Annotated in this window: 51 protein-coding genes and 1 pseudogene (1 of these 52 running past the window's edge); 46 read left to right on the top strand and 6 right to left on the bottom strand. The window is 66.2% G+C overall.

Translation table 11 applies throughout. The annotated features are described in order from the left end of the window. The 4 genes in view from QN358_RS08740 to QN358_RS08725 are tightly spaced (each overlapping or abutting the next) and all read left to right on the top strand, a layout consistent with a single transcriptional unit that may run on beyond the window. Positions 1-899: the 3' portion of a cytochrome ubiquinol oxidase subunit I gene (locus QN358_RS08740; RefSeq protein ID WP_323512123.1), read on the top strand. It extends 514 nt beyond the left edge of the window; the window shows 899 of its 1,413 coding nt (coding positions 515-1,413); its start codon lies off the left edge, out of view; the stop codon is at positions 897-899. Beyond that, entirely contained in the window at positions 899-2,017 is a 1,119-nt protein-coding gene (gene cydB, locus QN358_RS08735; RefSeq protein WP_323512122.1) for a cytochrome d ubiquinol oxidase subunit II, read from the top strand. Before QN358_RS08740 ends, cydB begins: the two co-directional genes overlap by 1 nt. After that, on the top strand, positions 2,014-3,777 hold the full coding sequence (gene cydD, locus QN358_RS08730) for a thiol reductant ABC exporter subunit CydD (protein WP_323512121.1): 1,764 nt from the start codon (positions 2,014-2,016) through the stop codon (positions 3,775-3,777). The genes cydB and cydD overlap by 4 nt, the downstream gene beginning before the upstream one ends. Continuing rightward, positions 3,777-5,819, top strand: coding sequence for an amino acid ABC transporter ATP-binding/permease protein (locus QN358_RS08725; RefSeq protein ID WP_323512120.1), 2,043 nt, complete (start codon positions 3,777-3,779; stop codon positions 5,817-5,819). The genes cydD and QN358_RS08725 overlap by 1 nt, the downstream gene beginning before the upstream one ends. 18 nt (positions 5,820-5,837) lie before the next feature. On the opposite strand, the gene QN358_RS08720 is transcribed toward QN358_RS08725, so the two are convergent. Continuing rightward, the gene (locus QN358_RS08720) at positions 5,838-7,052 is read right to left on the bottom strand and encodes an aminotransferase class IV (RefSeq protein WP_323512119.1); all 1,215 of its coding nucleotides are present in this window, start codon (positions 7,050-7,052) and stop codon (positions 5,838-5,840) included. 18 nt (positions 7,053-7,070) lie between these two features. Between QN358_RS08720 and QN358_RS08715 the strand changes: the two genes are divergently transcribed. From QN358_RS08715 to holA, 6 genes are all read left to right on the top strand, one after another. Continuing rightward, positions 7,071-8,552: an anthranilate synthase component I family protein gene (locus QN358_RS08715; RefSeq protein WP_323512118.1), complete on the top strand. Its 1,482-nt coding sequence runs from the start codon at positions 7,071-7,073 to the stop codon at positions 8,550-8,552. A 152-nt stretch (positions 8,553-8,704) separates the two neighbouring features. Further along, positions 8,705-11,284, top strand: coding sequence for a leucine--tRNA ligase (gene leuS / locus QN358_RS08710; protein WP_416351976.1), 2,580 nt, complete (start codon positions 8,705-8,707; stop codon positions 11,282-11,284). A gap of 219 nt (positions 11,285-11,503) precedes the next feature. Next, the gene (locus QN358_RS08705) at positions 11,504-12,457 is read left to right on the top strand and encodes a helix-hairpin-helix domain-containing protein (RefSeq protein ID WP_323512117.1); all 954 of its coding nucleotides are present in this window, start codon (positions 11,504-11,506) and stop codon (positions 12,455-12,457) included. Beyond that, positions 12,454-13,920, top strand: coding sequence for a ComEC/Rec2 family competence protein (locus QN358_RS08700; protein WP_323512116.1), 1,467 nt, complete (start codon positions 12,454-12,456; stop codon positions 13,918-13,920). Before QN358_RS08705 ends, QN358_RS08700 begins: the two co-directional genes overlap by 4 nt. A gap of 108 nt (positions 13,921-14,028) precedes the next feature. After that, a complete protein-coding gene (locus tag QN358_RS08695; protein WP_323512115.1) occupies positions 14,029-15,120 on the top strand; it encodes a ComEC/Rec2 family competence protein in 1,092 nt (363 codons plus the stop codon). 16 nt (positions 15,121-15,136) lie between these two features. Beyond that, positions 15,137-16,189: a DNA polymerase III subunit delta gene (gene holA, locus QN358_RS08690; RefSeq protein ID WP_416351975.1), complete on the top strand. Its 1,053-nt coding sequence runs from the start codon at positions 15,137-15,139 to the stop codon at positions 16,187-16,189. Between the two features lie 206 nt (positions 16,190-16,395). On the opposite strand, the gene rpsT is transcribed toward holA, so the two are convergent. Then, on the bottom strand, positions 16,396-16,662 hold the full coding sequence (gene rpsT, locus QN358_RS08685; protein ID WP_136643510.1) for a 30S ribosomal protein S20: 267 nt from the start codon (positions 16,660-16,662) through the stop codon (positions 16,396-16,398). Positions 16,663-16,879: 217 nt separating this feature from the next. On the opposite strand from rpsT, the gene QN358_RS08680 reads away from it, so the two are divergent. Genes QN358_RS08680 through hemW form a run of 4 tightly spaced genes read left to right on the top strand, consistent with a single transcriptional unit; the run spans position 16,880 to position 21,823 of the window. Further along, complete coding sequence (locus tag QN358_RS08680; protein ID WP_323512114.1) at positions 16,880-18,049, top strand: pyridoxal phosphate-dependent aminotransferase; 1,170 nt, start codon at positions 16,880-16,882, stop codon at positions 18,047-18,049. A gap of 38 nt (positions 18,050-18,087) precedes the next feature. After that, positions 18,088-19,938, top strand: coding sequence for a translation elongation factor 4 (gene lepA / locus QN358_RS08675; protein ID WP_136643508.1), 1,851 nt, complete (start codon positions 18,088-18,090; stop codon positions 19,936-19,938). A 3-nt stretch (positions 19,939-19,941) separates the two neighbouring features. After that, complete coding sequence (locus QN358_RS08670; RefSeq protein WP_136643507.1) at positions 19,942-20,604, top strand: DUF1990 family protein; 663 nt, start codon at positions 19,942-19,944, stop codon at positions 20,602-20,604. A 1-nt stretch (position 20,605) separates the two neighbouring features. Continuing rightward, positions 20,606-21,823 carry a radical SAM family heme chaperone HemW gene (gene hemW, locus QN358_RS08665; protein ID WP_136643506.1) on the top strand — a complete coding sequence of 406 codons (1,218 nt, stop codon included), beginning with the start codon at positions 20,606-20,608 and terminating at the stop codon, positions 21,821-21,823. 30 nt (positions 21,824-21,853) lie between these two features. Here hemW and QN358_RS08660 read toward each other — a convergent pair whose 3' ends face one another. Both QN358_RS08660 and QN358_RS08655 read right to left on the bottom strand, forming a co-directional pair. After that, a complete protein-coding gene (locus QN358_RS08660) occupies positions 21,854-22,267 on the bottom strand; it encodes a DUF4870 domain-containing protein (protein WP_323512113.1) in 414 nt (137 codons plus the stop codon). Positions 22,268-22,315: 48 nt separating this feature from the next. Continuing rightward, a complete protein-coding gene (locus QN358_RS08655) occupies positions 22,316-22,726 on the bottom strand; it encodes a DUF4870 domain-containing protein (RefSeq protein WP_136642590.1) in 411 nt (136 codons plus the stop codon). A gap of 112 nt (positions 22,727-22,838) precedes the next feature. Between QN358_RS08655 and hrcA the strand changes: the two genes are divergently transcribed. The 23 genes and pseudogenes from hrcA (at position 22,839) to dapF (ending at position 46,693) form a co-directional block, all read left to right on the top strand. Next, a complete protein-coding gene (hrcA, locus tag QN358_RS08650; RefSeq protein WP_136642591.1) occupies positions 22,839-23,861 on the top strand; it encodes a heat-inducible transcriptional repressor HrcA in 1,023 nt (340 codons plus the stop codon). 54 nt (positions 23,862-23,915) lie between these two features. Continuing rightward, positions 23,916-25,034 carry a molecular chaperone DnaJ gene (gene dnaJ, locus QN358_RS08645; protein WP_136642592.1) on the top strand — a complete coding sequence of 373 codons (1,119 nt, stop codon included), beginning with the start codon at positions 23,916-23,918 and terminating at the stop codon, positions 25,032-25,034. A gap of 11 nt (positions 25,035-25,045) precedes the next feature. Then, positions 25,046-25,837 carry a 16S rRNA (uracil(1498)-N(3))-methyltransferase gene (locus tag QN358_RS08640; protein ID WP_136642593.1) on the top strand — a complete coding sequence of 264 codons (792 nt, stop codon included), beginning with the start codon at positions 25,046-25,048 and terminating at the stop codon, positions 25,835-25,837. A gap of 50 nt (positions 25,838-25,887) precedes the next feature. Further along, entirely contained in the window at positions 25,888-26,247 is a 360-nt protein-coding gene (locus tag QN358_RS08635) for an HIT domain-containing protein (protein WP_136642594.1), read from the top strand. 52 nt (positions 26,248-26,299) lie between these two features. Then, positions 26,300-27,310, top strand: a complete 1,011-nt coding sequence (locus QN358_RS08630; protein WP_416351974.1) for a PhoH family protein — start codon at positions 26,300-26,302, stop codon at positions 27,308-27,310. Next, a complete protein-coding gene (gene ybeY / locus QN358_RS08625) occupies positions 27,307-27,774 on the top strand; it encodes an rRNA maturation RNase YbeY (RefSeq protein WP_136642595.1) in 468 nt (155 codons plus the stop codon). Before QN358_RS08630 ends, ybeY begins: the two co-directional genes overlap by 4 nt. Beyond that, positions 27,771-29,111 carry a hemolysin family protein gene (locus QN358_RS08620; RefSeq protein WP_323512112.1) on the top strand — a complete coding sequence of 447 codons (1,341 nt, stop codon included), beginning with the start codon at positions 27,771-27,773 and terminating at the stop codon, positions 29,109-29,111. Before ybeY ends, QN358_RS08620 begins: the two co-directional genes overlap by 4 nt. Positions 29,112-29,113: 2 nt before the next feature. Further along, positions 29,114-30,028, top strand: a complete 915-nt coding sequence (era, locus tag QN358_RS08615; RefSeq protein ID WP_136642597.1) for a GTPase Era — start codon at positions 29,114-29,116, stop codon at positions 30,026-30,028. 56 nt (positions 30,029-30,084) lie between these two features. After that, entirely contained in the window at positions 30,085-31,059 is a 975-nt protein-coding gene (gene dapA, locus QN358_RS08610) for a 4-hydroxy-tetrahydrodipicolinate synthase (RefSeq protein WP_136642640.1), read from the top strand. Between the two features lie 43 nt (positions 31,060-31,102). Beyond that, entirely contained in the window at positions 31,103-32,779 is a 1,677-nt protein-coding gene (locus QN358_RS08605) for a ribonuclease J (protein WP_323512111.1), read from the top strand. A 1,093-nt stretch (positions 32,780-33,872) separates the two neighbouring features. Then, a pseudogene (locus QN358_RS08600) lies at positions 33,873-34,421 on the top strand (MBL fold metallo-hydrolase RNA specificity domain-containing protein); the annotation flags it as partial. A gap of 467 nt (positions 34,422-34,888) precedes the next feature. Further along, positions 34,889-35,500, top strand: a complete 612-nt coding sequence (locus QN358_RS08595; protein ID WP_323512110.1) for a hypothetical protein — start codon at positions 34,889-34,891, stop codon at positions 35,498-35,500. 73 nt (positions 35,501-35,573) lie between these two features. Beyond that, positions 35,574-36,137 (top strand): hypothetical protein, encoded by a 564-nt coding sequence (locus QN358_RS08590; protein ID WP_323512109.1) that lies wholly within the window; start codon positions 35,574-35,576, stop codon positions 36,135-36,137. A gap of 80 nt (positions 36,138-36,217) precedes the next feature. Beyond that, the gene (locus QN358_RS08585) at positions 36,218-39,238 is read left to right on the top strand and encodes a DNA translocase FtsK (protein WP_323512108.1); all 3,021 of its coding nucleotides are present in this window, start codon (positions 36,218-36,220) and stop codon (positions 39,236-39,238) included. A gap of 4 nt (positions 39,239-39,242) precedes the next feature. Further along, positions 39,243-39,845, top strand: coding sequence for a CDP-diacylglycerol--glycerol-3-phosphate 3-phosphatidyltransferase (pgsA, locus tag QN358_RS08580; protein WP_136642602.1), 603 nt, complete (start codon positions 39,243-39,245; stop codon positions 39,843-39,845). After that, positions 39,842-40,345, top strand: a complete 504-nt coding sequence (locus QN358_RS08575) for a nicotinamide-nucleotide amidohydrolase family protein (protein ID WP_323512107.1) — start codon at positions 39,842-39,844, stop codon at positions 40,343-40,345. The genes pgsA and QN358_RS08575 overlap by 4 nt, the downstream gene beginning before the upstream one ends. A 141-nt stretch (positions 40,346-40,486) precedes the next feature. Next, positions 40,487-40,795 carry a helix-turn-helix domain-containing protein gene (locus QN358_RS08570; protein WP_136642604.1) on the top strand — a complete coding sequence of 103 codons (309 nt, stop codon included), beginning with the start codon at positions 40,487-40,489 and terminating at the stop codon, positions 40,793-40,795. A 3-nt stretch (positions 40,796-40,798) separates the two neighbouring features. Then, positions 40,799-41,023, top strand: a complete 225-nt coding sequence (locus QN358_RS08565; protein ID WP_323512106.1) for a DUF3046 domain-containing protein — start codon at positions 40,799-40,801, stop codon at positions 41,021-41,023. A 318-nt stretch (positions 41,024-41,341) separates the two neighbouring features. Then, entirely contained in the window at positions 41,342-42,436 is a 1,095-nt protein-coding gene (gene recA, locus QN358_RS08560) for a recombinase RecA (RefSeq protein WP_323512105.1), read from the top strand. Positions 42,437-42,438: 2 nt separating this feature from the next. Next, positions 42,439-43,041 carry a regulatory protein RecX gene (locus QN358_RS08555; RefSeq protein WP_323512104.1) on the top strand — a complete coding sequence of 201 codons (603 nt, stop codon included), beginning with the start codon at positions 42,439-42,441 and terminating at the stop codon, positions 43,039-43,041. 171 nt (positions 43,042-43,212) lie between these two features. Then, positions 43,213-44,811 carry a tRNA (N6-isopentenyl adenosine(37)-C2)-methylthiotransferase MiaB gene (gene miaB / locus QN358_RS08550; RefSeq protein WP_323512103.1) on the top strand — a complete coding sequence of 533 codons (1,599 nt, stop codon included), beginning with the start codon at positions 43,213-43,215 and terminating at the stop codon, positions 44,809-44,811. A 76-nt stretch (positions 44,812-44,887) separates the two neighbouring features. Next, a complete protein-coding gene (miaA, locus tag QN358_RS08545) occupies positions 44,888-45,802 on the top strand; it encodes a tRNA (adenosine(37)-N6)-dimethylallyltransferase MiaA (protein WP_323512102.1) in 915 nt (304 codons plus the stop codon). A gap of 9 nt (positions 45,803-45,811) precedes the next feature. Further along, positions 45,812-46,693, top strand: a complete 882-nt coding sequence (gene dapF, locus QN358_RS08540; protein WP_136642610.1) for a diaminopimelate epimerase — start codon at positions 45,812-45,814, stop codon at positions 46,691-46,693. A gap of 9 nt (positions 46,694-46,702) precedes the next feature. On the opposite strand, the gene QN358_RS08535 is transcribed toward dapF, so the two are convergent. Next, positions 46,703-47,320, bottom strand: a complete 618-nt coding sequence (locus QN358_RS08535; RefSeq protein ID WP_323512101.1) for a class I SAM-dependent methyltransferase — start codon at positions 47,318-47,320, stop codon at positions 46,703-46,705. 40 nt (positions 47,321-47,360) lie between these two features. Between QN358_RS08535 and hflX the strand changes: the two genes are divergently transcribed. From hflX to metE, 3 genes are all read left to right on the top strand, one after another. Then, positions 47,361-48,905: a GTPase HflX gene (gene hflX / locus QN358_RS08530; RefSeq protein WP_136642612.1), complete on the top strand. Its 1,545-nt coding sequence runs from the start codon at positions 47,361-47,363 to the stop codon at positions 48,903-48,905. Positions 48,906-49,098: 193 nt separating this feature from the next. Continuing rightward, positions 49,099-50,052, top strand: coding sequence for a methylenetetrahydrofolate reductase (locus tag QN358_RS08525; protein ID WP_323512100.1), 954 nt, complete (start codon positions 49,099-49,101; stop codon positions 50,050-50,052). Next, positions 50,049-52,394: a 5-methyltetrahydropteroyltriglutamate--homocysteine S-methyltransferase gene (gene metE / locus QN358_RS08520; RefSeq protein ID WP_323512099.1), complete on the top strand. Its 2,346-nt coding sequence runs from the start codon at positions 50,049-50,051 to the stop codon at positions 52,392-52,394. The genes QN358_RS08525 and metE overlap by 4 nt, the downstream gene beginning before the upstream one ends. A gap of 78 nt (positions 52,395-52,472) precedes the next feature. Here metE and lexA read toward each other — a convergent pair whose 3' ends face one another. Continuing rightward, positions 52,473-53,138, bottom strand: coding sequence for a transcriptional repressor LexA (lexA, locus tag QN358_RS08515; RefSeq protein WP_136642615.1), 666 nt, complete (start codon positions 53,136-53,138; stop codon positions 52,473-52,475). Between the two features lie 259 nt (positions 53,139-53,397). Between lexA and QN358_RS08510 the strand changes: the two genes are divergently transcribed. The 6 genes from QN358_RS08510 to QN358_RS08485 all read left to right on the top strand — a co-directional run. Beyond that, positions 53,398-53,754: a LysM peptidoglycan-binding domain-containing protein gene (locus QN358_RS08510; RefSeq protein ID WP_136642616.1), complete on the top strand. Its 357-nt coding sequence runs from the start codon at positions 53,398-53,400 to the stop codon at positions 53,752-53,754. Positions 53,755-53,815: 61 nt separating this feature from the next. Then, a complete protein-coding gene (locus QN358_RS08505; protein WP_136642641.1) occupies positions 53,816-54,904 on the top strand; it encodes a histidinol-phosphate transaminase in 1,089 nt (362 codons plus the stop codon). A 10-nt stretch (positions 54,905-54,914) separates the two neighbouring features. After that, the gene (hisB, locus tag QN358_RS08500; RefSeq protein ID WP_323512098.1) at positions 54,915-55,523 is read left to right on the top strand and encodes an imidazoleglycerol-phosphate dehydratase HisB; all 609 of its coding nucleotides are present in this window, start codon (positions 54,915-54,917) and stop codon (positions 55,521-55,523) included. Continuing rightward, positions 55,520-56,152 carry an imidazole glycerol phosphate synthase subunit HisH gene (hisH, locus tag QN358_RS08495; RefSeq protein ID WP_323512097.1) on the top strand — a complete coding sequence of 211 codons (633 nt, stop codon included), beginning with the start codon at positions 55,520-55,522 and terminating at the stop codon, positions 56,150-56,152. Before hisB ends, hisH begins: the two co-directional genes overlap by 4 nt. Positions 56,153-56,228: 76 nt before the next feature. Continuing rightward, the gene (gene priA / locus QN358_RS08490) at positions 56,229-56,966 is read left to right on the top strand and encodes a bifunctional 1-(5-phosphoribosyl)-5-((5-phosphoribosylamino)methylideneamino)imidazole-4-carboxamide isomerase/phosphoribosylanthranilate isomerase PriA (RefSeq protein ID WP_136642619.1); all 738 of its coding nucleotides are present in this window, start codon (positions 56,229-56,231) and stop codon (positions 56,964-56,966) included. Between the two features lie 14 nt (positions 56,967-56,980). After that, positions 56,981-57,671, top strand: a 691-nt coding sequence (locus QN358_RS08485; RefSeq protein WP_323512096.1) for an SseB family protein, incomplete at its 3' end; no start/stop codon positions are given.

The raw sequence follows: 57,671 nt of genomic DNA, 5'->3' as shown, positions 1-57,671 counted from the left end.
CCGACATTTGGGCCCTGCTGACCAACAAGGTCGCTCTGGCGGCGTTTCCGCACACCATCTTCGCTTGCCTCATGGTGACGGCGGCCGTGATCATCTGCGCGGCCGCCTGGCACCTCTCCAGGGGAAAGCATCTCGACTCGATGCGCCCCGCACTGAAATTCGGGTTGTGGATGATGGTCATCGGCGGCGGCCTCACCTTTCTCTCCGGCGACCAGCTGGGGCTCGCCATGGTGTCGACCCAGCCCATGAAGATGGCGGCCGCCGAGGCGCTCTACAACACCTCCACGGGCGCGAACGCGTCGTTCTCGCTGTTCACACTGGGAACGCCCGACGGGGTCAGCGAACTGTTCTCCATTCGCATCCCGTACCTGCTGTCGTTCCTGTCGACGCACACATTCGACGGCACGGTCGAAGGCATCAACGACCTTCAGGCGCAGTACACACAGCTGTACGGTCCCGGTGACTACACACCGACCATCTGGGTCACGTACTGGGCGTTTCGCTACATGATTCTCTTCGGTGTGCTGTCGACCATGATCGCGGTCGGCGGCCTCTGGGCTACCCGCAAGGGGCGCATGCCCACGAAGCGCTGGGTGTGGAAGGTGGCCATCTGGTCGGTGCCATTGCCGCTGATCGCCATGATCGTGGGCTGGGTTTTCACCGAGATGGGGCGCCAGCCGTGGATCGTGTTCAGCCTGCTGAAGACGAGCGACGCGGTCTCGCCGAACACCACCGGGCTCGACGTACTCATCTCGCTGATCGCGTTCACGCTCATCTACGGCACCCTCGCGGTGGTCGAATTCAGACTCATCAAGAAGGCCGTGCAGGCGGGGCCGGAAGAACTTTCTGCGCCCGATGAGGCGACGGGCGAAATACGACACGAAGCGACGGTGTACTGATGGATCTCCCCAGCATCTGGTTCGGCGTTCTCGCCTTCTTCTTCATCGGCTATTTCGTGCTCGACGGGTTCGACTTCGGCGTGGGAATGGCGCTGCCGTTCCTCGGCCGCGACGACGTCGACCGCCGCGTCATGATCAACACGATCGGGCCCGTCTGGGATCTGAACGAGACCTGGGTCATCGTGGCCGGCGCCGCCATGTTCGCCGCATTTCCCGAGTGGTACGCCACGCTCTTCAGCGGCTTCTACCTCATCTTTCTCGCCATTCTGCTGGCGCTGATCGTGCGAGGGGTGTCGTTCGAGTACCGTCACCAGCGGGCCGAGCTGGTCTGGAAGCGACGCTTCGACCGGATGATCGTGATCGGCTCAGCCGTTCCCGCCTTCTTGTGGGGGCTGGTGTTCGCCAATGTCGTGCGGGGTGTTCCGCTCGACGCTGGGTTCAACTTCACCGGGTCGCTGCTCGACCTGTTCAACCCGTACGCGATGCTCGGCGGAGTCACCACGCTGCTGCTGTTCTTCACGCACGGAGTGGTATTCGTGGCACTGAAGACCGACGGGCCCATTCGCCAGCGCGCCCGTCGGCTCGCCTCTCGTGCCGGGCTGCTGACCATCGTGGTGGCCGCGGTGTTCTTGGTGCTCACGACGGTGTTGTTCGGAACCGTGATGTCGGGCATCCTGTCGGCCGTCGCAGCGGTGGCGCTCATCGGGTCTTATCTCGCGAACCACCGGGGGGCCGAGCGCTGGGCGTTCGCCCTGATGGCTGCGACTATTGCCTTCGCCGTGCTCAGCTTGTTCGTGTCGTTGCTGCCCGACGTGATGCCGGCCAGCAACAACCCGGCGCACTCGCTGACCGTCGAGAACGCGTCGTCGTCGACCTACACGCTCACCATCATGAGCTGGGTCGCGCTGGTGTTCGTGCCGTTGATTCTGCTGTACCAGGGGTTCACCTACTGGGTGTTCCGCAAGCGGCTCAGCCGGGCGACGATCACCGGCGTGCCAGGGGGCAGGACCGGGGGTGGGCCAGGGGGCGGGCACGGGCCTCTGCCCGAAGGTGGGCACGGGGCCGTGGCTGGGGCGGCGGGCGACGCGGCGGGTGCTGATGCGGGTGCTGACCGATGAAACCCGTCGATCCGCGGCTGCTGCGCTACGCCGGTGCCGCCCGGGCGTTCTTCGGGTTCGGCGCCGTGCTCGGGCTGGCGCAGACGGCGTGCATCGTCGCGTTCGCGTGGCTCGTGAGTTCGAGCGTCGTCGACGCGCTGCACGGAGCGACGCCGTTCGGCTGGCGGCTCGTCGCGCTCGTTGCCGTGGTGCTGCTGCGCTCGGTGCTCGTGTGGATGATGGAGTGGAACTCCGCCCGCGGCGCCACCATCGCGAAGAGCCAGCTGCGCCAGCAGGTGCTGCGGGCGTTGCCGCGGCTCGGCCCGTCGTGGCTGTCGACGCGCAGCAGTGCCGCCGTGACCACCACCCTGACGACGGGTCTGGATGCCCTGGATGTGTACTTCGCGAAATACCTTCCCCAGCTCATCCTGACCGCTCTCGCCACCCCGATTCTCGTCGCCGTGCTGTTTCTGTTCGACTTCGCCAGCGGAATCACGGTTCTGCTCACGCTGCCCCTGATTCCGGTGTTCATGATTCTCATCGGCTGGGCGACGCAGACCGCGCAGAAGGAGCAATGGCTGAAGCTCGGCCGCCTGTCGAGCGGGTTTCTCGACGTGGTCGAGGGGCTGTCGACGCTGAAGGTGTTCGGGCGGGCCGACCGGCAGGTCACGCGCATCCGCTCGGTGACCGAGGAGTACCGTGCCAGCACCATGAAGGTGCTGCGCTTGTCGTTTCTGAGCGGATTCGCGCTCGAACTGGCAGCGAGCCTGTCGGTCGCCCTCGTCGCGGTGTCGGTCGGGTTACGACTGGTGAGCGGTGACCTCGGGCTCGGCGTGGGGCTGTTCGTGCTGCTGCTCGCGCCCGAGGCGTTCCTGCCATTGCGGCAGGTCGGGGCTCAGTTCCACGCGGCCGCCGACGGGGTCGAGGCGACCGAGGAGGTGTTCGCGATGCTGGCGGGTGCGGGTGCTGGTGTCGCTGTTGCTGAAGGTGCTCGCGATGCTGATGGCACGGCAGGTTCGCCGACCGGCAGCCGTGCCGACGGTCGGCTGGTGGTCAACGACCTCACCGTGATGTACGCCGACACAGCCGCCGTACGCCGGTTCTCCGCCGAGTTCGCCGCAGGGCAGCTCAGCGTGATCGTCGGGCCGAGCGGGGCCGGGAAGTCGTCGATCGTGGCAGCGATGCTCGGGTTCGTGCCCTTCGGCGGGTCGATCGAACTAGTAGGTAGCGGTGATCCATCCGAACGCAAGGCATCCATGGGCCTCACCGCACGACCACTCGGCCGAGCCGACGTGGCATGGGCCGGGCAAGTGCCAGGGCTCATGGCCGCGACCGTCGGGGAGAACGTGACGCTCGGCAGCGAGCATCCGTCGCCCGCCCTCGTCACCCGCGCACTGGCGCTCGCGGCAGCCGACGCCCCCGACCCCGCTCTCGCCCCTTCGAACCGGCTCGGAGTCAACGGCGCCGGCCTGTCGGGCGGCCAGGCCCAGCGCGTTGCCGTGGCGCGCGCCATCTACCGCGCCCTCGAACGTGGCTGCCGCGTACTCGTGCTCGACGAGCCCAGCTCGGCGCTCGACCGCGAAACCGAGGCGCGGCTCATCGCCGGGCTCGGGCAGCTGGCGGCCGACGGGATGGTCGTGGTCGTGGTGTCGCACCGGGAGGCTTTTCGGGCGGCGGCTGCTCACGTCGTGCGCGTTGGGGCGCCAATCGCCGCCCGCACTGTCACTCCCGCAGCGGCTCCCGGCACCCCCACCGGCGCCCGCAGAATCGCGGTGCGCTGATGCGAACCGCTGACGTGCTGCGCCTGGCCCAACCGCGCTGGCGGCTGTTCGCTCCCGGCCTCATCGTCGGTGTGCTGAGCGCGGTCTCGGCCGTGGCGCTCCTCGCCACCTCGGCCTACCTCATCACCCGTGCCGCAGACCAGCCGCCCATCCTGTACCTCTCGATCGCCATCGTGGGGGTGCGGGCATTCGCGCTCGGGCGCGCCACGTTCCGCTACCTCGACCGGCTGCTGAGCCACAGCGCGGCGTTCCGCGGGCTGGCCGAACTGCGGGTCGGAATCTTCCGCCGCCTCATCCCGCTCGCCCCTGACGGCCTCGCTCAGACCCGGCGCGGCGACCTGCTCTCCCGGCTCGTGGGCGACGTCGACGAGCTGCAGAACCTGCCGCTGCGCGTAGTTCAGCCGCTCGTGAGCGCGGTCGTCGTGGCGGTGGCATCCGTCATCGTCGTGTGGATCATCCTGCCGTCCGCCGGCATCGCCCTCGCCGTGGCGCTGGCCCTCGCCCTGCTGCTCGGAACCCTCGTCAACCTCCGCCTCTCGGCCCGCGCCGACCGCGACCTGGCCCCCCAGCGCGCGGACTTCGCCGATCAGACCCTCGATTTCGTGGTCGGGCTCGACGTACTGACCGCTTTCGAGGCGCTGGATGCCCGGCTCGCCGACCTCGCCCGCACCGAGTCGCGCCTCACCCGTTCGACCCTTGCTCGCGCCGCCGGCGCCGGGGCGACCGCTGCCGCCGTGTCGTTGCTGTCGGGGCTCGCGACCGCCGCCGCGCTGTGGTTCGGCATCCCCGCCTTCGCAGCGGGGGTGGCTGCTGCGTCTGCTGCCGGTACCGGGGCGACCGCTGGCACCGGGTTGCTTTCGATAGGCATCTCCGGCCCCGCGCTCGCGGTCATCGTGCTCGTGCCCATGGCCGTCTTCGAGATCTTCGGTGCCGTGCCCCTCGCGGCCGGTGCCTGGCGTCAGGTTCGCGCGAGCGCCACCCGTGTCGCTTCCGCTGTTCCCGACACCCTCCCGCCCGAGATCCCCGCCGAGCCCCGCGTCGACACGCTCATCGCTTCCGTCCCCGCTTCCATCCACGTGCCCGTCCCGATCCCCGCTTCCATCCACGTGCCCGTCCCGATCCCCGCTCCCGTCCCCGCTTCCGCCGCAGCTCCCACCTCCGCCGCGCGCCACCACGAAATCGGGTCGGCGAAGTTTGTGGGTACGGCCGGTCCACACCCGCAAACTTCGCCGAGTGGAATTGACGTGGGCTTGGGTGGTGTGGGCGTGGGTGTGGGCAGAGGGGGTGCGGCGGAGTTTGCGGAGGCAGAGGCGCGGACGGGGGCGCGGGCGCGGGACGAACCGTTACTGCAGAGGGTGGAGGCGCGGCGGGCACCGGCCATCGAGCTGCGGGGGCTCGGCGCGAGCTGGCCCGCACGAGCGACCGGGCAACTCCAGCCCGGGCTGACGGCATTGCGCGGGCTCGAGCTGAGCATCCCGAGCGGAGCACGACTGCTGGTCGAGGGGCCCAGCGGTTCGGGCAAGACCACACTCGCCCACGTGCTTGTGCGGTTTCTCGAGTACAGCGGCAGTTTCACGATCGGCGGCGTCGAAGCTCGCACGCTGGCGCCCGCGCAGGTGCGCTCGATGATCGGATTGTGCGAACAGAACCCTTATATCTTCGACGCGAACCTGCGGCAGAACCTTCTGTTCGCGCGCGAGACGGCGTCTGACGACGATCTGCTCGCGGTGCTCGACCGCGTGGCCCTGCTCGACTGGGCGCTCGAGCGGGGCGGGCTGGATGCTCGGCTGGGCGAACGCGGATCGCTGGTGTCGGGCGGCCAGGCCCAGCGCATCGCTCTCGCGCGAATGCTGCTCGCCGACTTCCCCGTCGTCATCTTCGACGAGCCGACCGCGAACGTCGACCCCGATCGCGTCGAGCGGCTGCTCGTCGACCTGCTCGAGGCGGCGGGGCCGGAACGCACCGTGATCCTCATCTCCCACACTGACGTGCCGGCCGCCCTCGTCACGCAGCGCCTGCGGCTCGGCACCGTCGGCTGGTAGACCGCGGGCGGAGACGGTTCAGGGGGCGGGGACAGAGAGCGGGCGCGCCAAGGATGTGAGGCGCCGGTGCCAGAGGGCAGCGCGGGCGCGGGCCGCGGGGGAGGCGTCGAGGGTGGGCCCGCCCCGCCATTCGGTGACGAGGCGGATGCCGTAGAGCGCGTTCACGGCCCAGAGCTCTGCGCCGGCAAGATCGGCCGGGGTGGCGTGTTCTTCGACGACCTGCACGCCGAGCGCCCGCGCCAGCACCGCGAGCGACCGTGCGGTCACGCTGTCGACCCGCACGAGCTCAGGCGCGGGCGCGTGCAGCGTCTCGCCCCGCCACCACAGCAGCGCCGTCGTGGTGCCCTCGACGATCGCGCCATCGCCCAGCTCACCACCCGCATTGCCCAGCTCGTCACCCTCATCGCCCTCGCCGTCTTCCGGCGCGCCGCGGCAGGTCATCGTGGAGTCGAAAGGCGCCCTTGCCGCCGGGTTTTGGGGCGGATTTTGACTCCACGATGCCAATCCGGCGGGTGCGGGTGCGGGTGCGGGTACGGGTACGGCTGCTGATGCGGCTGCGGGGAGGCCGCGGGCGGCGAGCGGCTCGGGGGCGGGCAGAGACGAGCCGGGCTTCCGGCGTGGCGACAGGATGACGAGATCGTCGGTGCCGTCGGCGCGGGCGGCTGCACGCAGGGCGGTGAGGGTGTCGAGGTCGGGGCCTTTACGGTTCGGGATGCTCCGCGGGTCGGCGCCGCCGTGAGTGGCCAGCACTGCTGTCGCCCGGGGTTCCGGCGCGATCCGCATCAGCAGCGAGAGCTCGAAGCGCTCGCCGGGCCGGAGGCGTGCGTCGAGGGGAACGTCGATCACAACGTCGAGGGGAACGTCGATCCCAACGTCGATGGCACCGGCACCGGCCCCTGCACCGGCACCGGCGAGCGGTGTCTCTGACGAGACCGAGGAAGCAACGGCGTACAGCTCGACGCGTGGAAACCAACGGTGGATGGGCGGGATTGCCTCCAGCGCGGTCTGCCAGAACGCAGCGAGCAGGGGCTCGTTGCTGAATCCGCTGTCGAGCGCGGCGGCGATGAAGCGGGTTCGGTGAAGGTCGATCGCGCGCACGCGGCCGTCGTCGACGAGCCACGAATCGGCGGCGAGCAAGCGCGGGCGGCGCGCATCCGGAGCCTCGGCCGCGACGAACGCGCCGCCCCGGTACACGAAGCGGCGCTGGGGGTCGGGCTCAACCGGAAGGGGCATGCGCTCTACGCTATTACAGTGCTCCGCCGAATCGTCTGCCGTACGCTCGAGCGCTGGGTCGACCCGCAAACTGTCTTCGCCGCGCTGTACGCGAGCGAGCCGGTGGCGTTCTGGCTCGACAGCAGCAGCAGCAGCAACAGCAGTAGTGACAGCAGCAGTGCCGCAGATGGGCCTCGTCCAGACGTTGGCCCGGCGGGAACAATGAGCTACATGGGCGCCCCGGCGACGGCTGAGGCCGTACGTGACATACCGGCAGCGAGCGTCTTCGAGTTTCTCCGCGACGAGGTCGGCGCCCCGACGCTCGAGGGCGGCGAGGCCGCGCCGGGCGCGTTCCGGCTGGGCTGGGTGGGCTGGCTCGGCTACGAAGTCGGAGCGGTGGCGCTCGGCACGAAGCGCAGCATGTCGCGGTTTCCGGATGCCCGTTTCATGCGCATCGACCGCGCGATCGCCTTCGACCATGAGTTGCACACCGTGACGCTGATGTTCGTCGCGGGGGGTGGCGACGGTGTGAAGGCAGGCGATACCGAGGAGTGGGCCGACGTTACGGCGCAGCGGGTGGCGGCGCTCGCCGAGGGTGGGGCGGCGGGGGAGCCCGCTGTGGCTGCTGTGCCCGCCAGCGCCCCCGCGCCAGATGCCGTGGCCGCGTCAACCGTGCTCTGGCGGCACCAGCGTGCCGAGTACATCGAGCTCGTGAGGAGCTGCCAGGCGTTGATCTCCGCCGGGTCGGCCTACCAGCTGTGCCTGACGAACGAAATCACGGTAGCCGTGCATCCGGAGCCGTTTGCAACGTATAGGGCGCTGAGGGCTGTCAATGCGACCCATCACGGCGGTTTTCTGCGTTTCGACGACGTGTCGCTGCTGAGCTCGTCGCCCGAACAGTTTCTGCGCATCACGCCTGCCGGCGCGATCACGACGAAACCGATCAAAGGCACCCGCCCGCGCGGCGTCGATGCGAACGGAGCCGGGCTGCCCGCCCCCGACGACGACGCCCTGCGCGACGAGCTGCTGGCCAGTGTGAAGGAGCGCGCAGAGAACGTGATGATCGTCGACCTCATGCGCAACGACCTCGGCCGCGTCGCTGTGACGGGCAGCGTCAGCGTGCCGCGGCTGTTCGACGTCGAGAGCTACCGCAGCGTGCACCAGCTCGTCAGTACGGTCGAAGCGCAGCTGGCGCCCGGGCTGAGTGCGGTCGATGCCGTCGAGGCCGCGTTTCCGGCCGGATCGATGACGGGCGCCCCGAAGATCAGCGCGATGAACCTGCTCGCGGGGCTCGAAGCGGGCCCGCGTGGCATCTACGCCGGGGCGTTCGGCTCCTTCGGGTTCGACGGCGCGGTCGACCTGGCGATGAGCATCCGGAGCATCGTGCTCTCGCCGGAGGGCGCCAGCATCGGAACCGGGGGCGGTATCACGGCGCTGTCGGTACCCGAGGAGGAGTTCGACGAGATCGAGGTGAAAGCTGCACCCTTGCTGCGTGCGCTGGGTGTGGCGGGCATCGTTTAGTACTCTTGGGTGTTGGAGTTCATGGCACTGCCCCTGGGGTGTGTCGCCGTGGGCATCCGAGCGGCCGGGCGAGACCTGAGTGGGTCTGACGAGGGCACATTCCGGCGAAGACGGCCCGGCACACATTCCTACGAATTGAGATCTACGTGACAATCGAACGCGAGCCCGACGTGCGCGGCGCCGAAGACGACGCCAGCCGGTACAACTTCGAGGCGATTCAGAACAAGTGGCTGCCCGTGTGGGATGAGATGCAGCCCTTCCGCACCGACATCGAGGGCGACAAACGCCCGCGCAAATACGTTCTCGACATGTTCCCGTACCCCTCGGGCGACCTGCACATGGGCCACGCCGAGGCGTACGCGCTCGGCGACGTCATCTCGCGTTACTGGCGCCACCAGGGCTTCAACGTTCTGCACCCCATCGGCTGGGACTCGTTCGGCCTGCCCGCCGAGAACGCCGCCATCAAGCGCCAGATCGACCCGCGCGAGTGGACGTATGCGAACATCGACCAGCAGAAGGCGAGTTTTCGCCGCTACGCCGGCTCGTTCGACTGGAGCCGAGAGCTGCACACCAGCGACCCCGAGTACTACAAGTGGAACCAGTGGTTGTTCCTGAAGCTCTACGAGAAGGGCCTGGCCTACCGCAAGTCGAGCTGGGTCAACTGGGATCCGGTAGACCAGACCGTGCTCGCCAACGAGCAGGTTCTACCCGACGGCACATCTGAGCGCAGCGGCGCCATCGTGGTGAAGAAGAAGCTCACGCAGTGGTACTTCAAGATCACCGACTACGCCGACCGCCTGCTCGACGACCTCAAGCAGCTCGAAGGCTCGTGGCCCGCGAAGGTCATCAGCATGCAGCGCAACTGGATCGGCCGCTCCATCGGCGCCGACGTCGACTTCGTCATCGAGGGCCGCGACAAGCCCGTCACGGTCTTCACCACCCGCCCCGACACGCTCTACGGCGCCACGTTCATGGTCATCGCGCCCGAATCCGAGCTGGCCGCAGAGCTCGTCGCCGACCCGTCGGTGTCAGACGAGGCCCGCGCCGCCTTCACCGAATACCTTACCGAGGTGCAGAAGAGCACCGAGCTCGAGCGCCAGGCCACCGACCGCCCGAAGACCGGTGTCTTTCTCGAGCGCTACGCCGTCAACCCGGTCAGCGGCGAACGCCTGCCCGTCTGGGCGGCCGACTACGTGCTCGCCGACTACGGCACCGGCGCGGTCATGGCCGTGCCCGCGCACGACCAGCGCGACCTCGACTTCGCCCGCGCGTTCGGCCTGCCCGTGCGCGTGGTGCTCGACACGAACCAGCCGGTCACGGGCGCCATTCCGGTGTTCGTCGACGGTGAGATTCCGGATGACCTGCCTCCGCTTGACCCGGCATCCACCGGTAAGGCGCTCACCGGCGATGGTCGGCTCATCAACTCGGGCCCGCTCGACGGGTTGAGCAAGGGCAAGGCCATCACGCGCGTCATCGAGCAGCTCGAGGCCGCTGGAACGGGCCGTGCTGCCAAGAACTACCGCCTGAGAGACTGGCTGATCTCACGCCAGCGGTACTGGGGAACACCGATCCCGATCATCCACGGCGCCGACGGCGTCGAGATCCCGGTTCCTGAAGACCAGCTGCCCGTGCTGCTGCCGCCCACCGAAGGGTTGAACCTGCAGCCGAAGGGCACCTCGCCCCTCGGTGCGGCCGAAGACTGGGTGAACGTGCCCGACCCGCGCGACGGCTCGCCCGCCCTCCGTGACGCTGACACGATGGACACCTTCGTCGACAGCTCGTGGTACTTCCTGCGCTTCCTCGCCCCCAACGACGACACGCAGGCGTTCGACCCGCGCGACGTCGACAAGTGGGCTCCCGTCGACCAGTACGTGGGCGGTGTCACTCACGCGATCCTGCACCTGCTGTACGCCCGGTTCATCACGAAGGTGCTGTTCGACCTCGGCTACGTGTCGTTCACCGAGCCCTTCAGCGCTCTGCTGAACCAGGGCATGGTGCTGATGGATGGCTCGGCCATGTCGAAATCGAAGGGCAACCTCGTTCGCCTCTCCGACCAGCTCGACGAGCACGGCGTCGACGCCATTCGCCTCACCATGGCGTTCGCCGGGCCGCCCGAAGACGACATCGACTGGGCCGACGTGTCACCGGCCGCCTCGGCGAAGTTCCTGGCGCGGGCCTGGCGCCTCTCCGGCGACGTCACCAGCGCGCCCGAGGTCAACTGGCGGGAGGGCGACGTGTCGCTGCGCCGCGTGACGCACCGGTTCCTCGCCGAGGCCCCGGGGCTCGTCGAGGCGTTCAAGTTCAACGTGGTCGTGGCTCGCATCATGGAGCTCGTCAACGCCGCCCGCAAAGCCATCGACAGCGGCCCCGGCGGTGGCGACCCCGCCGTTCGCGAGGCCGTCGAGACCATCGCGCTCGGCCTCTCGCTCTTCGCGCCCTATACAGCAGAAGACATGTGGCAGCGCCTCGGTTACCCGGCGACGATCTCGGCCTACAACTGGCGCGGTGCCGACCCCGCGCTCCTCACCGAGGAGTCGGTCACAGCCGTCGTGCAGGTCGATGGCAAGGTTCGCGCGCGGCTCGAGGTGTCGCCCAAGATCTCGTCGGGCGACCTCGAAGCACTCGCTCGGGCCTCCGAGGCCGTCGTGCGGTTCCTCGGCGACCGCGAAGTCGTGAACGTCATCGTGCGTGCTCCGAAGATCGTGAACATCGCCACGAAGGCGCGCGACTAGTGATTCGGCTGGGCGGGTCGCTTCTGAGCTGAGCTCTGCGCGATCGCGGCAGGTCCGCGCGTAGCTGGCAGGGAGAGTGGATGCTCGTCCCTGCCAGCTCGGAGTGCCGTCCTTGCCCGCCGGCGGTTCCACTCCTGCACACCACGCTGTTCGTGCGTGTTCTCCACCGTCTGCTCGCTGCGTCTCGGGCCCGGTGCACGCCGAACGTAGCGTCGAAACGTGCCCCACACCCCACTCGACCACCCAGCTCAGCCCTCGGCCGCGCTTTCCCCGCCGTCGACGACAGCGACCGTTCACGCGGGGCCGCCTGCGCATGGCGATCCGCCGCCGCAGCCTCGTACGCGGGTGCGGGTGGGCATCGCCGCGGCTGTCGTCCTGGTGCTGCTGGCACTCGTGTGTTCGGTGCTCTTCTCGATCTTCGCGCCCCACGGCCGAACCGAGACGGTGGCGTTGCCGACCGCGGGTGGCGGGGTATCCAATTCCGCGCGTGCCGCCGGTAGTTCCTCGGCCGCGAGCACCAGCCCTTCGCCGACTCCGTTGGTGATTCCGGGCACTGGGGGCACTCCGGGTACCTCGACTACTGCGGGTGCTTCGAGTGCTTCGAGTACTGCGGGCGCTCCGAGCACTGCGGGCGCTCCGAACACTCCGGGGGGCGCGATCATCCTCGTGCACGTGGTCGGCGCGGTGGCCCATGCGGGGCTGTACGAGCTCCATCGGGGTGACCGTCTGATCGACGCCGTCGCGGCGGCCGGCGGGTTCAGCAGTGCGGCGAACCAGACGACCCTGAACCTCGCGCGCGTGATCAACGATGGCGAGCAGATCGTGGTGCCGGAGCAGGGCGCCCCCGCGGGTGGCGGTGGCGCGGGCGTGGCGGGTTCCGGAGGTGGCGCATCCTCGTCCGGCAGCGGCAGCGGCAGCGGCAGCGGCAGCGGCAGCGGCGGGAGTGGTGGTGCTTCAGGCGGGGGTGTCGCGGTGCCGAGCGCTCCCGTCAACCTCAACACGGCTGACGAAGTCGCCCTTGAGACGCTGCCGCATGTCGGGCCGGCGCTCGCCGAGCGCATCCTCGCCTGGCGAACCGCCAACGGCCAGTTCACCCAGATCGAAGACCTCAAGAACGTCTCTGGAATCGGCGACAAGACGTTCGACACACTGAAACCGTTGGTGACGGTATGACCGCGAGAGTGCTTCCCGGCGTGGCGGTCGGTGAAGCACATGCCCCGCCGCCCCGTTCGCCGATCGACCTTCGGCTGATCCTGCCCGCGGCGAGTTGCTGGCTCACGGCCGGTGTGCTGGTGGGGTTGTCACCGCACTGGCTCGGTGCGTGGGCGCCGCTGATCGCGGTCACGCTGTTCGGGTTCGCGCTCACCCTGCTGGCGTTCGTCGTGTTCGGCGGATTCGGCATGCACTCCCGGTTTCGCGCGCGACGAAGACTGTTGCGGGCGGCCGGAATGGGCGCCGCCGTGTGCGCGGCAGCCGCGCTGGCGTGCGCTTGTGTAGGAGCCCAGGTCTCAGCGCGCAGCCCCGACGATGTCGCCTCACTCGCCGGCCACACGGTGACCGTCACCCTCACCGTCGGCACCGCGGCGGTCGAGTCAGAGGCGCAGGGCTTCGCCGGCCCGCAGTCCTCCAAACGCTTCACGGCAACGGTCGACGAGGTCAGCGCCGGCCCTTCCCACCCCACCCTCTCAGGCCTGCGCATGCCGGTGCTCGTCTTCCTCAGCGCCCCGGCAGTCGGCGGCTCAGCACCCGGCAGCGCAGCCGATTCGCTGCTCGACATCGGCACGCGGTTGCGCATCACAGGAACCCTGCATCCCACCGATCCCAGCGAGAGCGTGGTCGACTTGTTCTTCGCCGACGGCACTCCGACGCTGGTGTCGTCGGCCCCGTGGATGCTCGACTGGGCCAATCACCTGCGAGCGACGTTTCGCGACAGCGCCCGCGCACTGCCCGGCGACGGGGCTCAACTCGTACCGGGCCTCGCCATCGGAGACGTCACCCTGGTCAGCGACGAGCTGAACTCCGCCATGATCAGCAGTGGCCTGAGCCACCTCACCGCCGTCTCGGGTGCCAACTGCGCCATCGTGGTCGAGGCCATCATGCTTCTCGGCGGAGCCGTCGGCCTGTCACGCCGATGGCGCACTGGCCTCTCGCTCGCCGTGATGGGCGCCTTCGTGGTACTCGTCACCCCATCGTCGAGCGTGCTGCGTGCAGCAGTGATGGCGCTCATCGTGCTCATCACACTGGCCTCCGGGCGCCAGCCGAAGGGCCTGCCCGCACTCGGGCTCGCCACCATCGTTCTGCTGTCGGTAGACCCATGGTTCTCCCGCAACTACGGTCTCGCCCTGTCGGTTCTCGCCACGGGCGGACTGCTGGTGCTCACCCGCCCCCTGCAGGCACTGCTCGCGTGCTGGCTGCCGAGCACACTCGCCCTCGTCATCGCGGTGCCCACAGCCGCGCAGATCGCCTGCCAGCCCGTGCTGGTGCTGCTCTCACCGACGATCTCCACGTACAGCGTCGTAGCCAACCTTCTTGCTGAGCCCGCAGCCCCCGTGGCAACCGTCGTCGGGCTCGTGTCGTGTGTCTTCGGTGCCGCGCTCTCCGGCCTCGTGCCGGCAGTCGGTGTCGCCGGTGCATGACTCACCTGGGTACCCGCCTCGTGGATCGCTGGTGTCGCCACCTTCTTCGCGAACCTCCCGGGCGCGAGCATCCCGTGGCTGGGCGGCTGGCAGGGCGCCGCACTCGTCGTGCTCGTCACCGCCGCTGCCCTCGTGGCGCTGTTCCTCGGGCCACCACTGTCGGGCATTCGCCTCGGGGCGAGCGCGTCTACACCGACGGCCGCGAACCTTCGCGCGGCGCCGAACCCTCGCGCGACCGCGACATTCTTGCCGGCGAACGCGGGAGCGATGCGAAACGGCTCCCCGTTTCGACGACCACGACCACTACCGCGACCGCCGCGACGGCGGGTGCCCATCACGCGCCGTGGTGTTCGGCTGGCAGCCGCTGCCCTGCTGGCCACTGCGGTCGCACTGTACGTTGGCACCGCTGTCGGCACCACCGTCACCGGCGGCGCGGCCTGGCCGGCGAACTGGCAGATCGCCGCCTGCGACATCGGCCAGGGTGATGCCGTCGTCGTACACGACCAAGACACGCACGCGCTGATCGACGTGGGCCCCGACCCGGCGCTGCTCACCGTGTGCCTGCATCGGCTGGGCATCCAGTCGATCGATCTGCTCGTGCTCACGCATTACGACCTCGACCATGTGGGCGGCCTCGATGCTGTGCTCGGGCACGTGGGAATCGTGCTCATGGGCCCACCCGAAGACAGCCGTGACGCCGCAATGGCAGGCAGGCTCACGGCGGCGGGCGCGGATGTTCGGCAAGCTCGCCAGGGCGACACCGGTGTTCTGGGCGGCCTGGCGTGGAACGTTCTGTGGCCCCAGCAGGGCACCGCGCTGCGGGGCAACGACGCGAGCGTGACAGTGCAGTTCACGGGCTCGATCAGGTCGCTGTTTCTCGGCGACCTGGGCGAAGACGCGCAGCGCATGGTGATGTCAGCAAACCAGCTCGAAGGAGAAGATGTTGTAAAAGTTGCGCACCATGGATCAGCCGACCAGAGCGAAGACTTCTACCAGGCCATCACGGCAAAGGTGGGGCTGATCTCGGTGGGCATGAACAATCGGTACGGGCATCCGACCGACAGGCTGCTGTCGATTCTCGCGCGAGCGCACACAGAGGCGTATCGCACCGACCTGCTCGGCATGATCGTTCTGGCGCCGTCGCCCGACGGCATCGTGGTGTGGTCAGACGGTCAGGCTAGGGTTGAGAAGAAGAAGTGAGGTGAACGTGGCAGCAGTGCGAGGGTCTCGTTCGGGGGCCGTCAAGAGCGCGGCAGGCAAGACGTCGGGCAAGTCTCCGGCGCCCGTGATTCCGCAACTCACGTGGGAGCAGATTCGCCCGGCAGCGGTGGTTCTCGTGTCAGGAACCGAGTCGTTTCTGGCCGACCGGGCCATCCGGCAACTGCGCGACCTCTTGAAGCTCGAAGACCCGAGCCTCGAAGTCACCGACATCGACGCCGCGAGCTATGCGCCCGGCGAACTGCTCACCATGGCAAGCCCGTCGCTCTTCGGCGAGCCGCGCATGATCAGGGTCACCTCAGTCGAGAAGTGCACCGATAATTTCATTCTCGAAGCCATCGACTACCTCGCCTACCCCGCTGACGACACTTACGTCGTGCTCCGCCACGGCGGGGGAGTTCGAGGCAAACGCCTGCTCGACGCAGTGCGGGCGGCGACCGGCGATGTGATCGAGGTGGTCTGCACCGAGCTGAAGAAAGACACCGAGCGCTACGACTTCGCAGTGGCCGAGTTTCGCGCCGCCGGGCGACGGGTGAGCCCGGGCGCCGTTCGCGCGCTCGTCTCGGCCTTCTCCGACGACCTGGCCGAGCTGTCGAGCGCGTGCAACCAGCTGGTCGCCGACACGAGCGACGAGATCACCGAGGCGACGGTCGAGCGGTACTACGCCGGCCGGGTCGAGACGAATGCGTTCGCGGTGGCCGACAGCGCGATAGCCGGGCGGTACGGTGAGTCGCTCGCGCTGCTGCGGCACGCGCTCGCCACGGGGGCCGACCCCGTTCCGATGGTGGCGGCGTTCGCCATGAAACTCCGCACGATGGCCAAGGTGCTCGGTACCCGTGGTGGGTCAGGGCAACTCGCGGGCCAGCTCGGCCTCGCGCCGTGGCAGATCGACCGCGCGAGGCGTGACCTGCAGGGCTGGACGGGCGAGGGGCTCGGCCGCAGCATCCAGATGCTCGCCGAGACCGACGAGAACATCAAGGGCGGCGGCCGAGACCCGGTCTACTCGCTCGAGCGCATGATCGCCACGATCTCGGCCCGCGGCGAACTCTGACGCCGGGCCTCCCGCTTGAGTAGCCGTGCGCCCGAGCGACGGGGCACCCGCGCGGCAGTGCGCCCGAACGCTACAGTGCGCCCGAACGCTACAGAGTCCCGAACGATACAGAGTTCAGACACGAGAAAAGGCCCCGCCGAGGCGGGGCCTTTTCTGCATCAATGCACCGACGGACAGGCCCGAAGGCCGCACCGCCCGCTCACCGACTACTTGGTGAGTGCAGCAACCGACTTCGAGATCGACGACTTGCGGTTCGCAGCCTGGTTCTTGTGGATGACGCCCTTGCTGGCAGCCTTGTCGAGCTTCTTGCCCGCGATGAGCAGCGCGCTGGCAGCCTTCTCGAGGTCGCCGGCGGCAACGCTCGACTTGACGGCGCGGATGGCCGTCTTCAGCTCGCTCTTGACAGCCTTGTTGCGCTCTTGCGCCTTCTTGTTGGTGCCGATGCGCTTGATCTGAGACTTAATGTTTGCCACTGAAATACCCTCTGTATCTAGTTCGTTCAGAACCTTTTAGAGTTCAGAAACGGTGTTGTTCGAAAATTGATGATCGCAGCCCGCGCAGACATGACGTGTCTCGGGCGCGGCTACGGAAGCCAACAGCAAACAATACCAGTTGTCGCCGCGAACGACAATCTCGCGCGAAACACCCGACCGATCGCTCGACTCCGATAGCGGTAATACCCTTAACCCTATGCCCAGCCTCGCCGCCCACATGGATTCCGTTCCGCCTTCGGGCATCCGCCGCATCTTCGAGCTCGCGCAGTCGCTCGACGACGTGGTGTTTCTCGCTGTCGGCGAGCCTGACGTGCCCGTGGCCTCGCACATCCTCGAGGCCGCCGAGCGAGCCTGGCACGCCGACGAGACGAACTACACACCCAACGGCGGCATTCCGGAGCTTCGCGCGGCGATCGTGGCGAAGCTCGCCACGCAGAACGGCATCGCCGTCGACACCGAACAGGTCTGGGTCACGAACGGCGGCATGCATGCCCTCTTCTTGGCGATGACCCTCACCCTCAGCCCCGGCGACGAGGTTCTACTGCCCGACCCGGGTTACTCGACGTTCGCCATGAATGCCCGGATGATCTCGGCCGTGCCTGTTCCCTACACGCTGCGCCTCGCGCACGACTTTCTGCCCGACCTCGACGAACTCGAGCGCCTCGTCACCAGCCGAACCCGCATGATCATCATCAACTCCCCGTCGAACCCACTGGGAGCCATCTTCCCGAAGCCCGTCATCGAGACGCTGCTCGCCTTCGCCCAGCGCCATGACCTCTGGATTCTGAGCGACGAGGTCTACGAGCGGTTCACCTACGGCGCACTGCACACTAGCGTCGCCTCGCTCGACACCGACAACCGCGTGTTCTCGGTCTTCTCTCTGTCGAAGACGTATGCCCTGACGGGCGCGCGGGTGGGCTATCTCGTGACTCCGCCCGGTATGGCCGCGCTGCTCCGCACAGCACAGGAAGCGATCGTCAGCTGCATCAACACTCCCGCACAGCTCGCTGCGGTTGCCGCCATCACTGGCCCGCAGGATCACGTGGCTGCCGCCGCGACGCACTACCGAGAGAACCTCGAGGTGGCCACGAAGCTGCTCACCGAGCTCGGTATCGCGTTTCTCGAACCGTCGGGTGCCTTCTACCTGTGGGTGGATGTGTCGTACGCCACCGACGGCGACGTGGCCGAGTGGGCTGAGCGTTTTCTCCTCGAGCAGCGCGTCGCCGTGGCGCCGGGCAGTGCCTTCGGGCGGCAGGGCGAGGGCTGGATCCGCCTGTGCGTGGCGGCCGACCCGGCCGACATCGAGACGGGCATCCGGCGCCTGCCCCGGCCACCGGCCGTCACGCCGGCCCCGCCAGTCTCGTAAACTTACGTCAGTCATTGTCAGAAACATAAGAGGAACGCGTGAGCCCCAGAGCAGTACAGGAACTCCAGCCGGCGTCGACCGACCCCGCGTTCATCCGGAACTTCTGCATCATCGCCCATATCGACCACGGTAAATCGACGCTGGCCGACCGCATGCTGCAGATCACCGGCGTCGTCAGTGACCGCGACATGCGCGCCCAGTACCTCGACCGCATGGACATCGAGCGCGAACGCGGCATCACCATCAAGAGCCAGGCCGTTCGCATGCCGTGGGCCCTCGAAGGCCAGACCTACGCACTCAACATGATCGACACCCCCGGCCACGTCGACTTCACCTACGAGGTGAGTCGTTCGCTGGCCGCCTGCGAGGGCGCCATTCTGCTGGTGGATGCCGCACAGGGCATCGAGGCCCAGACCCTCGCCAATCTCTACCTGGCCCTCGACAACGATCTCAAGATCATTCCGGTGCTCAACAAGATCGACCTGCCCGCGGCCGACCCCGACAAGTACGCCGAGGAGATCGCCGGGCTCATCGGCGGCCGCGCCGAAGACGTGCTGCGGGTCAGCGGCAAGACGGGCATGGGCGTCGAAGCCCTGCTCGACCTCGTGGTCGCCACCATTCCCGCTCCGCAGGGCGACATCGACGCCCCGCCCCGGGCCATGATCTTCGACTCGGTCTACGACGCCTACCGCGGCGTGGTGACCTACGTGCGCATGATCGACGGCAAGCTGACGCCGCGCGAGAAGATCATGATGATGAGCACCAAGTCGACCCACGAGGTGCTCGAAATCGGCGTCTCGAGCCCCGAACCGACGCCCAGCAAGGGCCTTGCGGTCGGCGAGGTGGGCTATCTCATCACAGGCGTGAAAGACGTGCGCCTCAGCAAGGTGGGCGACACCGTCACCACCTTCGTCCGGCCCGCAACTGTCGCGCTGAAGGGCTACTCCGAACCCAAGCCCATGGTGTTCTCGGGGCTCTACCCCATCGACGGTTCTGACTACCCGAACCTGCGTGAGGCGCTCGACAAGCTCAAGCTGTCGGATGCCGCACTCGTCTACGAGCCAGAGACCTCCGTCGCCCTGGGCTTCGGTTTTCGCTGCGGTTTTCTCGGCCTGCTGCACCTCGAGATCATCACCGAACGGCTCGAACGGGAGTTCAACCTCGACCTCATCGCCACGGCTCCGAGCGTGATCTACGAGGTGACCACCGACGACAAGAAGACGGTCACCGTCACGAACCCCAGCGAGTTTCCCGGTGGCAAGATCAAGAGCGTCAGTGAGCCCATGGTGAAGGCGTCGATCCTCGCGCCCAAAGACTACGTGGGCACCATCATGGAGCTCTGCCAGGGCCGCCGCGGCTCGCTCGACGGCATGGAGTACGTGGGTACCGATCGGGTCGAACTGCACTACCACATGCCCCTCGGCGAGATCGTGTTCGACTTCTTCGACCACCTCAAGAGCCGCACGCAGGGGTACGCGAGCCTCGACTACGAGCCCATCGGCGAACAGGAGGCCGACCTCGTGAAGGTCGACATTCTGCTGCAGGGCGAGGCGGTCGACGCGTTCAGTGCCATCGTGCACCGCGACAAGGCGTACGCGTACGGCGTGCTGATGACCGAGCGGCTGAAGAAACTCATTCCGCGCCAGCAGTTCGACGTGCCCATCCAGGCCGCCATCGGCGCCCGCATCATTGCGCGTGAGTCGATCAGCGCTATTCGCAAAGACGTTCTCGCCAAATGCTATGGCGGTGACATCACCCGCAAGCGCAAACTGCTGGAGAAGCAGAAAGAGGGCAAGAAGCGCATGAAGATGGTGGGCCGCGTCGAGGTTCCCCAAGAGGCGTTCATCGCTGCCCTGAGCGGCGACACCGAAGGCAAAGAGAAGAAGTAAGTGATGAGCGAGCAGATTCGCACACGCTCGACCCACATCGATCAGTCGCTCACGTACGCGGCCATCGGTGCGAGCCAGGCCGATGACCTCATGTACTACCCGCCGAAGGGCTTCAAGCCGTTCCAGGCCCGCATGCGGCTGGGTTCGGGCGACGAGCGGTTCGAGTCGGCGGCCGAAGCCGTGCTCACGTGGGGCATCCAGCGGGGCAGCGGCATCACCGTGCAGAACATTGAACTGCCGACGTCGAGCGACACCGACTACGTCGGCCTCGTCTACGACGCCGCCGGCCTGCCGATCGCCCCGCGCGAGGTCGACGAGGGGCACGTCTACACCGAAGACGGTACGCCGCACGTCGCACCCGGCGTCTCGGCCGAACTCGTCGTGTCGGTCTTCGGCGTGCGGTTTGTCGCTCCCGTGCGGGTGGTGTCGGTGACAGCCGACACGAACAGGGTGGGGTTCGCCTACGGAACGCTGCCGGGGCACCCGCAGACGGGCGAAGAGAGCTTCATGGTCGAACGCCACGATGACGGCTCGGTGTGGGTGGTCATCCGGAGCTTCTCGAAGCCGTCGACCTGGCTCTACCGTCTCGGCACGCCGCTCGTACGCTGGCAGCAGCGCAAGGCCACGAAGCAGTACCTGCGCGCCCTGCTGCCCGCCCGGGCCTGACGTGGGCAGCGCGCTTCCGCTCGGCGACCCGGCGCCGCTCGACGGGCTGTTGCCCGCGGGCACGGCTGACCAGTCGCTCGGGCACCCGTTCGGTGTCTACCTGCACGTTCCGTTCTGCCGTGTTCGCTGCGGCTACTGCGACTTCAATACCTACACCTCGACCGAGCTTCGCGGTGCAAAACAGGTCGACTACGCCGGCCAGGCCGTGCTCGAGGTACACCAGGCGGCGCACGTGCTGGCCGCCTCGGGTGTCGAGCAGCGACCCGTGTCGACCGTGTTCTTCGGCGGAGGCACGCCCACCCTGCTGCCGAGCAGCCAGCTCATCGAGATGCTGCGGTCGGTCGATGAGGCCTGGGGCCTCGCGCCGGGCGCCGAGGTGACCACCGAGGCCAACCCCGACTCAGTGGATGCCCGTTACCTCACTGATCTCGCGGCCGCCGGGTTCACCCGGGTGAGCTTCGGCATGCAGTCGGCCGTTCCGCACGTTCTGCAGACCCTCGATCGCACGCACGACCCCGAGCGGGTACCGCAGGTGGTCGAGTGGGCGCGCGACGCGGGCCTTCAGGTCAGCCTCGACCTCATCTACGGCACGCCGGGCGAGAGCCTCGACGACTGGAGCCGGTCGCTCGACGCGGCGCTTGAGATCGCCCCCGACCACCTCTCGGCCTACGCACTCATCGTCGAGCAGGGCACCAAACTCGCCCGCCAGATTCGATCGGGCGTCTACCCCGAACCCGACGACGACCTCGAAGCCGACATGTATGAGCTGGCGGATGCCCGGTTCGCTGCCGCCGGCTACGAGTGGTACGAGGTGAGCAACTGGTCGCGCGGCAACCAACCTTCCCGCCACAACCTCGCGTACTGGCAGGGCCACGACTGGTGGGGAGTGGGCCCGGGTGCCCACAGCCACGTCGGCGGCACCCGCTGGTGGAACGTGAAGCACCCCGCGGCCTACGCCGACCGTATTCTGGCGGGTCACTCGCCGGCGGCCGGCCGGGAGTCGCCCGACGCCGAGGCGCGTGAGGTCGAGCGCATTCTGCTGCTCGCACGCATCCGCGGCGCCCTCACGACGGCCTCACTCGCGCCGGGACCGCGCCGCGAGGTGGCCGGGCTCATCGCCGACGGCCTCGTGAACGCACAAGCCGCCCTCGCCGGGTCGATCGAGCTGACCGTGCGGGGGCGGCTTCTGGCCGATGCCGTGGTGCGGCGCCTCACCTGAGGATGAGCGCTGCGACCGCAGCCGACGTTGCTACTTGACGAACTGGATCGCACACCACTTCGGGTAGACATAGAGCTCACCCTTGTTGGCCGCGAGGGCAGCCATGATGCTGAAGATGATGCTGATGATGCCGGCGGCGATCAGCACGACGACACCGATGATGACGATCGACAGGATGCTGCCGATGACATACGCGATGAGCAGCGTGATCTGAAAGTTCAGCGCCGTCTTGGTGTGGTCGCGGATGAACTCGCCCCGGTCTTTCAGAACCAGGTAGCCGATCAGGGCGGGCAGGAATCCGAAGATGATGCCACCGACGTGGATCAGTGTCGCCCACAGGCGCTGGTCGCTCGGGCTGAGGGGCGGCTGAACCGCGTACCCGGCGGGGCCAGAGGGGGGCGGGGGAGCCGGAGGCCCGACGGGAGGGGGAACTTCGCTCGACATTGTGACGCCTTTCGTTGGTTGCGACGATCTTACGAGAAGTGGGCCGGGCTACTTGATCCAGCGAAAATTGACGGGATACCGATAGCTGCCGCCACCGTTCACCCGAACGCCGCCGACAATGGCGAAAACCAGGTTCACGATCACGACCGCCCAGATGATGAGGCCGATCAGCAGGCCGATGATCCAGCCGAAGACGGGTATGAGGCCGAGCACGCCGGCCACGATGTTGCCGACCACGATGATGCCGGTGACGTTGATGGTCCAGTTCAGGGCTTCGGTACTCTCCTGCCGCACCAGCGTGCCGCGGTCTTTGAAGACCAGGTAGATGATGAGGGCCGGGATGAGCGGAATGATGTTGCCGAAATGAGAGAGGGAGGCCCAGAGCTTGTCGTCGGCAGACGAGAGTGCGGGCTGGCCGGCAGCCGGCTGATATGGCGGGGTACCGTTGGAGTTCGACATAAGCACAAGATACTGCTCGTCAACCGGGTTGAGCAATGATTTTTACTCAGCGTGTGGCGATATATAATTGGCACTCTAGATACCTGAGTGCTAGGCGGAAGGCGGCAACACAGTGGTCTCTGAACGCAGCCTCGAAGTGCTCAGAGTGATCGTGCACGACTACGTGGCCTCTCGCGAACCGGTTGGTTCGAAGTCGATCGTCGACCGCCATTCGTTCGGTGTGTCGGCCGCCACCATTCGCAACGACATGGCGCTTCTCGAAGAAGAAGAGCTCATCGTCGCGCCGCACACATCGTCTGGCCGCATTCCCACCGACAAGGGCTACCGGCTCTTCGTCGATCATCTGTCTGGCCTGAAGCCGCTCACACCCGCGCAACGCCAGGCAATCGAGACGTTCTTGGGGTCCTCCGTCGACATCGACGATGTGCTTGCCCGCACCGTTCGACTACTCTCGCAGCTCACCCAGCAGGTGGCGCTCGTGCAGTACCCCTCTCTCTCGCAGGCGAAAGTGCGGCACATCGAGCTCGTGGCTCTCACGCCCGTGCGCCTGCTCACGGTGGTCATCACCGACACGGGCCACGTCGAGCAGCGCATCGTCGAACTGCCGACCGGCATCGACGACGAGTTCCTGGTCACGCTGCGTTCGCGGGTGAATCACGCTGTCGCGGGGTTCGGCCTCGACGAAGCGGCTGCAGGCCTGCTTGCCTTCGCCTTGCAGTTCACGCCGCCAGAGCGCCTCTCGGTCGACGTGATCGTGGCCGCACTCGTCGAACAGGTCACGGCGAACCGGCAGGAGAAGCTCATCATCGCGGGGGCTGCGAACCTGGTGCGCACCGAGGGAGACTTCGCCGGCAGCATCCTGCCCGTTCTCGAAGCTGTCGAAGAGCAGGTGGTGCTGCTCCGCCTGTTCAGCGAGATGCAGGCAGACCAGCACGGCATGTCGGTGAGCATCGGCCGCGAGAATGCGTCGTTCGGGCTCGCCGAGACCTCCGTGCTGGCGAGCGGCTACAGCTCGGTCGGTGGCCAGGTGGCGCGGCTCGGCGTGCTCGGCCCCACCCGCATGGACTACTCCACCAACATCGCGGCCGTTCGTGCCGTGGCGCGTTACCTCTCGAAGAGCCTGGGCGAGTCATAAACAGGCGAATCGTGAACTTTCTGATGCAATTCCCGAACAAAGGAGAAGCCCTTCGTGGCTGACCATTACGACGTGCTCGGCGTCGAGCGAACCGCTAGCACCGACGAGATCAAGAAGGCGTACCGCAAGCTCGCCCGAGAACTGCACCCCGATGTGAATCCGAGCCCGGATGCCCAAGAGAGGTTCAAGTCGGTGACGCACGCGTACGACGTGCTGAGCGATCCCGGGCAGCGCCAGAACTACGATCGCGGCCCGCAGGCCGGTTTCGGTGGCGCTGGCGGCGGAGCCCAGGGCTTCGGCGGTTTCGGAGACATCTTCGAGACCTTCTTCGGCGGCCAGCAGGGTGGCCAGCGCGGCCCCCGCTCGCGCGCCGAGCGCGGCCAAGACGCTCTGCTGCGCGTCGAAGTCGACCTCAGCGAGGTCATCTTCGGCACCCACCGCGACCTCGAGGTCGACACCGCCGTGCTCTGCGAGACCTGCAACGGCAGCTGCGCCCAACCGGGCACCCACGAAGTGACCTGTGACATCTGCCACGGCAGCGGCCAGATCTCCCGCACGGTGCGCTCGCTGCTCGGCAACGTGATGACGAGTTCGCCCTGTGGCACCTGCCGCGGCTACGGCACGGTCATCCCCGCACCCTGCGTCACCTGCCAGGGCCAGGGCCGTGTTCGCGCCCGTCGCATCATTCCCGTCGACATTCCGGCCGGCGTCGACACCGGCCTTCGCCTGCAGATGCCCTCGCAGGGTGAGGTCGGCCCCGCCGGCGGCCCGCAGGGCGACCTGTACCTCGAGGTCAAGGTGACCCACCACGACATCTTCAGCCGCAACGGCGATGACCTGCTGTGCACGCTCGAAGTGCAGATGTGGGATGCAGTGCTGGGCACGACGACGACGCTGGGCGCGCTCGACGGCGACGTTGAGGTCGAACTGAAGCCGGGCATCCAGAGCTCTGAAGTGGTGACGATCAAGTCGCGTGGCGTGACAAAGCTCCGCGGTGGCGGTCGCGGTGACCTGAAGATCGGCATTCAGGTGGTGACGCCCACGAAACTCGACCACAAGCAGCGTGAACTCGTGAAACAGCTCGCCGCGGCGCACAAATACCCCGCCCCCACGCTCGGGCACTTTCAGCAGGGCCTGTTCGCCAAGCTGCGCGACCGGTTTCTGAACGTCTGAGAGCCTGAGACATGAGTTCGCTGTTCATTCGTGAAGACCTGAACGACATTCCGCACGAGGTGCGCGATGTCGTGTCGCTGCACGGCGAAGAGCAGAAGCACGCCGTGACGGTAAACCGCATCAAGGTGGGCGAAGACACCTCCATCGGTGACGGTCGCGGGCTGATCGTGAGCGGGCCAGTCATTGCGGTGTCGTCGAGCGTGCTCAGCATCGCGGTGACGAGTGTGCGGGTCGAGCGGCGACCGGCCGCGACCATCTGGCTGGTTCAGGCCCTCGCCAAGGGCGACCGCGACGAGATGGCCGTGCAGGCCGCCACCGAGCTTGGAATCGACGGCGTGCTGCCGTGGGCTGCCGAGCGCTCGGTGTCGCGCTGGGTGGGCCCGAAAGTGGCGAAGGGCGTCGAGCGCTGGCGCACCATCGTTCGTGAGGCCAGCAAGCAGTCCATTCGCGCGTTTGTGCCGACGGTGGGCGAGTTGGCTGGCATCAAGCAGCTCATCGAACTGGCTTCGGTCAGCCGGATGCTCGTGCTCGAGCCCTCCGCCACAGAGGCGCTCACCGCGGCCGCGCTGCCCGGGTTCGACGCTGCTGACTTCGATGCTGCCCGCACCGATGCTGCCCGCACCGATGGTCAGCCCGACCTCGTACTCGTGGTGGGCCCCGAAGGCGGCATCAGCCCGAACGAACTGCACCAGCTCGTGGCCGCGGGAGCGACCACGGTGAAACTCGGAACGAGCATCCTGCGCACCTCCACAGCTGGCCCGGCGGCGCTCTCAGCACTCAATGTTCGCCTAGGGCGCTGGTGAGACCAGCCGCCACCGGGGCGGGTGTCAGACGCGCCGATTACGATGGAGGCATGTCAGACACACCAGGGCCAACGCTCTTCAGCCGCATAGTGGCGCGCGAGATTCCGGCCACCATCTTCGCTGAGACCGAGACGCTGATCGCCTTCGCCGATATCGCTCCGAAGGCACCCGTGCACATTCTGGTTGTGCCGAAGACCGAGCAGTACGCGAACGTCGTCGAGCTGGCGGCGGGTGACCCGGCGTTGCTGGCCGAGCTGGTGGCGCTCGCCGACACCCTGGCGGCCGAGCACTCCGATGGCGACTTCCGTCTCATCTTCAACACCGGCGCAGGTGCCGGGCAGACCGTTTTCCACGTTCACGCCCACGTTCTCGCGGGCGATCTCAAAGAAGGTTCACTTGGCACGTTCTAACGAAGGCAGCGGCAGCGGCACTGCCAGCTCCCGCGGCGGCAGCACCGGCGGCATCAGCGGCAGCACCAGCGACGCCGTCATCCACGTCGACGGGCTCGCCATGGTGCGCCTACTCGGGCCGCAAGACCGGCTGGTCACCCTCGTCGAGAAGCAGTACCCCAGCGTGAGCATCCATGTTCGCGGCAACGAGATCACGCTGCTGGGGCCCACCGCCGATGTGGAGTCGGCGCGCCGGCTCGTCGAAGAACTGGTGCTCATGGTGAAGAACGGCAACGAAGAACTCACCGACATCGAGGTCACGGCTTCGGCCCGCATGCTCGACTCCGGCAACCCCACGAGCCCGTCGGTCGCGCTCGGCGAACCCATCATCTCCACGCGCGGCAGAACCGTGCGCGCAAAGACGCTCGGCCAGAAGAAGTACGTCGACGCGATCGATGAGAACACCATCGTGTTCGGCATCGGCCCGGCGGGAACCGGCAAGACCTACCTCGCCATGGCGAAAGCGGTGCAGGCGCTGCAGCGCAAAGAGGTCAACCGCATCATCCTCACCCGGCCGGCTGTCGAGGCAGGGGAGCGGTTGGGCTATCTGCCGGGCTCGCTGACCGACAAGATCGACCCGTACCTGCGCCCGCTGTTCGACGCGCTCAACGAGATGCTCGACCCCGAGATCGTTCCGAAGCTCATGGCCACCGGCGCCATCGAAGTCGCGCCGCTCGCGTATATGCGCGGCCGTACCCTGAATGACTCCTTCATCGTGCTCGACGAAGCCCAGAACACCACGCCCGAGCAGATGAAGATGTTTCTCACCCGCCTCGGGTTCGGCTCGCGCATGGTCATCACCGGCGACATCACCCAGATCGACCTGCCCGTGGGAACAAGCGGTCTGCAGGTCGTTCGCGGCGTGCTCGACGGGCTCGACGACATCCACTTCGCTACTCTGACCAGTGACGATGTTGTTCGTCACACCCTCGTCGGCAAGATCGTCGACGCCTATACCAAGTACGACCAGATTCAGCTGGCGCACCGCAACAGTGCTGCCGCCCGTCGAGGAGACCGCGCATGAGCATCGAAGTCAACAACGAGTCGTCGATCCCGGTCGACGAGCCCACGTTGCTGCGCCTGGCCACGTACGCGCTCGAGCAGATGCACGTGCATCCCGATGCCGAGCTCGCCATCGTTCTGGTCGACGAGGCCGCCATGGAGCAACTGCACGTGCAGTGGATGGACGAGCCGGGCCCCACCGACGTACTCAGCTTTCCCATGGACGAGCTGCGCCCCGGCACCGAAGACGCCCCTACGCCCGCCGGGCTGCTCGGCGACATCGTGCTCTGCCCGCAGGTCGCCGAGGGCCAGGCCGAGGCGGCCGGGCACTCCACGCTCGAAGAACTGCTGCTGCTCACCACGCACGGGCTGCTGCACCTGCTCGGGTTCGACCACGCTGAACCGGCCGAAGAGAAAGAGATGTTCGGCATCCAGGGCGACATTCTGGTTGGCTTCTCCATGAAGGAGCGCCGCCGACGCACATGAGCTCCCTTCCTCTCGTCGGCCCCTTCATCGCGGTCGCCTTTGTTCTCGTAGCCCTTGGCGGCCTCTTCGCCGCCACCGATTCGGCAATGGCGTCGCTGTCGCGAGCCGACATTCTGGAGCTCAGCGAGCACTCACGCGCCAAGCGGTCGCTGCGGGCGATCGCCGAAGACACGGGTGCCCACGTCAACGTGGTCAACTTCATGCGGGTCGTGGTCGAGACCTCGGCCGCGGTGCTCGTCACCATCTCGTTGGCGTTCAGCCTCGACAATGTGTGGCTCGCGCTCGTGCTATCGATCCTCATCATGACCGGGGTGTCATTCGTGCTCGTCGGTTCGAGCCCACGCAGTGTGGGCCGGGCCCACGCCAAGGTGGTGCTGCAGCTCACCGCGGTGCTCGTGCACCTGCTGCGGGTGCTGCTCGGGCCCGTCGCGAATGCCCTGGTGGCGCTCGGCAACAGGGTCACGCCCGGTCGCGCCGCCACGGCAACTTTCTCGTCAGAAGAGCAGCTTCTCAGCATGGTCGACGAGGCAACTGAGCTCGATGTGCTCGAAGAAGACGACCGCGAGCTCATCCACTCCATTCTCGAATTCAACGACACCGTCGTTCGCGAGGTCATGATTCCGCGCACCGACATGGTCACCATCGAGCAGAGCTCTACCGTGGGGCAGAGCATGGGCCTCTTTCTCAGCCGTGGGGTCTCCCGGATGCCCGTGGTCGCCGATTCGGTCGACGAGATCACGGGCATCCTGTACCTGCGCGATGCCGCGCGGCTCTCGCACGAGAAGCCCAAGAAGGTCGACGTGGTGACCGTGGCTGAGCTCGCGAAGCCGGCCCTGTTCATCCCCGAATCGAAGAAAGTCGACGACACCCTGCGTCAGATGCAGCTCGAGTCGAACCACCTCGCCATGGTCGTCGACGAGTACGGCGGAATCGCCGGGCTCGTCACCATGGAAGACTTGATCGAAGAACTCGTCGGCGACATCTCCGACGAGTACGACCGTGAGGTCGTCGAGGTCGAAGAACTCTCCACCGGCGTCTTCCGCGTCAGTGCACGGCTGGCGGTCGACGAACTCGGTGAACTGTTCGGAATCGAACTGGGCGATGACGACGTCGACTCGGTGGGCGGGCTGCTCGGCAAGGTGCTCGGGCGGTTGCCCGTGCAGGGTTCTGTCGCCCACGTGGCCGGTCTCTCACTCACGGCCGAGCGCACCGACGGGCGTCGCCGGCGCATCACCACGATCGTCGTGCAACGCGACGACCCCGAGAACTTCACTGTTGCTTCGGCAGCAGGCAGCACCATTTCACTCGCAGCTCCACACACGCCCGAAAAGGGGTAAGCATGATCGGCTCAGATATCGTCTCCGACCCAGACTTTCGAGCGGGCTTCGTCTCGTTCGTGGGGCGCCCGAACGTGGGCAAGTCCACACTCACCAATGCCCTGGTGGGCGAGAAGATCGCCATCACCAGTTCGAAACCGCAGACCACCAGGCGGGCCATCCGCGGAATCGTGCACCGCCCCGACGGCCAGCTCATCCTGGTCGACACTCCCGGTATGCATCGGCCCCGCACGCTGCTCGGCGAGCGGCTCAACTCGGTGGTTCAGTCGACGCTCGGCGATGTCGACGTCATCGGTTTCTGCGTGCCCGCCGATGAGAAGATCGGGCCGGGCGACAAGTTCATCAACGAACAGCTCGACGCCTTCCCGCGTGCCAAGAAGGTGGCCATCGTCACGAAGATCGACGCCGCGTCGAGGCCCGCCGTGGCCGAGCAGTTGCTCGCCATCTCGGAGATGCGCAACTGGGAGGCGATCATCCCGATCTCGTCGACCAGCAACCTGCAGCTCGACATTCTGACGGCCGAGCTCATCAAGCTACTGCCGCGTTCGGAGAAGCTCTACCCCGACGATCAGACGACCGACGAGGGTCTCGAGGCTCGCATCTCCGAGCTCATCCGTGAGGCCGCACTCGAAGGGGTTGAAGACGAATTGCCGCACTCCATCGCCGTCACCATCGACGACATGATCGAGCGTGACGACCGCGACCTCGTCGAGATCTACGCGAACCTGTTCGTCGAACGTGACAGCCAGAAGGGCATCATCATCGGCAAGGGCGGCGTTCGCCTGGGCGACGTGGGTGCGCGGGCTCGTGCCGCCATAGAGCCGCTCGTCGGCAAACAGGTGTTTCTGAGCATCCGGGTCAAAGTGGCCAAAGACTGGCAGCGTGATGCGAAGCAGTTGGGCAGGCTCGGGTTCTGATTCCCCGCTACCCTGTAGACGTGTCTGATATTTCTTCCTCCGCACCATCTGCTCCGCTGAGCCGGGCGAACCCGTTCGGCCAGGTGCTCGTAGCCCTGGTGACCCCCTTCACCGCAGACGGTGAAGTCGACTGGGTGAGTGTCGAGAAGCACATCGACACGGTGATCAGCGACGGTGCCGACGGCATCGTGGTGTCAGGAACAACGGGCGAGACGTCCACCCTCACCGACGCCGAGAAGATCAGGCTCGTCGAGGTGGCCAAGTCGGTCGCCAACGGCCGCGCGAAGATCATCACCGGCGGCGGCTCCAACGAGACCGCGCACGCCATGCAACTCGCGAAGCAGAGCGAGAAGGCGGGTGCCGACGCCAACCTCGTCGTGACGCCGTACTACAACAAGCCCACCCAGGCCGGTATCCTCACGCACTTCCGCATGATCGCCGACGCCACCGATCTGCCGGTTATTCTGTACGACATTCCGGGGCGCACGGGTGTGCCCATCGCGTACGACACCATTCTGCGGGCGGCGAAGCACCCGAACATCCTCGCTATCAAAGACGCCAAGGGCGACTTCAGTGAGGTCAGCCGCGTGCTGAACCAGACCGACCTGATGTACTTCTCGGGCGACGATTCGAACGTGCTGCCGCACCTCGCCGTGGGCGCAACCGGCCTCATCGGCGTCACCAACAACATCGCTGCGCGCCCGTACCGCATCATGATCGACGCGGTGAACGCGGGCGACCTGGCCACGGCCACACTGATGCACAAGGCGCTCGAGCCGCTCGTGCGCGCCACCATGACGCACGTGCCCGGCACCGTTGCAGCGAAGTACATCCTGCACGGGCTCGGCCGCATTGCGAGCCCGCGCGTGCGCCTGCCCCTCGTCGGCCCCGAAGAGTGGGAGGCGGCGAAGATCGAAGACGAAATCGATCTCGTGCGCAGCATTCCGGGCGTCAGCTTCACAAACTTCCGGCCCGACCGTAACGCAGCCGCCGGTGGCGCGCTGCCCAAAATCCCTGGTACGACCCGCTAAAACGCGGCAGACACAACTCAATCACAGACATCTAGGAGGGCATATGCCCAATCCCACATTCGCACCCCAGCCCCTGAAGCCCGACACGCTGCGAGTCATCCCCATCGGCGGCCTCGGCGAAATCGGCCGAAACATGACCGTGTTCGAAATCAATGGCAAGCTGCTGATCGTCGACTGCGGCGTGCTGTTCCCCGAAGAGACCCAGCCCGGCGTCGACCTCATTCTTCCCGACTTCTCGCTGGTGCGTGACCGTCTGAAAGACGTCGTCGGCATCGTGCTCACCCACGGCCACGAAGACCACATCGGCGCTGTGCCGTACCTCTTGCGCTTGAAGAACGACATTCCCCTCATCGGCTCCGGCCTCACGCTGGCACTCGTCGAGGCGAAGCTCAAAGAGCACCGCATCAAGCCCTACACCTTTCAGGTCGAAGAGGGCCAGATCGAGCAGATGGGCCCGTTCGAGCTCGAGTTCGTCGCGGTGAACCACTCCATTCCCGACGCGCTGGCCGTGGCCATCAAGACCGTCGCGGGCGTGGTGCTGCACACCGGCGACTTCAAGATGGATCAGCTGCCCCTCGACAACCGCATCACCGACCTGCGTGCCTTTGCCCGCCTCGGTGAAGCCGGCGTCGACCTCTTCCTGGTCGACTCGACCAATGCCGACGTTCCCGGGTTCACCCCCTCTGAGCGCACCATCGGCCCCGTGCTCGATTCGGTCATCGCTCGTGCTCCCCGCCGGGTCATCGTGGCCAGCTTCTCCTCGCACGTTCACCGTGTGCAGCAGGTTCTGGATGCCGCACACGCCAATGGGCGAAGGGTGGCGCTGCTCGGCCGTTCCATGGTGCGCAACATGGGTATCGCAGAAGAGCTCGGATACCTCAAGGTTCCCGAAGGCGTGCTCGTCGACTTCAAGAAGGCCGGCGACATCCCCGACGACAAGATCGTCTACATGTCGACCGGTTCGCAGGGCGAGCCGATGGCGGTGCTCTCGCGCATGGCCAACCTCGAGCACCAGATTGAGGTCGGGCCCGGTGACACGGTCATCCTCGCGTCCTCACTCATCCCCGGCAATGAGAACGCCGTCTACCGCGTCATCAACGGCCTCACCAAGCTCGGTGCGACCGTCGTTCACAAGGGCAACGCCAAGGTGCATGTCTCTGGCCACGCTGCGGCGGGCGAGTTGCTGTACTGCTACAACATCCTGAAGCCGAAGAACGTCATGCCGGTTCACGGCGAGTACCGCCACCTCGTGGCGAACGCGCAACTGGCCATCGAGACCGGTGTGCCGGTCGAGAACACCATCCTGGCTGACGACGGCACCGTCATCGACCTGAAAGACGGCGTCGCCCGCGTGGTGGGCCAGTATGACCTCGGCTTCGTCTACGTCGACGGCAACAGTGTCGGCGAGATCACCGACGACGACCTCAAAGACCGTCGTGTTCTCGGCGAAGAGGGCTTCATCTCGATCATCGTCGTCATCGAGGCCGGCACCGGCCGCATCGTGGTCGGCCCCGAGATTCACGCCAAGGGCTTCGCCGAAGACGAATCGGTCTTCGACAAGGTCAAGCCGAAGATCGCTGCTGCCCTCGCCGAGGCCGCGCAGAACGGTACCCGCGACACCCACGCCCTGCAGCAGGTCGTGCGTCGCACGGTCGGTCGCTGGGTGAACACCTCGTACCGTCGTCGCCCCATGATCGTGCCGGTCGTCATCGAGGCGTAACTTTCACAATCGGTTCGAGAACTCGCGTAATGGATTGACGTCGAGTTGCTCTCTTTCATTGGAAGCTTTTGAAAGGGGCTCTTATGAAAATTTTCACTCGTACTCGAATCCTTGGTCTCGGCCTGGCCGGACTAGCTCTCACTGGCACAACGTTGGTCTCGGCGCCGGTTGCCAATGCGGCACCGGCCCCGAGTATCTCAGTTGCCACGTTCACGGTGCCCGACGCCGGCGAATGGCCTAGGACGGTAGCCCTCAACGTAAACGTCTCGAACATCGGTTCGCTGCAAGCGGCTGACTTCGGTGTTCTCCTCGAATGCAGCGATGGCGCGACTATTGCAACGACAAGTTCCCTCTCGCCGACACAGCATGCATTCTGGGTCGGCTCGAGCATACCAAATTCCGAAAAAGGGAACACCTGCACTCTCTCTGTTGTGGTCGACCGACCCGGTCGTTTCATGAACATCGTGAACAAGGGCCCGGCTACCTTCGAGACCTCACCAAACGCAAATATTCCCAACGTGCACTTGGTTGGTTCAATGCCGACATACAGCTCCACAGGCGGCCTCTAGACTGCGTGTTTAGTTCCGGCCGCCGGCTCGCAGGAAGGGCGATCGCCGGGCCGATTGCCTGTTGGCTCTCCTGGAGACTCGGCCAGTGAATTGTGCACGTGCTGAATTTTGCGCCGTGCACAATTCGCCACTTAGCGCATGTCGCTGGGTCAACACGTCGTTCCGTCTGGACGTGCAGACTACGACGTCGATGCCTTCAGTCGTATCAGCAGGGCTCCCGGAGATCGATGCCAACAACGGGGGGTTCCAGTCGGTTCTGTATCGCGCAACAGCGGTGAGGTACAGCAAAACCGGCGGGCTGGGATAGCGCATCGGCGTGGCCGACGCTCGCGCTGCATTGCTTGTGCAGGAAATTCGATTCCGATGAATCCAGCAGCGAAGGCCGTGGCTGCGCGGGATCGGCCTTCCCTCATCCGGTGACGTATCCGGCCGAAGCGCAGCGGAGAGGTTCGATTGCCTGCATTCGCTTCTGACCTGCCCACTTGACGGGTGCGCAGCGCGCGGGTTCGCACCAGAAGCTCACGGCGGGCGAGTTGCTGTACTGCTACAACATCCTGAAGCCGAAGAACGTCATGCCGGTTCACGGTGAGTATCGCCACCTCGTGGCGAACGCGCAGCTGGCCATCGAGACCGGTGTGCCGGTCGAGAACACCATCCTGGCTGACGACGGCACCGTCATCGACCTGAAAGACGGCGTCGCCCGCGTGGTGGGCCAGTATGACCTCGGCTTCGTCTACGTCGACGGCAACAGTGTCGGCGAGATCACCGACGACGACCTCAAAGACCGTCGTGTTCTCGGCGAAGAGGGCTTCATCTCGATCATCGTCGTCATCGAGGCCGGCACCGGCCGCATCGTGGTCGGGCCAGAGATTCACGCCAAGGGTTTCGCCGAAGACGAATCGGTCTTCGACAAGGTCAAGCCGAAGATCGCTGCTGCCCTCGCCGATGCCGCGCAGAACGGCACTCGCGACACCCACGCCCTGCAGCAGGTCGTGCGTCGCACGGTCGGTCGCTGGGTGAACACCTCGTACCGTCGTCGCCCCATGATCGTGCCGGTCGTCATCGAGGCGTAACTTCCGTTTGCTCGCGAAACTCGCGTAACGGATCCGCTGGATTGGTGTCTCCGATGCACGAGCGTTCAGTGTAACCGTCGGCTGTGATGATGGCCGCGTCGTGCCCGTCATGCGGCGAATATGGGCAGACGCGGCTTGTCTTCTCCGGCACAACGATCCCGGTCGCGCGAACAGGCGGCCTGGGCTGATCTCGGCCCGTGCTGCGAGTACAGCGCCACGCACAACATGTCGTGCGCTGGTTTCGGCGCTTCATTATTTGATTGTGACTCGCGTCCGCAAATTTGCGGACTGCCGAGCGAGAGCTGAACTGCTACTTTCTGTGTATGCACTCAGAAACACTCGTTCACGTACGACGCACCTCAATTGCGACGGCCGCATTCGTCGTAATGCTCGGCTTGATTACGGGGTGCGCGGGTACTGAGCGCGCGCCTGCATCAGCGGGTGCGCACGGCTCGTCCAGTGCCTCAGTGGCGCCTTCTTCAGGGACGACTGCAGCAACGACACCGGCCGTGCCGTCGTCGGCGGTGGCGGAGAGCTCCGCTCCGGCGTATGCCAGCTTGGTGGTCTCGCCGCAGGGAATCGGTTCATTGCAGGTGGGTGCTGCGCCAGCGCTCTCGTCGATGATCCGGTTCTCGGCGAACCACTGCGACGCCGACCCGCTTTACGCCAGCTCGGGAGGCTACCCGGGTGCGGTAAGTGATCGGTGGCTCTCGACATACCCCGATTTCGGGGGTTCCGGGTTCATGGTCGCTGCGGCTGATGTCGTCTCGCGTATCGACGTACGTGATCCGGCTCTCGTGACCGCCGAAGGGGCGGGCGTCGGAACCGCAGAGGCTGATCTCACTCAGAAGTACGGAGACCGTCTCTCGATGGTCTACTCGGGCTCGGTGTCAGACGTGTGGGCTCTCGCCGACACCCCCGGCACGCTCGTCTTCGAGGTGGCCAAGGATCGGTCGGGCGGTTCGTATTGGGATGCCGACAAAGCCAACCGAGTCTCTGGTGTGCGTGTTCTCGCCGCGGGCATCGACCCGGCGTTCGCGACGGCCGGCACCGACAACCAGGCCGGAAGCTGCGTGTAACCAGTTCTCCCGTAAGCGTCGAGGACTTTCTGACTCTCTTGTTGTGAACCCTGTTCACGACGAAGGAGACAGAATGACTCGAACAATTCAGGCCGCCCGCATGGCTCAGGCGGCACGCATAGCGGCGATTGCCGCAATTACGGCGTGCGCTGCGGGCATGACCGCGCTCGGAGTGCCATCGGCTGCATTCGCCACGCCCGCCCCGGTTGCTGCCAGAGCCTCCCAGGTCGTTACGGTCGCTCCGGCGGCCGGTTCTGCGTCAGTACTCAACTTCGTGGTGCCGCTCAGCGGCAATCCGGCGGCGCACGACCTGCTGGTGACGGGCGCCCTGAGCGGCCTTCGCGCGAGCGACGCGGTGGGCGGCTTCGGCGCGTTCATCACCTGCGACGACCTCAACACCTGCACGACCATCCTGAGCCGCGACACCGTGACGAAGTATCCAGACGGTTCGGGTGGTGCAGTGTTTTTGTTCGACCTGCCGGCGCTCGAGCAGGGGCACTCGTGCCGCCTGCAGGCCACCGCGCCGGCGCACCGCACGCTGGTGTTCAGCACGCGCGGCTGGATTTCGCTACAGGGCGATCTGAGTATGAGCCTCGCCGGCCGGGTCGGCTCGAGCAGCACCACCGGCGGGCTGTGACGCCAGAGACACTGACCGAAATTGAGACGCGCTCGGAGCGGCTACCGGCCGTTTTGAGCGCAGAACAGTAGCGTTGACGCATGGCTACGAGTACCAGGTCGAACTCCCGCGCCCGCGGTGCGGGCGGCTCCGGGGCGAAAACGCCGACCCCCCGCAGAACAACCGCCGCCAAGCCCACGGGCCAGACCGGCGTTCAGAAGACCGTGCGCTACCCGATCGACGACGGTGGCCCCGGCCCCTTCGCGAAGATGTACCTCGGCCTCGCCCACCTCACGGGCGGCGCCGCTCGCGCCTTCGGCCACGAGAAGCTGGCCAAAGACGAGCGGCGCGACGGCTTCCCCTTCCTGCTGTTCGTGCTCGCGGTGGCCGGCGCGGTCATCGAGTGGTTCCTCGTGGCCAACCCCGTCGCAAATCTGCTCGACGCCTATACGTTCGGCGGCCTCTTCGGTCGGATGGCGTACGCGCTGCCCGTCGTGATGCTGCTCCTGGCCATCTGGCTCTTTCGGCACCCGAACTCGGTGAACGACAACGGGCGCATCGGCATCGGCCTGGGCATCCTGCTGCTCACCGTTTCGGGCCTCTGCCACGTGTTCAGCCCGCAGCCCTCACCCGCCGCCGGCATGGAGTCGCTGGCGAAGGCCGGGGGAGTGTTCGGCTGGGTTATTGCCGCGCCCCTCATCGCCGTCACAACCTCGGTGGGCGCGACGATCATCGTGTCGCTCCTGCTTCTGCTCTCGCTGTTCATCATCACGAAGACCCCGCCCAACAAGGTCGGCATTCGGCTTCGCGAGCTCTACAACTACCTCTTCGGCGCGGCGTTCGGCGAGGCGCCCGAACCGCGCGATCCCAAGAACAAGGCGGGCAAGGGTGCGGGCGACGCCAACCAGACCGGCGACCTGCAGCTCGACTTCGATGAGGTCGACGTCGATTCCCTGCCGTGGTGGCGCCGAAACAAGAGTGGCCGCGAAGAAGATCCCGCGTTCGACAGCCCCATCACGACCGTCGAAGACCGCACCCCGCCCACCGAGGTTCTCGGTCGGGTTCCGGATGCCCGGGCCTCGAACTCCGACCGCACCGAGGTCTTGAGCGCCGTTGTCGACCGCACCGTCGACGAGAGCGCCGGCAGCGCTGACGCCGCAGACACCATGGCCTTCGGGGCGGCCGTGCTCGGCGACATGGAAGCAGCCGAGCAGGCGGTCAAACGTTTCACGGGCGAGATTCTGCCCGGCTCGAAGTCTGCTACGGGCATCCGCGACGATGCCGGCACCGACGAGGCCTCGTTCACGGGCGTGCTGTTCCCGGGCGAAGCGAAGCCCGCGGTTCTGCCGGGGATGGGCAATGACGCTGGCTTCATTCCGTTGGCCGAGGTGAAAGAGGCTGAAGAGCGAAACTACTCGCTTCCGCCCGCCACCAGCCTCGTGCTCGGCGAGCCGTCGAAGGCCCGTTCGGCCGCGAACGACGACATCGTGCGTGCCCTCACCGAAGTACTCACCCAGTTTCAGGTCGACGCGAAAGTCACTGGTTTCTCGCGCGGCCCGACCGTCACCCGGTACGAGATCGAACTCGGCCCGGGCGTGAAGGTCGAGCGTGTCACCGCGCTCAGCAAGAACCTCTCGTATGCGGTCGCGAGCAACGAAGTGCGTATTCTCTCGCCGATTCCCGGCCGGAGCGCCATCGGGGTCGAGATTCCGAACACCGACCGCGAGATCGTGTCGCTCGGCGATGTGCTGCGTTCGGCGAAGGCCACGAACGACACGCACCCGATGACCATCGGCGTGGGTAAAGACGTCGAGGGCAAGTTCGTCATCGCGAACCTCGCCAAGATGCCTCACCTCCTCGTGGCTGGGTCGACGGGCTCGGGCAAGTCGAGCTTCGTCAACTCGATGGTCACGAGCATCCTGATGCGCGCCACGCCCGCCGAGGTGCGCATGGTGCTGATCGACCCCAAGCGCGTCGAGCTGACCGCCTACCAGGGTGTTCCACACCTCATCACGCCCATCATCACGAACCCGAAGAAGGCCGCCGAAGCGCTGGCCTGGGTCGTGAAGGAGATGGACATGCGTTACGACGACCTCGAGAGCTTCGGGTTTCGGCACATCGACGACTTCAACCGGGCGGTGGTCAACGGCGAGCTCATTCTGCCGGCCGGCAGCCACAGGGTGCTGAAGCCGTACCCGTACCTGCTCATCGTGGTCGACGAGCTCGCGGACCTCATGATGGTGGCACCGAGAGATGTCGAAGACTCGATCGTTCGCATCACACAGTTGGCCCGGGCATCCGGAATCCACCTCGTGCTGGCGACCCAGCGCCCCAGCGTCGACGTGGTGACGGGCCTGATCAAGGCCAACGTTCCGTCGCGGCTGGCGTTCGCCGTGACCAGCGTCACCGACTCGCGGGTCATTCTCGACCAGCCCGGTGCCGACAAGCTCATCGGGCAGGGCGACGCGCTCTTTCTCCCCATGGGGGCCTCGAAGTCGGTTCGTGTGCAGGGTGCGTGGGTCAGCGAGAGCGAGATCGAGAAGGTCGTCAAGCACGTCACGCTGCAGGCGCGGCCCGAGTACCGCAACGACGTCACGGTCGCCGCCGTCACCAAGCAGATCGATTCTGATATCGGTGATGACCTCGAAGTGCTGCTGCAGGCCGCCGAGCTCATCGTGAACACGCAGTTCGGTTCGACCTCGATGCTGCAACGCAAGCTCAAGGTGGGCTTCGCGAAGGCGGGTCGTTTGATGGATCTGCTCGAGTCGCGTGAGATCGTCGGGCCCTCAGAGGGTTCGAAGGCACGCGACGTGCTCGTGACGGCCGAACAACTGCCCGAGGTGCTGGCCATGCTGCGGGGGTCGGATGTCGCGGCTCACGGCTCGGCTGCGGGCCCGGGTGGGTCTGTGGGTGCGTCTGCCCCAGCTTCTGTCGGCGGCTCGGCGTCGTACGCCGCTGCCCCGGCCGCCCTGCCCGCCACCGCACCCCTGCCCACCTCTCTCGTGCCGTCGGCCTCTGACAACCGCTACGACGTCGACCCTCTGAGCGAGCCCGGCGACGGCTATCCTGAGGTTGAAGTCACAGACGATGAAGACGCCTGGGGCTACACCGGCAGAGAGTAGCAAAATGACCAGCCCGACTTCGGCACAGAGCGTGCCCGCGAAGCCCAGCAACTGGAACCTGCCGAATGCGATCACCGTCATCCGCATTCTGCTGGCCCCGATCTTCTTCTGGATGCTGCTGGCCGACAATGGCGCCGACGGTGGCCTCCGGTACGCGGCGGCCATCCTGTTCATTCTCGCCATCGCGACCGACGGCATCGACGGGCACCTCGCGCGCCGCAACAACCAGGTCACCGACCTCGGCAAGATTCTCGACCCGATCGCCGACAAGGTGCTGACGGGCGGCGCACTGGTGGGCCTCTCGATTCTCGGCGAGCTGCCGTGGTGGGTCACCATCATCATCCTCATCCGCGAGGTGGGCATCACCGTCTACCGGTTCGCCGTGCTGAGCCAGCGGGTCATTCCCGCTTCGCGCGGCGGCAAGATCAAGACACTTGCCCAGTCGATCGCCATCTCGCTGGCCCTGCTGCCGCTCTGGGTGCCCTTGGGTGACTGGATGTTCGTGGTCAACGCCATCTTCATGAGCATCGCATTCGTGCTCACGGTCATCACCGGTCTTGACTACCTGTACCAAGACTTCAAGCTCAACAAGGCCAAGAAGCAGTGACCGACGGGTCACACGACGAGGGCGAAGACCTCACCGCGCGACTGATAGCCGACCTCGCACGGCGCGGCGAGACCGTGGCCGTCGCCGAGTCACTGACCGGCGGTCTGCTGGCGGCTGAGCTGATCAGGCCGGCGGGGGCATCGAGTGTGGTGTTCGGGGCAGTCGTGGCCTACAATACGAGTATCAAGGCCACGGTGCTGGGGGTGGATGCCACTCTGTTGCGGTCACAGGGGCCCGTGCATCCGGAAGTCGCCGAGCAGATGGCCGAAGGGGTTCGGTTCGCGCTGTCGGTCGATGGGTCACCCGCTTCGATCGGCATCTCGACAACGGGAGTGGCGGGCCCGGGCCCGCAAGACGGCCATGCAGAAGGAACTGTCTACGTGGGGCTGGCGGTCGGCGACAAGACGTCGAGTTTCGCCTTGCACCTCACGGGGAGCCGTGACCAGATCAGGGCTGCGGCCGTCAGCGAAGCCGTGCGAATCCTGAGAGCGCAGATATGAAGCAGGTTGCGCGGGAATGACTCAGGTTTCGATCTCGTTACACCTGACGTCATTAACAACGAAAGTCCAGTCTCCGTCGTTTAGAGTTTGTGGTACAGATTCGAACGGCTCGACTGAGATAGACACGCTAAGGAGGCTCCGATGATTTTAGTTCGTCAAGAAATCGGCGACGTACTGCGGGACTTCCGTCTTCAGAAGGGCAGAACCCTTCGGCAGGTCGCAAGCAAGGCCAGTGTTGCACTTGGTTACCTCAGCGAGGTCGAACGCGGTCAGAAAGAAGCCTCCAGCGAGATTCTCGCTTCGGTTGCCGACGCTCTCGACACTCCTATCTCGGTCATCATGCGCGAGGTGGGCGACCGTCTGGCCGTCATCGAGGGTATCGACACCATTCCCGACACTGTGCCCGACGAGTTCGTCGCGGGCTTCGATGCCGGTCTGGTGACCCGCTAACCGGTGCGTGTCAGCGAATTTCGGCAGGCCGTGCTCGACGAGTTCGGGTCAGGCTTCGGTCGCGTCGTCACCAGCGACCTCGTTCTGACCGAGTTCGGCGGTCGCACGGCCGACCAGGCCATCGGCGCCGGTGAAGATGCCCGCGAGGTGTGGATCGCACTCTGCCGTGCCGCCGATGTGCCGACGAGCCGTTGGCACGGTGCTGGGCTCCCACTGCCCCGGTCGTAGCTCACCCCTCTGTCCGGCTCGTTTCTATGTTCGAGTGCGGCAACACGCCGAGGCATTCACTCGAATATATGTTCGGGTATTGCTAGTCTCCTTCACAGCGAGACGTTTTGGGCTGTTCTCCACAGTTCACGGGTCTCCGGCACGCAGTGTCGGTGGTCGTGCGTAGTGTGAAAACCGTTCAGAACGTGCGCGTTTATGCCTTGTCGCCAATCTTCCGCGAATCACTCGTGGCGGGGCGCGACAGCCTATAGGCACACCACATTGCGGGTGCCGGGTTTCTTCGAGACCCGACCTCACGCCTATTGAAGGAGACACCACATGCCCTCAGATGCCACTCGTGAGAAAGCTCTCGAAACAGCACTCGCACAAATCGACCGCCAGTTCGGCAAGGGGTCGATCATGCGCCTCGGCAGCGATGACCGCGCCCCCGTCGAGGTCATCCCCACCGGTTCCATCGCGCTCGACGTCGCGCTCGGCATAGGCGGGCTTCCCCGCGGCCGCATCGTTGAGATCTACGGGCCTGAATCGTCGGGTAAGACCACGCTCACCCTGCACGCCATCGCGAACGCGCAGCGTGGCGGCGGTATCGCCGCCTTCATCGACGCCGAGCACGCCCTCGACCCCGAATACGCGAAGAAGCTGGGCGTCGACATCGATGCCCTGCTGGTGTCGCAGCCCGACACGGGTGAGCAGGCCCTCGAGATCGCCGACATGCTCGTGCGCTCGGGCTCCATCGACCTCATCGTCATCGACTCCGTTGCAGCCCTCGTACCGCGCGCCGAGATCGAAGGCGAGATGGGTGACTCGCACGTAGGGCTCCAGGCCCGTCTGATGTCTCAGGCGCTCCGCAAGCTCACCGGTGGGCTCAACCAGACCAACACGACCATGATCTTCATCAACCAGTTGCGCGAGAAGATCGGTGTGTTCTTCGGCAGCCCCGAGACCACCGCGGGCGGTAAGGCGCTGAAGTTCTATGCGTCGATCCGCCTCGACATCCGCCGCATCGAGACCCTCAAAGAGGGCACCGAGGCCGTGGGTAACCGCACGCGGGTGAAGGTCGTCAAGAACAAGATGGCGCCGCCCTTCAAGCAGGCGGAGTTCGACATCATCTACGGCATCGGAATCTCGCGTGAGGGCAGCCTCATCGACTTCGGCGTCGAGAACGAGATCGTGCGCAAGTCGGGTGCCTGGTACACGTACGACGGCGAGCAGCTCGGCCAGGGCAAAGAGAACTCGCGTCGGTTCTTGAAAGAGAACCCCGATGTTGCTCTCGAGATCGAGAACAAGATCAAGATGAAGCTCGGCCTCCTCGAAGACCCGAACGCGCCGAAGGTCGTCGCGGTGACGGCAGCGACTGACACGGCGAAGGTCGAGTCCATTGCTCCGAAGGTTGCTGCACGTAAGGGTGCTTAGTCGTGGTCGCAAAGGTCACGTATCTTCCCGGTGTGATCGCGGTGCCGGAGGAGATCGGTGAGGGCGAATTCGATGGCGATGGCTACGGTGAGAGCGAAGTCGAAGACGCTATGAGTGAGGGCGAGCGCGAGGCGTTCCTTGAGAACGTCGTCGTGCGCGCCCTCGCCCGCAAGGCACTCTCCGAGTGGGAGGTCACGAAGCTCCTGGCTGCGAATGGTGTCGACGAGAGCGAGTTCGAGGTCTTTCTCGACCGCTATCGCGCCAACAAGTATGTCGACGACTTCGACCTGGCCGAGAACCTCGTCGAGACGCTTCATCGCCGCAAGGGCTACGGTCGGTCACAGATCAAGAACGAACTGTCGACGCGGCACGTGCAGCCCGAGATCATCTCTGCTGCCCTTGAGGCGCTCGATGACGACGACGAACTGCGGCGGGCCATCGAGTTGGCGGAGAAGCGTGCTCCGTCGCTTGCCCGGCTCGACGCGCAGACGGCCGAGAGACGCCTCACGTCGTTCCTTATGCGTAAGGGCTACCCGTCAGCCGTCATTCGATCGGCCGTGGCTGCGGCGCTCACACCGGGCCCGCGCAAAGTGCGCTTCACCTGAGTCAGCATCACCTGGGTCCGCAGCACCTGAGCCCCCATCACCTGAGTCCCCAGCACCTGAGCCCCCATCACCTGAGTCCGCATCAACCGGGTCCGCTTCGGCCGGGCCGGTCTCACCGAGGAATGGTGAGATTCGGCTCGGTTGGCGAGACGAACGTAGACTGAGACAACTATGAGCAGCGTCAGCGAAGCCCCCACCATCATCGTGCCGTCGGCGGCCGCAGTGGAATCGTCGGGGCGCATCCGCACCTACGAGGTTCGTACCTTCGGCTGCCAGATGAACGTGCACGACTCAGAACGGTTGAGTGGGTCGCTCGAAGCAGCCGGTTACGTGCGCGACGAGTCGGGCGAGGCCGACGTGGTGGTCATCAACACGTGCGCCGTGCGCGAGAACGCCGACAACAAGCTCTACGGCAACCTCGGGTACCTCGCCTCGGTCAAGCGGCGCCACGCGGGCATGCAGATCGCCGTCGGCGGCTGTCTGGCCCAGAAAGACAAGTCGGTCATTCTGTCGAAGGCCCCGTGGGTCGATGTCGTGTTCGGCACGCACAACATGGGTGCGCTGCCCAGCCTGCTCGAGCGTGCTCGTCACAACGGTGAAGCGCAGCTTGAGATTCTCGACTCGCTCGAGACCTTTCCGTCAACGCTGCCCACGAAACGCGACTCCAGCTACAGCGGGTGGGTCTCCATCTCGGTCGGCTGTAACAACACCTGCACGTTCTGCATCGTTCCGTCGCTTCGCGGCAAAGAGAAAGACCGTCGCCCGGGTGAGGTGCTGCGCGAGGTTCAGTCTCTCGTCGACGACGGCGCCATCGAGGTCACTCTGCTCGGTCAGAACGTCAACTCCTACGGTGTCGAGTTCGGCGATCGGGAGGCGTTCAGCAAGCTGCTCCGGGCGGCCGGCCAAATTGAGGGTCTCGAACGCATCCGGTTCACGAGCCCGCATCCTGCTGCGTTCACCGACGACGTCATCGACGCGATGGCCGAGACGCCCGCGGTCATGCCGCAGCTGCACATGCCGTTACAGTCAGGCTCCGACCGTATCCTCCGCGCAATGAAGCGTTCGTACCGGTCAGAGAAGTTCCTCGGCATTCTCGACAGGGTGCGCGCCCGCATGCCCCACGCGGCCATCAGTACCGACATCATCGTGGGCTTCCCCGGCGAGACCGAAGAAGACTTCCAGGAGACCCTCCGCGTGGTCGCAGCGGCTCGGTTCGCCACGGCGTTCACGTTCCAGTACTCCATTCGCCCGGGCACCCCGGCCGCCACGATGCCCGACCAGGTGCCGAAGGCCGTCGTGCAAGAGCGGTACGAGCGCCTCATGGCGCTGCAAGACCGCATTTCGTGGGAAGAGAACGAGAAGGTCATCGGCCGTCAAGTTGAGTTGCTCGTAGCCAACGGCGAGGGTCGCAAAGATGCCGACACGCACCGCATGAGTGGCCGTGCCGAAGACAGCCGCCTGGTGCACTTCGACGTGCCGGAGGGGTCGCCGCTGCCGCGTCCGGGCGACGTCGTCACGGTGACCGTGAGTGGGGCAAAACCGTATTACCTCATCGCCGACTCCGTCGATGGTGAGCCGCTGCGTGTTCGCCGCACCCGTGCGGGCGACGCGTGGGAGAGAGACCAGTCCGACTCGTGCGCTGTACCCGCGAGCACCGACGACGGCCACGGGCACGGCTCCTCGTCGACCCCCGGTCGCGTCTCGCTTGGGCTACCCACACTGCGGGTGGCCACCAGCCCTATCTACGACCTCGCAGACGACCTGCGCTGACCGAACCTCGTGAGGCACGGGCGCTTTCGCTGCGTCTGACGCTGTCAGCGAGAGCCACCAATCACAGATGGGCCAGATGAGCGCAGAAATCATTGTGATCGTCGGCGCCACCGGTACCGGCAAATCAGATCTCTCCCTCAGCACTGCCGAACGGTTGGCCCGTGCGGGAAGACCGGCGGAGATCGTCAACGCCGATGCCATGCAGCTGTACCGCGGAATGAACATCGGCACGGCCAAGCTCGCGCCGCCCGAGCGCCGCGGAATCACGCACCACATGCTCGACGTCTACGACGTCACCGCCGACGTCTCGGTGGCCGCATACCAGGCCGATGCGCGACAGGCGATCGACGCCATCATCGCCAGGGGAGCGGTGCCGATTCTCGTCGGCGGCTCGGGGCTGTACGTGTCGTCGGTGATCTACGATTTTCAGTTTCCGGTGCGCGACGCCGAGGTACGCAGTCGTCTCGAGGCCGAGTTGGCCGAGAGGGGTGTGGGGCTGCTGTTCCAGAGGCTGGTGGAGCGTGACGCAGAGGCTGCAGCATCCATCGGCCCACACAACGGCAGGCGCATCGTACGCGCGCTCGAGGTCATCGAGCTGACGGGTATTCCGGTGAGCGGCCAGCTTCCCGATAGACCTGTGCCGTGGCGGTCGGCGACGGTGCTGGCACTGCAGCACCCACGTGACTTGCTCGTACAACGGCTCGACCAGCGAGTGGTGGGCATGTGGGCGGCGGGCCTTCTCGACGAGGTGCGCGCACTCATTCCGCTGGGGCTCGAGCGCGGGGTGACGGCGAGCCGGGCCATCGGCTACGCGCAGGCGCTGGGGGAGCTGCACGAGACCCTCACCGAGGCTCAGGCCATCGCCGAGGCGCAGGCGTTGACCAGGCGCTATGCCCGCCGTCAGGTGAGCTGGTTTCGTCGCTATCGCGAGGCGGTGTGGCTGGATGCCGCGGCCGACGACCTGGGAGAGCAGGCCTACGCGCTCCTCTAGGCTTGAGCCATGGCAATCGAGCTGCACTTCACCAAGGGCCAGGGCACCGGCAACGACTTTGTTCTGTTCTCCGACCCCGACGGCGAGGTGTCGCTCACGCCGACCCAGATCGCCTCGCTCTGCGACCGGCATTTCGGTATCGGTGCCGACGGCCTCATTCGCGCGGTGCGGTCGGTCAACATCGATGCCGGCGCCGCGTCACTCGCCGAAGACGAGGCCGCCGAGTGGTTCATGGACTATCGCAATGCCGACGGTAGCGTGGCAGAGATGTGCGGCAACGGCATCCGGGTGTTCTCGAAGTTTCTGCTCGAGAACGGCATGGCCACACTCGAGGCGGGCGACACCCTCGTGGTGGGTACGCGCTCGGGGGTTGTCGACGTGCAGCGCAACCTCACCGGTTTTCAGGCCGACCTCGGTCGGTGGAGGCTTGATGGCGGCGAGCCGCTCGTTCGCGCCAGGGGCCTGCAGGTTGCCAGGCCCGGCCTCGGTATCAACGTGGGTAACCCGCATGTGGTGGTGGCACTGCTCGACGAAGCTGAGCTCGAGTCGCTAGATCTGACGTTCATTCCGCAAATCGACCCCGAGCCGGCCGACGGCGCGAACGTGGAGTTCGTCGTGCCGCTCGAGCCGATGGTTCGCAACGGGGTCGGCCATATCCGCATGCGGGTGCACGAGCGCGGTAGCGGCGAGACCCTGTCGTGTGGAACGGGCGCGGTCGCTGCAGCCCTCGCCATTCGATACTGGGCCGGCGCGGGCGCACCCAACCAGTGGCGCGTCGAGGTTGCGGGCGGCGCCGTCGGCGTGCGCATGTACGCCACAGAAGACGGCGAACACGTCGCGCTGTCGGGCCCGGCTGAGCTGGTGTTCGAGGGCGACGTCACCCTCGCCTGAGCGCAGACTCTACTCGCGAAGCCGGGCCCGCAGCACACGGTAACCCTTGTGGGTTGCGGTGCGGGTGACCGAGAACGCGGGTGGCAGAGCACCTTCGAGCCAGTGGTGCAGCGAGTCAGAACCGAGGTTGCGCTGAACGACGAGCCACGCGTCTGAGCCGGGGTCGAGGCGCGGCAGCCACGTCAGCATGAGGTTGTGCAGTTCGTCTTTTCCCACCCGGATGGGCGGGTTCGACCAGATGGTCATGAAGGCGATGTCGGCGGGAACATCCGCGGGCGTCACAGCGTTGATGTTCTCGAGGCCCAGCGTGGCTGCATTGGCCCTCACCAGGTCGAGCGCACGTTCGTTGACGTCAACAGCCCACACGGTGGCGTGGGGTGACAACAGTGCCAGAGCCAGCGAGATCGGGCCCCAGCCGCACCCCACGTCGAGCAGATTGCCGCCCGGGGGCGGTGCGGGCGTGTTCGCGAGCAGAACCTGGGTTCCGACATCGACACGATCAGGGCTGAAGACCCCTCCTGCTGTGGTGGCTGCGAACGAGTGACCGGCGATGGTCACGGGAATTTCCTTCAACCGCAGAGGGGTCGTGGGCTGGCTCGAGAAGTAGTGCCCATTGTCAGTAGCCATAGAGGGAACTTAGCAAACGAGAGGGCTAGTCTTGCATTCAATGACTGAAAACGATTCAACTTCGACAGGAACGGACACGCAAAGCGACGGGTCACAAGACTCCGTCGACCGCGTTCTGGCCAGGGCAGATGCCCGGGCATCCGGTTACGCACTGTTCGCCCCCGGTAGCGCACAGGCGCTTCAGCGCGATAGCACGAGCGCCGGCCAGCAGAACCACGACGGCGACCAGTTCGACCGTGCCGACCGACAGGCACTGCGCCGGGTGGCGGGGCTCTCAACCGAGCTCGAAGACGTCACCGAGGTCGAGTACCGGCAGCTGCGGCTCGAGAATGTGGTGCTCATCGGCGTGTACACGCAGGGCACGCTGACCGATGCCGAGAACTCGCTGCACGAACTTGCAGCGCTCGCAGAGACCGCGGGTGCCGCGGTGCTCGATGGTCTGCTGCAGCGTCGCCCGACCCCCGACCCCAGCACCTATTTCGGCAAGGGCAAGGCCGAAGAGCTCGCCAGCGTAGTGAAGGCGCTCGGGGCCGACACGGTGATCGCCGACAGCGAGCTGGCACCGAGCCAGCGGCGCGCGCTCGAAGACATCGTGAAGGTGAAGGTCATCGACCGAACGGCGGTCATTCTCGACATCTTCAGCCAGCACGCCAAGAGCCGGGAGGGCAAGGCCCAGGTCGAGCTCGCGCAGCTCGAGTACCTGCTGCCGAGGCTCCGCGGCTGGGGTGACTCGATGTCGCGCCAGGCCGGTGGCCAGGTGGGCGGCGCGGGAGCCGGCATGGGGTCACGTGGGCCGGGTGAGACGAAGATCGAGCTCGATCGGCGCCGCATCCACACACGCATGTCGCGGCTGCGCAAGCAGATCGCGGCCATGAAGCCGGCACGCGAGGCAAAGCGGGCCAACCGCAAGCGCAACACCGTGCCGTCGGTGGCCATCGCGGGGTACACGAACGCCGGCAAGTCATCACTGCTGAACCGCATCACCGGTGCGGGCCTGCTGGTTGAGAACTCGCTGTTCGCCACGCTGGATGCGACGGTGCGCCGCACACAGACGAAAGACGGCCGCGAGTTCACCTTCGTCGACACCGTGGGCTTCGTTCGCAGCCTGCCGACGCAGCTCGTCGAGGCATTTCGGTCGACACTCGAAGAGGTCGCCGATGCCGACGTCATCGTGCATGTCGTCGACGGTTCACACCCCGACCCGGCCAGCCAGCTGAGCACAGTTCGCCTCGTGGTGGGTGACGCCGGCGCGCGTGACGTGCCCGAGCTCGTCGTCTTCAACAAGAGCGACCTGGTCTCAGAGAGTGAGCGCATCGTGCTCCGCGGGCTCGAACCGCACTCGCTGTTCGTGTCGGCGCGCACCGGTGAGGGTATCGCCGAGTTGCTCTCGACGCTCGACGGCATGCTGCCGACGCCCTCGATTGAGGTCGACGTTCTGGTGCCATACGACCGTGGCGATCTCGTGTCGCAGATGCACCAGCACAGCACAGTTCTGAGCACCGAGTACGAAGAGGGCGGCACCCATGTGCGAGCCCTGGTCACACCCGAATTCGAGGCCCAGCTTCTCGAGTTCAGCACGCACTGACCGCCTGCTGTCACAAAGAGTCACACACGAGCGGCGAGCCTGGCTCGCCTGTAGTGTCGCTGATGTTCGTCGCCCCGCACACATTTGGGGGCGCAAAGCGACAGCCGAGCCCGGCACCCGCCCGCGATACGCCCTTCATGCTGAGCCTCTCAGCCTGCCTGCCGTATTTGCCCGTGTGATCGAAGGCCCTGTTGTGATTCCGTTCTCGTTCGAGGTGTACCCGCCCCGCTCGGCTGCTGCCGCCGCGGAACTGCCGGCGACCATCGACGCGCTGGCAGCGGCCGGGCCCGAATTCATCTCGGTGACATTCGGAGCGGGCGGGTCGTCGCGCGATTCGTCGCTCGAGGCGCTGCGTTATGTTCGTGAGAACACCGCGGTGAAGCCCATGGCGCATCTCACCTGCGTAGGGTCGTCGCACGCCGAAGCTGGGCTTCTGATCCGCCGATTTCTCGATGCGGGCATCACCAGTTTTCTCGCTCTGCGCGGTGACCTCCCGCACGATGTCGACGGCGCCGCCGCCCCGCTGGGTGACCTCGGCAGTGCCGGTGAGCTGGTGCAGCTCATTCACCGGGTGCAGGCCGAACGCGTGCCGTACACCGAAGTGCAGCTCCCCGGGCTTCCGCACGCGGCGCAGGTCGACCGGCACCGAGCCAAGGTCACCGTCGCCGTCGCCGCGTTTCCGAACGGCCACCCGCGGTCGAGGTTCGATGGGCAAGATGTGGATGCCCTGCTGGCCAAACAGGCAGCGGGTGCCACGCTCGCCATTACGCAGCTCTTCTTCGAGGCAGAGCACTACCTCGCGTTCGTCGACCGGGCGCGTGCCGCTGGCGTGACGATTCCGATTCTGCCCGGGGTCATGCCGGTCACGAGTGCTTCGCGGCTGCGACGGATCGCCGAGCTGGCCGAGCTGACTCCGCCGCCTCGGCTGCTCGCTGCCCTCGAGGCAGCAGACACCGACGAGCAGCGGTTTGCGGTCGGGGTCGAGAACGCGGTTGCGCTGGTGTCGGCTGTGACGGCGGGCGGGGCCCCGGGCATCCACTTGTACACATTCAATCGACACGAAGCAGTTCTCACAGTTCTGGCAGAACTCGGCCTGGTGCCGGCGTCGGCCCCGAAGTATGGAACACGAAACAAGGAGTCAGCATGACCACACCGCCCCGTCGCCCGGCCTTCCCCTCCGGCACCATTCTCGGCTACCCACGCATCGGGCCCAACCGTGAGCTGAAGAAGGCCGTCGAGGCATTCTGGGGCGGGCGCAGCAGCGTCGAAGAACTCGAGCAGGTCGCGCGGGGCCTCCGCCGGCAGACGCGCGAACGGCTCGTAGGCCTCGGCCTCGGGCGTACCGACTCGTCGATACCCGAGAGCTTCTCGTACTACGACCACGTGCTCGACGCTGCCGTTGCCTTCGGCGCGGTGCCCGCGCGTTTTGCCGGCCTGGTGAACGCCCAAGGCAGGGTCGACCTCGGCGGCTATTTCACGATCGCGCGCGGTGAGGGCGACAGCCTGCCGCTCGAGATGACGAAGTGGTTCGACTCGAACTACCACTACCTCGTGCCCGAGATCGGGCCGGAGACGGTGTTCTCGTTGGCGAGCGATGCGCTCGTGCAGCAGTTCTCAGAGGGCCTGCAGCAGGGGTTCCTGACGCGCCCCGTGATCGTCGGGCCGGTGACCTTCCTGGCGCTCAGCAAGCCGAGCGACGAGGCGCCAGAGGGGTTCGTGCCGCTCAGCAGACTCGACGACCTCCTGCCGGTCTACGCCGAGCTGCTGCGGCGCCTGGCCGAGGCCGGCGCCGAGTGGGTGCAGCTCGACGAGCCCGCCCTCGTCAGCGAGAGCCTCGACGTGTCGAGCGCTGACACGAGTGCCGCTGCGGCCCGGGCCTACGAGTATCTGGGTGCTCCGGATGCCCGGCCGGCCATCTTCGTCGCCGCGCCGTACAACAGCCTCGACGACGCTCTGACGGTGCTCGCGGCCACGCCCATCGAAGCGATCGGTCTCGACCTCGTTCGCGGAACTGTGCCCGCCGCCGGTGCCGCGGGTCTTGATCCCCTGGCGTCGAAGACACTGGTGGGTGGGGTCATCGACGGCCATAATGTGTGGCGCGGCGACCTCGCTGAGGCGTGGCAGAAGCTCGAAGCGTTGCGTGCGCTCTCGCCGTCGGTCTCGGTTTCGACCTCCACGTCACTGCTGCACCTGCCGCACACGGTCGAGCCCGAGCAGTTGCTCGGGGATCAGTTGAAGTCGTGGCTGGCGTTCGCTGACCAGAAGGTCGAGCAGGTCGCCACGCTGGCAGAGGGGCTCGAGAAGGGGGTGGCGGGCATCCGGTCGGTGCTCGAGGCCTCGACCGCTGCTCTGGCGGCTCGCCTTGCCGCGCCCGGCGTGAGTGACGGTGCCGTTCGTGCTCGCGAGGCTGCGCTGACAGCGGCCGACTTCGCGCGTGAAGATTACGCGGTGCGCGCCAAAGCCCAAGAACAAGCACTGAACCTGCCGTTTCTCCCGACGACAACCATCGGGTCGTTTCCGCAGACGGGCGACATCCGTCGTGCGCGGGCGCAGTTGGTGGCGGGTGTGCTCTCTGACGACGAGTACCAAGCGGTGATGCGAGCCGAGATCACCCGCGTGGTCGAACTGCAAGAGGAGATCGGTCTCGACGTCATCGTGCACGGTGAGCCCGAGCGCAATGACATGGTGCAGTACTTCGCCGAGAACCTCGACGGTTTTGCTGTCACCCAGAACGGTTGGGTGCAGTCGTATGGCACCCGCTGTACGCGCCCGTCGCTGCTGTGGGGCGATGTCTCACGCCCGAAGCCCATCACGGTCGACTGGTCGGTCTTCACGCAGACGCTCACCGAGAAGCCCGTGAAGGGAATGCTCACCGGGCCCGTCACGATTCTTGCCTGGTCATTCGTTCGCGACGACCAGCCACTCGGCGAGACTGCTCGTCAGGTGGCCCTGGCGCTGCGCGACGAGATCACCGACCTGCAGTCTGCGGGCATCACGGTGGTGCAGGTCGACGAGCCAGCCCTCCGCGAGCTGCTGCCGCTGAAGAAGGCCGACCAGGCCGCGTACCTCGACTGGTCGGTGGGATCGTTCCGGCTCGCCACGAGTGGGGTCGAGGCGAGCACCCAGATTCACACGCACCTCTGCTACTCCGAGTTCGGTGTTGTCATCGATGCGATAGACCAGCTCGATGCAGACGTGACGAGCATCGAGGCGGCGCGCAGCCGCATGGAGGTCGTCACCGACATCAAGAGCAGCGGGTTCGCGCGGGGCATCGGGCCGGGCGTCTATGACATCCACTCGCCTCGCGTTCCGAGCGTGGGCGAGGTCACCGAGCTGATCGAGACGGCCCTGGCGTCGATTCCCGATCGGCAGGTCTGGGTGAACCCCGACTGCGGTCTCAAGACGCGCGGGTACGACGAGACTGTCGCGTCGCTGACGAACATGCTCGAGGCGACGCGTGCGGTGCGCGCGAAGGTGCTCACGCACTAGGTCGCGCGAGCCGACTTCTGCAGACGAAAAGAGCGAAGGCCCCGCTGGGCGCCTTCGCTCTTTTTTTGTGCTGCGGTGTCAGACGGAGCGGAGCACCGCCACGACTTTGCCGAGCACCGTGGCATAGTCGCCGAGGATGGGCTCGAAGTTCGAGTTGCGCGGCAGTAGCCAGGTGTGACCGTCACGCTGGCGGAAGACCTTGACCGTGGCCTCGTCGTCGAGCATGGCAGCGACGATGTCACCGTTCTCGGCCGTCTTCTGGGTACGCACGACCACCCAGTCGCCGTCGCAGATGGCGGCGTCGATCATCGATTCGCCCACCACCTTGAGCATGAAGAGCTCACCCTTGCCCACGAGCTGCCGGGGCAGCGGGTAGACCTCTTCGACCTGCTGCTCGGCCGTGATGGGAACACCGGCCGCGATGCGGCCGACCATCGGCACCAGAGCGACATCGCCGTGGGGGGTGGGGGAGTCGGTGCTCACGCTGTCGCTCTTCGGAATGTCGATGAGCACTTCGAGCGCACGAGGGCGATTGGGATCGCGGCGCAGGTAACCGCTCAGCTCGAGCTGGTTCAGCTGGTGGGTCACGCTCGAGAGAGAGGCCAGCCCGACGGCATCGCCGATCTCTCGCATGCTCGGCGGATAGCCCTGTTGGTTCACCGCATCGGAGATCATCTCGAGGATGGCCAGCTGCTTCTCGCTCAGCGACTTTCGTCGCCGGGTGCCGCCGCGTTCACTGGTCATCTGCTTCTCACTTCTCGATGACGACCCAATGTCAGTGGCTCACGCTTTACTTTCATCAGTCGCCGATTCGGTTTCAATCTCGACAATCGAAACTGTATCGAAGACTGACTCTGCAACAAACACATGTTCGAGTGTGTCGCGATAAAAAGTCCATATTCGAACTTGTTTATTCGAACAATCGAATATATATTCGGAACATAGCTTCGTACCCGGCTCTCCCGGCCGAGAGTCGGGTACGAAATCTCCACAGGAGGCAACCATGACCGCACTGGCACCAAACGCACCCGTCACACCGACCATCCGCCTGCGCCTCACGCGTCGCGGGCGTCGCGTGGTCGGGTTCCTCGCCGCCGTCCCGCTCGTCGCGGGGCTTGCCGCTTTCGCTGTTTTCGGTGCCTCGTCAGCCATAGCCACTGCCGATGCCGGCTCGGCCGACTTCTCCTACATCACGGTGCAGTCGGGCCAGAGCCTCTGGTCCATCGCCCAGAGCATCGATCCGAAGGCCGACCCGCGTGATGTGATCGCCGACATCGTGAACCTCAACCAGCTGCACTCGTCGAGCGTTCAGCCCGGCCAGCGTCTCGCGCTCCCGGCCGAGTACAGCACCGCGAAGTAGGCGTTCCAGCCGCAGTGCCGTGCTCGCAGTGCTCCACTTCGGGCACCCCACCCCCAGTAACATGGGGCGAGTGAGTTCACTAGCCGACCTACCTATTCGTGATGACCTCCGTGGGCTGAAGCCGTACGGCGCCCCCGAGCTCAAAGTGGCCGTGGCGCTCAACGTCAACGAGAACACGCACCCCATCCCCGAGAACGTCGCTCGTTCGATCATCGAGGCTGTTGCGCACGAGCTGCTGACAGTGAATCGGTATCCCGACCGCGAGTTCCTGGCGCTGCGCGACAGCCTCGCGAACTACCTCGGTCACGGGCTCACCCGCGACAATGTGTGGGCCGCCAACGGTTCGAACGAGGTACTCCAGCAGATCCTGCAGGCCTTCGGCGGGCCTGGCCGCTCGGTACTCGGGTTTCCTCCCACGTATTCGATGCACTCGATCATCGCCGCCGGAACGGGTACCGAGTGGCTCGCCGGCGAACGGGATGCCGACTACGTGATCAGCCCCGCGACGGCTGTCGACTGGGTGAAGCGCACCGAGCCCGATCTCGTCTTCCTCTGTGCTCCCAACAACCCAACGGGCACAGCGCTTTCGCTCGAGACCATCGAGGCCGTCTACGACGCAACCGGCGGCATTGTCGTCGTTGACGAGGCCTACGCCGAGTTCGGGGTCGAGGGCGAAGAAACTGCGCTGTCGCTGCTTCCCGGGCGCGAGCGACTGATCGTCACCCGCACGATGAGCAAAGCCTTTGCCTTCGCCGGTGCTCGCCTGGGTTACCTTGCGGCCGACCCGGCCATCAGCGACGCACTCAGGCTTGTTCGCCTGCCGTATCACCTCTCGTCGTTGACGCAGGCGGCTGCGGTCGCCGCACTTGCGCACACCCCCGAGATGCTCGCAATGGTCGACGACATCAAGTCCCAGCGCGACCGTATCGAGGTGACTCTTCGCGAGCTCGGTTACACCCCATACCCGAGTGCGTCGAACTTCATCCTGTTCGGCAACGTGCCTGATTCGCACCGGTTGTTCGAGCAGCTGCTCGAACGCGACATCATCATTCGCGACCTCGGAATTGCGCACCACCTGCGCGTCAGCGCGGGCACGCGTGCGGAGACCACCACGTTCCTCGAGGCGATGCGTGAGCTGACGGCCCGATAGACTTTTCGTCATGTCGACCGAACCCCGCACCGCCCGTCTGCAGCGCGAAACCAGCGAATCGAGCATCGAGCTCTCGCTGAACCTCGACGGCACGGGCGAGTCGCACATCGACTCGAGCGTTCCGTTCTTCAACCACATGCTGACGGCGTTCGCGAAGCACTCGCTGACCGATCTCACCGTCAAGGCGAGCGGTGACACCGACATCGACGTGCACCACACGGTCGAAGACATCGGCATCGTGCTGGGCCAGGCCATTCGCCAGGCCCTGGGCGACAAGAGCGGTATCTCCCGGTTCGGCGATGCACTCGTGCCGCTTGACGAAGCCCTCGTTCAGGCAGTCGTAGACATCTCGGGTCGCCCCTTCCTCGTGCACACCGGTGAGCCTGCCGGGTTCGAATACCACCTCATCGGCGGCCACTTCACCGGCTCCATGATTCGTCACGTGTTCGAGGCCATCACCTTTCACGCCGGGCTCACAGTTCACATCACGGTGCTCGGCGGCAGAGATCCCCACCACATCGCCGAAGCCGAGTTCAAGGCCTTCGCGCGCGCGTTCCGGTTTGCGAAGCAGCGCGATTCACAGGTGGCGGGCATCCCGTCGACTAAAGGCGCACTGTGAGTTCGCCTCGGGTGGTTGTGCTCGACTACGGCAGCGGCAACGTGCACTCGGCCGTGAAAGCGCTCGAAAAAGTGGGCGCTACGGTCGAACTCACGGCTGATCGCCGTGCGGTCGCCGAGGCCGACGGGCTCTTCGTGCCCGGCGTCGGTGCGTTCGACGCGGTCATGCGTGCGCTCGAAACCGTACGTGGAGGCGACCTCATCGACAAGCGCCTCGCGGGCGGTCGGGCCGTACTCGGGGTCTGCGTTGGTATGCAGGTGCTCTTCGGCCGCGGCGTCGAGCGTGGCGTCGACACCGAAGGCCTCGGCGAGTGGCCCGGAACGGTCGACGAGCTGAGGGCCGACGTACTGCCCCACATGGGCTGGAACACGCTCACCCCTCCCAACGAGTCGAGGCTGTTCGCCGGCATCGCCGACGAGCGCTTCTACTTCGTACACTCCAACGCGGCGCAGACCTGGGAGCTCGAGGTGCAACACCCGTTGCCCGCCCCACTGGTCACCTGGGCCGACCACGGCGGCGAGTTCATAGCCGCCGTCGAGAATGGTCCTCTGGCCGCAACCCAGTTCCATCCCGAGAAGTCCGGCGATGCCGGCCTTCAGCTGCTGTCGAACTGGCTGCGCACGCTGTAAGGGCAGCGCACTCGCTCTCGACCGCACGACACCGCCCCGCTCTGCGGCTCACGACCCGAAGGATCACCGACCTCCCATGACCGACAGCCCCGCCCTCGTTCTGCTGCCCGCCGTCGATATCGCCGACGGCCAGGCCGTGCGCCTCACCCAGGGCCAGGCCGGTACCGAGACCAACCACGGTGACCCGGCCGACGCCGCCGCCGATTGGGTGGCTCAAGGCGCCGAGTGGATTCACCTCGTCGACCTCGACGCGGCCTTCGGTCGTGGCAACAATGTCGACGTCATTCGCCGGGTCATCGCTCAGGCCGAGGGCATCAAGATCGAACTCTCGGGCGGAATCCGCGACGACGCCTCGCTCGAACATGCCCTCGAGAGCGGCGCCACGCGCATCAACCTCGGCACCGCGGCACTCGAGAACCCCGAGTGGGCGGCGACGGCCATCGCGAAGTACGGCGAGGCCATCGCTGTCGGCCTCGACGTGCGCGGCACAACTCTTGCAGCACGCGGCTGGACCGAAGACGGCGGCGACCTCTGGGAGGTGCTCGCCCGCCTCGAAGATGCCGGCTGCGCCCGCTACGTTGTGACCGACGTCACCAAAGACGGCACGCTCAAGGGCCCCAACGTCGACCTGCTGAAGCAGGTCATGCAGCGCACCGACAAGCCGGTCATCGCGTCGGGCGGTATTTCCAGCCTCGATGACCTCATTGAACTGCGATCCCTTGTCGGCGACGGCCTCGAAGGCGCAATCGTCGGCCGCGCTTTGTACGCCGGCGCGTTCACGCTGGTCGAAGCGCTCGCTGTCGCCTCGAACTGAGTCGGGCCGGGGTCGTGGCACACGGGCATCCGGAGTCGTCGCAGGGCGACTCGACGCGCGACCCGTCGGCCTCACCGCCCACTGACGCGACGAACAGGTCGTCGACCGACCCCGCGGCGGCCTTCGCCGGTGACTCGGCCGGCCAGCCGTGGGCCGGGCGGCACTTCGACACCAATTCGTTCGCGGGCGATGACGGGCGGGCGCCCGAGCAGCTCATCGAGGCGCTGACCCTCTTTCGTGCGGGCGAAGCATCGCAGGCCGACGTGCTCGATGCGGTTCGGGATGCGCGGCTGCTTGTTCCACTGGTGGCTCACGCCGGCGAGACCGACACCGACTCGCACGGCCGCACGATCGACAAGACGCAAGAGCTCTCGATCGTCACGGTGCAGGCCCCCGACGGGCGCACCGCGCTGCCCGCCTTCACCTCGACCGCGGCCATGGCGGCGTGGAACCCGAAGGCCCGCCCCATCCCCACCGCCGCCCGCCGCGTCGCACTCGCGGCCGCCGGCGAGAGCACCGACCTGATGATTCTCGACCCCACGTCGGCCACAGAGTTCGCCGTTCGACGCCCCGCGCTCTGGGCGCTGGCGCAGGGCACCGAATGGCATGTTCCGTTTGACGATCCGGCGGTTGTCGCCGAGTTCGCCGCCTCGGTGGCGGGGGAGTCCGCGGTCGCCTCGCTGGCCCTGTCTCTTATACACATCT

The organism is Subtercola sp. RTI3, from assembly GCF_035018625.1.
Classification (GTDB): Bacteria; Actinomycetota; Actinomycetes; order Actinomycetales; family Microbacteriaceae; genus Subtercola; species Subtercola vilae.
Note: the sequence above shows the minus strand (reverse complement) of the source record. Positions and strands in the feature narration are given on the sequence as shown.

Bases quoted from the DNA above. Each gene is read 5' to 3' on its own strand.
- cydB (WP_323512122.1), top strand. From the start codon at position 899: ATGGATCTCCCCAGCATCTGGTTCGGCGTTCTCGCCTTCTTCTTCATC.
- pgsA (WP_136642602.1), top strand. From the start codon at position 39,243: ATGACCAGCCCGACTTCGGCACAGAGCGTGCCCGCGAAGCCCAGCAAC.
- QN358_RS08590 (WP_323512109.1), top strand. From the start codon at position 35,574: ATGACTCGAACAATTCAGGCCGCCCGCATGGCTCAGGCGGCACGCATA.
- recA (WP_323512105.1), top strand. From the start codon at position 41,342: ATGCCCTCAGATGCCACTCGTGAGAAAGCTCTCGAAACAGCACTCGCA.
- QN358_RS08640 (WP_136642593.1), top strand. From the start codon at position 25,046: ATGAGTTCGCTGTTCATTCGTGAAGACCTGAACGACATTCCGCACGAG.
- QN358_RS08635 (WP_136642594.1), top strand. From the start codon at position 25,888: ATGTCAGACACACCAGGGCCAACGCTCTTCAGCCGCATAGTGGCGCGC.
- dapF (WP_136642610.1), top strand. From the start codon at position 45,812: ATGGCAATCGAGCTGCACTTCACCAAGGGCCAGGGCACCGGCAACGAC.
- QN358_RS08585 (WP_323512108.1), top strand. From the start codon at position 36,218: ATGGCTACGAGTACCAGGTCGAACTCCCGCGCCCGCGGTGCGGGCGGC.
- QN358_RS08605 (WP_323512111.1), top strand. From the start codon at position 31,103: ATGCCCAATCCCACATTCGCACCCCAGCCCCTGAAGCCCGACACGCTG.
- QN358_RS08725 (WP_323512120.1), top strand. From the start codon at position 3,777: ATGCGAACCGCTGACGTGCTGCGCCTGGCCCAACCGCGCTGGCGGCTG.
- QN358_RS08570 (WP_136642604.1), top strand. From the start codon at position 40,487: ATGATTTTAGTTCGTCAAGAAATCGGCGACGTACTGCGGGACTTCCGT.
- lexA (WP_136642615.1), bottom strand. From the start codon at position 53,138: ATGACCAGTGAACGCGGCGGCACCCGGCGACGAAAGTCGCTGAGCGAG.
- era (WP_136642597.1), top strand. From the start codon at position 29,114: ATGATCGGCTCAGATATCGTCTCCGACCCAGACTTTCGAGCGGGCTTC.
- ybeY (WP_136642595.1), top strand. From the start codon at position 27,307: ATGAGCATCGAAGTCAACAACGAGTCGTCGATCCCGGTCGACGAGCCC.
- QN358_RS08700 (WP_323512116.1), top strand. From the start codon at position 12,454: ATGACCGCGAGAGTGCTTCCCGGCGTGGCGGTCGGTGAAGCACATGCC.
- cydD (WP_323512121.1), top strand. From the start codon at position 2,014: ATGAAACCCGTCGATCCGCGGCTGCTGCGCTACGCCGGTGCCGCCCGG.
- QN358_RS08620 (WP_323512112.1), top strand. From the start codon at position 27,771: ATGAGCTCCCTTCCTCTCGTCGGCCCCTTCATCGCGGTCGCCTTTGTT.
- QN358_RS08660 (WP_323512113.1), bottom strand. From the start codon at position 22,267: ATGTCGAGCGAAGTTCCCCCTCCCGTCGGGCCTCCGGCTCCCCCGCCC.
- hisB (WP_323512098.1), top strand. From the start codon at position 54,915: ATGTCGACCGAACCCCGCACCGCCCGTCTGCAGCGCGAAACCAGCGAA.
- hflX (WP_136642612.1), top strand. From the start codon at position 47,361: ATGACTGAAAACGATTCAACTTCGACAGGAACGGACACGCAAAGCGAC.
- QN358_RS08670 (WP_136643507.1), top strand. From the start codon at position 19,942: ATGAGCGAGCAGATTCGCACACGCTCGACCCACATCGATCAGTCGCTC.
- QN358_RS08510 (WP_136642616.1), top strand. From the start codon at position 53,398: ATGACCGCACTGGCACCAAACGCACCCGTCACACCGACCATCCGCCTG.
- metE (WP_323512099.1), top strand. From the start codon at position 50,049: ATGACCACACCGCCCCGTCGCCCGGCCTTCCCCTCCGGCACCATTCTC.
- miaA (WP_323512102.1), top strand. From the start codon at position 44,888: ATGAGCGCAGAAATCATTGTGATCGTCGGCGCCACCGGTACCGGCAAA.
- priA (WP_136642619.1), top strand. From the start codon at position 56,229: ATGACCGACAGCCCCGCCCTCGTTCTGCTGCCCGCCGTCGATATCGCC.
- QN358_RS08505 (WP_136642641.1), top strand. From the start codon at position 53,816: ATGGGGCGAGTGAGTTCACTAGCCGACCTACCTATTCGTGATGACCTC.
- QN358_RS08680 (WP_323512114.1), top strand. From the start codon at position 16,880: ATGCCCAGCCTCGCCGCCCACATGGATTCCGTTCCGCCTTCGGGCATC.
- QN358_RS08535 (WP_323512101.1), bottom strand. From the start codon at position 47,320: ATGGCTACTGACAATGGGCACTACTTCTCGAGCCAGCCCACGACCCCT.
- miaB (WP_323512103.1), top strand. From the start codon at position 43,213: ATGAGCAGCGTCAGCGAAGCCCCCACCATCATCGTGCCGTCGGCGGCC.
- QN358_RS08655 (WP_136642590.1), bottom strand. From the start codon at position 22,726: ATGTCGAACTCCAACGGTACCCCGCCATATCAGCCGGCTGCCGGCCAG.
- QN358_RS08720 (WP_323512119.1), bottom strand. From the start codon at position 7,052: ATGCCCCTTCCGGTTGAGCCCGACCCCCAGCGCCGCTTCGTGTACCGG.